Raw genomic sequence first — 57671 nt, 5'->3', positions numbered from 1 at the left:
AAATTGGCCAGGGTAAACAACGAAATATTTACCTCGTTATCAAACCCCTGTGCCATGGCGGTGGGTTGGAGGCAGACAAGTGCTGCGCTGATCAAAACGATTGTGACGTATGTTGCTAAACTCAGGTTCATGTCAGTGTCCTTGGTGGTCAGTCCAAGAGACGATATCCAAGGAGATGCGTGTTTCGCATTGACTTAGGTTAAGTGGCACTCAGCATTGTTAGCTGGCGAACGGGTCTAATAGCAGCCTGACCGTTTCGTACCCCGGGGCGAGCTAATATGGATTTTCGTACTATTGGGCTATAAAGGGCTTTGATTCTATAGCTTAATGCTATTACAGGTGGTGGGTATCCAGGCTGGACTGCTCTGTTAATATCTCTTAGGGGCAAGTCTTGTGGGGCAATCGGAATGGGCCTTTATTGGCGTTACCTGATTGATCAAGGTAGATTTCTTGTTAAGCAGTGGAGACGAGGGACCTGGCAGGTACTCTTTATTTGGTATGGCATAGGTTGGGTATACTCGGTAATAACCCCTTATTATTGGAGAAAAAATGCGATACGTTATCGGAATTTTGCTGCCCGTTTTGGCTCAAGCCCTATTTGTGATGATTGTCATAGCGATGAACACGGGCAATGGCTCCTGGGCTGGCTTAGCGGCATTGCTGCTTGGTATGTTTGCAATACCAGCAACGGGGCTGGCCAATTTTATATACTTGAGATCGCGCAGAGACCGTCCCATCCTATCTGTTATCGTACCTTGTTTCTTAATAGCGTTCGTCATGCCGTTTTTAATAATTATTTTACTAATGGTAGGTTGACCGGGCTAGTTAGAGTTATGGGTAGAGAGCCGAGCGGCTAGTTACAGACTCACCGTAGTGGCTCGATTGTAGAATCAACTGGTCAGTCGAGGATGCAGCAATAACAAATCGTAGATATATGGCCCTGCGTGGAATGGACTCGAAGCGTTCCTGTGTGTAAGTGCAATGGGTATCCAGAGAAGAGCATTTATTCTTATCCCATCGAACCGTCGATGACCTGTAACGAGTACGAGTCATGGCGTGAGCAATCTGACGGCTTCCCGTCCCTGCGGGGTGTTCTTGTTTACAAACACCGTAAACGGAAGCACCGCGAGTTGAACCGACATATGTAGTGCTTCGGGGTTTTGTGCACCTATGGCAACGCCATCTATTCCGACACCCAACACGGCGTCTACGCGCCCCGCTCGAATCATACGATACCCCTGATTTAATGAATCGACTTCAACGATAACCGCGCCCGCCATTTCCATTTCTCTGTGAAAACCGCTGCGCGAATTGGTGCGAATCGTAGCGATCTTCAGGTTACGCAGCGACGTCATGGACGCGTCGTTTGTGAACACGCCATAGCTTACTTCCGAGTTGCTGTATTCTATGACGGCAACGTTTGGTGCCAGGGGTATCGATACGAGTGATGCTTGCCAGTTATCGTTGTCGACTTGCGAGAAGATACGGGCGGTGGGTCGGTAAACGGGGCTCACTTGAACGCCCTTGGCGGAGGCAAAGTCAGACAGGGCAGACCAGGCGATACCGCCGTCGTCTGCGTTGGCGTCCACAAACGGCGGGAACGGCGTTACCAGTACTTCCAGGTTTTGCGCAACGCTTTGGGTACTGGTCGATATGAATAACGCCAGTACACAGCATAACAATGGTCTCATCTGTCCTCCTTGGACCCGTTCAATACAAGTACTGTAGTTGAACAAGGCGCAATGCTTTGCCCAATAACTACGAAACGAAGAGGACAAGTGGTTCTTTATTGTCTACCAATCAAACAAAGCTATTGCCAGACAATACGTGATAGGTGCAGGGAAGTGTGGTCTTACCCGTTTCGCTCAGCTTGTCAGGCCAGCCACCTCAGTGTCAATTCCGCACTGGGTACTGTGTAATCACCCATCGTTACAGTGTGTAATTTAAATGGGTATCCATCTGGCCCTGCTAGCCCTTTTGTTGGCAGGGTTTTCTCATCACTCGCATTGTGTCCGGTGTTTTAAACACCAGTTTGAAATAGCTCCCGAGCGCACAGGAGTACAGGTGACGGTTGCCTGCGTTAGCAGCTATGGGAACGCCCAATCCAGTGATGGTTCGTATCCGAGTTGAAATATGACCTACGTCGCCTAGACTGCGTGTAGCACGAGTAGGCGTTAAAAAGGGAATTGAGTATGCCATGTGAATTGAGCATCACTGCTGCTTTCCGTACGAAGTTGATGAGCGCGCTTTGGCTGGCATTGGCTTCCGTCATACTGTTGTCCGGTTGCGAGCCGAGCGAATCCAACAGCAGTGACACGACAGACGCGTCTGATGACGACAATTCAACGAGTTTGACGAGCGAGGTCACGCTCTCTTCTAACAGTCTGGATTTCGGCACCGTTGCCTCTGGTCTGATGTCCGAGAAAACCGTGTGGGTGACCAATACCGGAACTGAAGAGGTTACCGGCTTTACCGGCGGAATACCCAACAGTGGTCGATATTCCCTTGATCAAACCTGTAGCCCATTGTTACCGGGTTCGAGTTGTGCGCTTACTTACACCTATTCACCGACCCTGAATGGCCGTAACGATGCTGAGTCCACCCTGGATACCAGCGCAGGCGCCGTTGCCGTAACGTTAACGGGCGCAGGCGTTGGCTCGCCACTGTGGGTAGATACACAGCAATTGAACTTCGGCCCCCAGGGTGTGGGGAGTATGAGTGATGTTCTGAGTATTACGCTGACTAACCAGGGTAACGAGGTCATTGACTCATTTGCGGGCGGTGGTCCGTCTAATCGTCATTTCACTGGCAGCCAGGATTGCGCAGGCGGATTAGCACCGGGCAACAGTTGCTCGTTCAACTATCGGTTTACACCTGAGAGTGTCGGTGAAATCGAAGGCTTCACCAGTATTTCAACGTCGGTTGGCAGTATTTCACTGGACTTCAGAGGTACCGGTGTTGGGCCTGAATTATGGGTTACTCCCAGAGTTATCGACTTTGGACCGGTCGAAGTTGGAGCAACGCTGACTCGAGAGGTTGCAATTAGCAACGTAGGAGCGGCAGACCTGTCAGATTTTGCAGGGGGCGGTTTTGTAAGTTCAGCTCCGTTCTCGGCCACTCAAAATTGCGCCGGGGGTGTTTTGCCGGATAGTAGTTGCCAGTACCAATTTACCTTTGAACCCACCGAGATCGGCGAGGTTATCGCTACGTCCAACTCGTCAACCAATGCCGGATCCTTTTCCATTGAGGTGAGAGGTGAAGGCGTGCCTGCGGGCAGTCTCCCCACGGAGGGAGCTGACATGCGGGCTTCTCCCCTGGTGTTGGATTTCGGGCCGGTTCCGGTTGGCGATGTAAGCCCAGCGCAGAGCGTGAGCATAGAAAATATGGGGGATGAGATTTTGTCCAACTTCGCCGGCGGCGGAGTCAGCGGAGCAAACTTCAATGGCTTTCAGAACTGTGCGGGTGGCTTAGCACCGGGTAACACCTGTGAATTCACATATACTTTCCTGCCCGATGAGGAAGGCGAGTTTTCCGGTTCTACGTCGATCTCGACCGACGCTGGTACTGTAACGATTGAAATGAGTGGGCGTGGTATTGGGCCTGAACTGCGGGCGTCTCCCTCGGTGTTAAATTTTGGCACAGTGTCTCCGAATAGCAGCAGCGACACGCTATCAGTCGTTATCACAAACGTGGGCGCCACTACGTTGAATGACTTCGCCGGTGGAGGTGTCTCTGACAGCAATTTCTCTGGCAGTCAAAACTGCGCAGCGGGCATTGAACCCGGGATGAGCTGTCAGTTTAACTACACCTATTCGCCTTCGTCTCCCGGTTTTCATGAAGCCTCTACGAGTATTTCAACCAACGGTGGCAGTGTATCCATTAGTTTAAGTGGTGGCGCAGTCGGGCCTTAGCACAGTGTTTGATTTCAAGAGTTGACCTTGGGTATCCGAAAACAGTGTCTACACTTTCTCCAGGGCTTTCGATGTGCCAATTCGGAGGTGAAGAAACGATCAGCATCATACAGTGGGTTGAGCCTTGAGCTTTTTTTATGTGGTTCCTGGGTGTTGGTGATTTACTTTGGAACGTTTAGTTTTTTGTTCAATGCATATCTGAATGGGCTTTCAGGGGTGAGGTAAGAGGGGCTCTTTAAAGCGCGAACCTGTAAGGGGCGCTTTGCAGATTACCGATTCCTCGATAGAGGTGAAAGATGACATATTTCAAGAAATCTCAGTCGATTGTCAGGTGCGGCAGGGAATTAAGGCATCTGAGTTTTGCGATTTTGGTCAGCATGCTTTTAGCAGGCTGCGGTAGTGAAGGCGACGACAACAAGAACAGCTCGCAAACAGAGGCGGAATCAGCCGTTTGGGATGAAAGCAATTGGGGAGAAACCAGGTGGCAGTAGCCATCACAGCGAATGCACAGCATTCAAGGAGTTTTTATGCCTATACGTATTCTAGTGTTGTTTTCCGCCTTTCTTACTACGGCCTGCTTTGCAGCAGAGCTGACGATTCCACATGAGTTTGAAAGTGGTGAGCCTGCACTTGCGTCAGAGGTGAATGAAAACTTTTCGGCCACAGCGTCAGCAGTCAGTGATAACGATGCGCGCCTTGATTCATTGGAAGCCGCTGTTAGTGCATTGACGACACGCGTAGATAATATCGGGCCCAGCGTTGTTGGGTACTCAAAACATTTTGCAACGGATCTAATATTCCTTAGAGATGACGGTATGTTCGTTGTTCCCTATACGGGTGAGCCCGGACAACAGAGCGTACCGACCCCTGAAGATGCGGTAGTACAGTATGTCAATTACGAATTTGCTGCCATGCCGGGTCTGGACACCGTGTCGTTCGAGGTGTCAAACGACAATTCCTTAATTATTTTCCAAGCCAATGGCCGCGCTTATAACTCTGAGTTTTCTGCAAGAACAAGCGTGGAGATCGCATTGTATATTAATGGCCTGAAGCCTGAAATTGGAGCGAGCCAGCGGCTGTCTATCATTGGCGACGACACGCTTTCAGGGGATGGACATGAGTGGAACATATTTTATACGACAGAATTAGCCGCAGGGACCCACAATTTTTCAGTCATGGTAAAGGCGTTTAACCAGAATGAAGCAGACGTAGGTATTGACGGACGGTCGACAGAAGGGTTTGAAGGCAGAGTGAAAGTTGACATTATTGAACTTAAGTTACCTGACTAGCGAGGGCATACAGGACACTCAAGTTAGTAAACTGGAGTGTCCTGTTTAGAAAGGCTGCGGGCAGGCGGTGGCAGCTCGCTTCAGTGTTATCTCACTGTGGTTTTCGCGATAGCAGACGCACTGCCCTGGAGTGCGGTCTGGCTCTGTATCCAGGTGTCTTGCTCAATGGCGAATATGCGCCTCAGCCAGGCCAGTGTTATACGCCGCGTCGCTTCCAGCGCGTCCGGGTCCTCTACTTCTGTCTCTTTCGCGTCGAGCCCGGCGATTCCGCCCAGCCCATGGCCCACGCCATTAATTGTCAGCAGTGCGTCGGCCCCTGGTGCGTCGTGAAAGGCATCCGCGTGCCACTCTGGACCGCGTGGCGTGAAATGAGGGTCATCTTCGGCGCCGCAGACCACGAGGGTTGGCAATTCGATGCCACTGAAATCCACGTCGAAGAAGGGAAAGCGCTGAGCATGCTCGGGCTTCAGGTCGGCGCCGCCACGCCCCAGAGTCGCCAGCAAGATGCCAGCGCAAATGCGCGGATCAGAGAAATTCTCCCCCTGTAAACGCCCGCCAAGCAGCAGGCTGCAGGTATGGCCGCCGAAGGAGTGGCCTGCCACCGCGATTCGGTCGTGGTCCAGCCGTCCTGCGATAGCGGGAGCCTGTCGTGCTATCTCATCCAGTTGGTCGAGGATGGCGCGCATCTCTTCCACGCGCTCGCGCCAGAAAAAGGGGCCTGTAGGTAAGTCGGGGTCCAGTCCGCTGCTCCGTGAACTGGCATGCGTTGGTTGAATGACGGCAATGCCCCGTTCGGCCCAGAACTGGGCAAGCGGGGCGTAGCCGTCTTTCGAAGGAATATAGTTCGACGGCCCGAATCCGTGCGACAGGATCACGATCGGCAGGGCATCCCCGGTGGCCGGCGCGGTAAGGCGCAGCTCCAGCGGTTGGCGTCCCGGTATTTCCAGGCGGATTGGCGTGTAGGCCACGGTCAGGGAGGGGGCCGGGGTCGGTATGGTGTTGGATGGATTGATCAGTCGGTTCATCTATTAGTCTCGTTTTAAATAGGCAGGCGCGGCAGCTCTGCCGCACCCTGTTCGTTAGGCTGCGGAGAGGCCTTCTTCGTGGAACCAGGTTTCGGCGTCGGCTCCGGCGGGCAGCTTCATCGGAGCGGTTTCATCGGTGACGGCGCGCCAGACGGCCAGTGCAACATCGTGGGCCTGTGTCTTTTCGGTGGCGGACTGCAGGCTCTGGAAATAGGCCTGCACGAACTGGCCATAGGCTTCAGGCACGTCCATGCCCATCCGTGCCACGGCATTGCTTCCGAAGGAGGTCTCGGGCGAGCTGCCGGGCAGGACCAGCCGGGTGCGGACGCCAAATTCTGCAGCTTCCAGCGCGAAGCTCTCGGTGAAGGCATTGACCGCCGCCTTGCTAGCGCTGTAGATCGACAGGGCGGGCAGCGGGCGCAGGGTCACGCTGGAACTGATGTTGACGATCACGCCGCGTCTGCGGCTGCGCATGTCTGGCATCACGGCGCGGGCCATGGCCATGGTTCCCAGCACGTTGGTCTCGAAGAGCTCGCGGGCGCGGGCAATGTCTGCACCTTCAAGCACGTTTAGCATGCCGACGCCGGCGTTGTTAACCAGGGCGTCGAGCGGGCCCGCTTCCGCAATGGCTGCGGCGATGCTGTCCGCGTCGGTGACGTCGAGGGGCAGCAGGCGCAGGTTGTCCGAAACGGGCAAGCCCTCGGGGGCAGGATGTCGCATCGTGGCGATAACCTCCCATCCCCGGTCGAGGAATTGCGTGGCGATGGCCTGGCCGAAGCCCGAAGAGGTACCGGTGATGAGTATACGGGGCATATCTGGTCTCCTTGTTTGACGAGGAGGGGAGAATAGACAGTCAAATCCGTTCATGCTATATACAAATATCCATAATAAATCATCATGAGTCCAAAAAGTGTTTGAAGGTATCGATGACCCCTTATCCAGTGTTGTCACGTTGCTTAAACCGGCGGTGTCTATCTCGAAAATGGTCGAGGCGGGTGGCCAGTGGCAAGTTGAGCGGCATGATCTGGCCAGTCCATTCTATTGCGCGATCGTCGAGGGGGTCTGTCGGGTTGAGGTTACCGGCCGTAAGCCGGTTACGCTGGCGGCCGGAGACTTTGTCCTGATTCCTGATCTGCATGGCTTTATCATGACCAGTGAAGTGTCTCCGGAGCCAAAGGGAAGGGGCCAGCCGCTTGAAATCGGGCCCGGGCGGGTTCGCCTTGGCCCGGCGGACGCCCCCGTGAACATGCGCGCACTGGTCGGGCATTGCCGCTTTGAAACGCTCGCCAGGGACTTGCTGGTGTCACTGCTGCCCGAAATGATCCACGTCTCCGGGCATGATCGTCTGATGGCGCTCGTGCCCGCGATACACGAGGAGACTCGTGCCGACCGGCCGGGGCGCGCGCTGATTCTCGAGCGGCTGCTGGAGGTACTGCTCATTGAGGCGCTCCGCTCGGGGCCTGCCTTGGACATGCCACCGGGACTGCTGCGCGGGCTGTCCCATCCGCAATTGGCCGCCGCCTTGAGGCGCATCCATTTGGATGCGGGGGGCGCGATTTCCGTCACCCGGCTGGCAAAGGACGCGGGCATGTCCCGCTCTGGCTTCTTCGAGAAGTTCCGAAAGGAAATCGGACGCGCGCCAATGGAATACGTGACGGACTGGCGCATGGCTATCGCCAAAACGCTACTGCGGCAGGGCAGACTGTCCAACACGGAGATCGCCCAGCGGGTCGGTTACGGATCTGCCAGCGCCTTCGGGATGGCATTTATTCGGCACCAGGGCCTTTCTCCCGGGGTGTTTGCTGGTAAGAGAGGACGTTAGGGGAGCAGTTCAAAAGGGGTGTAGACCCATTACGGCAGGCAGAACGGTCATGCTAATGAACGTTGAAAGAGAGTGCTGTTCACACGGATCCCTTGATTGGACTCTTGAATTTTTGAGTGCGGTCAGTCCAACAGTCGTCATTTAATAGGGTGCCCCCTCCGAGGTCAGGTTTCCATGAGGGTGCCCTGGTCAAATACTGAAACACCCACCGACGTCTCTTTAACGTCACTGCCCCTACATCTGTCGGGTTGTCCGGTAGGTCAGGTAAATCTAATGTCTCTCTCTCACTGACGATTGAACCGTCCCCGGGGTCTTAACCCGTTTTTGGCTAAGCAGAGCTATTCGCTGCATCGGTGCACTTTTTTAATAAAAAAACAGGGTTTGCATCCAAACGGTAGGGCTCGTTCGTCACCCAGAAGCCAATACTCATTGCAGAGATACCAGCATGGAACCGATAAAACGGATGAAAATAAAGAATCTTGCCCAATTCGTGTTTGTTTTAAGCGGGAGCTTGGCGTTATTTGCCTGCAGCTCCGGGGGCAGCAGCACTGCCGATGATGAGAACACACCGCCAACGAGGTTATTGCCACCCCCATTATTTCAGGAGCTGGAAGACCTGACACTGATCCGGGGGCAGATCGTAGAGGCCGAGCTGTTCAATATCGGTGGTGGAAGCCTTTCGAGCTGTGTAGCCGACATGCCACAGGGCTTTACCGTCTCTGTTTCAGCCAACGGTAATACCTGTGTCATTAACGGCACCGCCATCGAAGCTACCGGTTTAGACAGTGTCCAGATAACGGCCAGGAACAGAGCCGGCGAAGACACAATCACAGTGACCTATCAGGTTGAAGAACCGACCGCCTTTGTGACCACCTGGGATACCGAGCAGGAATCGGGTCTCAGCGCCAACAATGAGATCACTCTACAGACCAACCCAGACCTCGACTACAACTTCACTGTGGACTGGGGCGATGGTGAGACCGACGAAGGCGTCACTGGGGATATTACGCACCAGTATGTTCAACCCGGCACGTACACCGTCACCATCACCGGGGTTTATCCGGCGCCATACTTTGACTATGACTTTGATGCCTTTGAGGACATCTCCGACGCGACAAAATTGCTCAGTGTTGAGCAGTGGGGTAATCGCTTCTGGTCTTCTATGGAGAACGCCTTTGTCAACGCTGACAACCTGGCAATCAACGATCTGAGTACCCCCAACTTTTCGCAGGTGACCAGTTTTCGCATGATGTTCTTGCTGAACGATGCTTTTGACGGCGATGTCAGTACGTGGGATACCTCGGCCGTGACTGACATGACCTATATGTTTGCCGGTTCTGTGTTCGATCAGGACGTGAGTAACTGGGCGGTAAAAAACGTCACTGATATGACCGGGCTGTTCATAGAAGCCAACTTATCCATCGACAACTACGATCGGCTGTTGCTCAGCTGGTCGCAACAATCGGTTCAACCCAACGTGACTCTCGACGTATCCTCTCGTTTTAACCCAAGTGCAGAATCCGCCAGATCCACCCTGATTGACCAACATGGCTGGATTATCAACGACCGTAACTCGACTGTCGAACTGATTCCAAAGGTCGACGATCAGGCCATTGAGTTTTATACCGGGCAGACCTTCGAGTCCTTTTTGAAAAATAGCGGCGGCGAAATTGATGAGTGTATCGCAATGGGGCTACCTGAAGGCATAACCGTGTCGCTTTCTGGCAATAGTATGACCTGTAAGCTCAGTGGCGTTCCGACAACGGCGGGTTTCTCACAATCCGTCGTTACGGCGACAAACAGCTTTGGTGAAGGCTCCGCTATCATCGATTTTACAATCGCTCAGCAAACGCCTTATATCACCACATGGAAGACCGACAATCAGGGTTCAAGTGAGAATGACCAGATTACACTCAGTACTCCTGATGGTACTACCTATAACTTCACCGTAGATTGGGGTGATGGCTCAATTGATGAGAGTGTCACGGAGACAATCACGCACACTTACAGTACACCCGGCACTTACACCGTGTCGATCACCGGAGATTACCCGCGGCCATTCAACAGCGACAGTAAGAAGTTACTGACTGTCGAACAATGGGGCCAACGGTCTTGGGAATCCATGGACTATGCTTTCTTTAATACCGACAATCTGGAAATACTCGCCACTGACAACCCAGATCTGTCACGCGTAGACTCCATGGAAGGGATGTTCAGAAATGCCAAAAACTTTAACAGCGATATCTCAACCTGGGATGTTTCTAGCGTGACAAATTTTAACGAAACGTTTATGGGAGCAAACGCGTTTAACCAGCCGATTGGTCTGTGGGACGTCAGCAGTGCAACCAACATGCGAAAGATGCTCCAAAGCGCGAGTTCCTTTAACCAGCCTATCGGCGATTGGGACGTTTCCAGCGTCACAAACATGAGAACCTTGTTCTTCGCGGCAGGGCAGTTTAATCAAGACATTGGTGGCTGGGATGTTTCCAAGGTTCGGGATATGAATGCGGTTTTTAAAAGTTCGTCGTTTAATCAAGACATCAGTCGATGGAATATTAAGAGTGTCCTCAATGCCACTGAATTATTTGTAAACAATACTGTTTTCTCAACCGAAAACTATGACAAACTGCTAATCGCCTGGAGCCAGAACCCGGAATTGGTGGAGGACCTGGACATTAATTTTGGCTCGGTTCAGTTCTCCGCTGCAGGCCAAGCTGCCCGGGATACGTTGATTAATGACTTCAACTGGACCATTACCGATGGAGGGGAAGCGACGAACTAACCTGAGATAAAGTCGTTGAAATAGAGAAAGCTCAGGAGACTGGGCTTTCTCTATTTCAACCACCTGGTTATCCACAGGGTAAGCAAGAAACCCCTCCAGTAGAGAGCTTTGTAGGCACCCATATTTTCAGTTTTTCGGCGTGATCGGTATCCTGCTAGCTCGCCGCAGTTCATTGTAAGGCTCCCCCCTATACAGACGTCCGCTCCGCTGAGCATTACCTATCGCAATTCGGGTCCATTTAATCTGTATCACATGGAATGGAGCTATCATGAACAACCTGGCTAGCCGGAGAAAGAGGCAAGCTTGCTACAGTTTTTTTGCGACTGCCAGGAGCTTTCAGTGTTGGACAGCGGCTCACAAAGCGCCAGTCTGTTGTTTGTAGAATTGCGCCCTGTACCGCAGCGGGCTGAGCTGAAAGTGTCTTCTAAAGTGATGTCTCAGTATGTCTGCGGTAACGAAACCAGTGGCTTCGGCTATTTGGCTGATGTTTAAATCGGTTGTCTCAAGCATTTCCCTTGTTAAAGCCAAGCGCTCCATGACCAACCAGGTCGTGGGGCTTTCTCCGGTAGATTCCTGAAATCGTCTTAGCAACGTTCGTTTTGACATCGCTGCGCTGCTTGCCATGCGTTCAGTGGTCCACGGCTCGTTTAATGTGGATCTTATCTGGTCGAGGAGGGGGGAGAAGAGATCGACGTGCTTCGGTGTGGGCCTGGGAATGTACTGAGCCTGACTGCCCTCACGGTGGGCCGGCAATACCAGACGACGGGCAACCGTGTTGGCGGTCTTTGCACCAAAATCACTTCGTATTATATGCAGGCACAAATCCAGGCCGGCAGCAGAGCCGGCGGATGTAAGCACATCTCCCTGGTCGATGTACAAGACGTCTGGGTTAACGTCTATCTCGCTGTATTGCCGGGCCAGTAGGTCAGCATATTGCCAGTGAGTGGTTGCCTTTTTGCCGTTTAAAAGACCGCAGGCAGCGGGTAGGAAAACGCCCGAGCAAATAGTGGCGATACGCGCTCCCTGGCGATTCGCTGTCACGAGCGCCGCAATCAACTCGGCGCTGGGTGTGCCCTGCCACCCTGGAATAACAATGAGCGAGGCCTTTGCCAGTGCTGTCAGGTCGTATTTGGCGTTAACCGTAACGCCTCCGATGCCCCGCAGGGTGTCAGGTGTCGCCGCGATAACCTGGTAGTCGTACCAGTGCTCCAATTCTGGCCTGGGTAGAGCGAAGACCTCAAGGGCAATGGAGAATTCGAACAGGCAGAGGTTGTTGTACGCCAGAATGCAAACAAGTGGTCTGGTACCGGAATTTTTCATATTGGCGTGATATCCCCTATTTTTGGCGTAACCCCAACGGAGTGGCATCAGGCAACGTGGTATCTTTTGGCCTCGTGTGACACACCAGTAAACTGAACGTTGGGGGATTGTAATGCTAAGGGAAGACTTATTGAACGCGGTCGCGGTATATTTTGATGCAATCTACTTCTGCGATACAGACAAGCTGGATCAGGTGTTTCACCCCGAATCCAGTCTCTTTGACGCTGATCAGGGCAGAGTCTTTGTCGACCCGATCGCGAGTTTCAGGAAGGACGTTTCTACACGCCCATCGCCCGCGAGTGTTAACCAGGTTCGTAAGGATGAAATCCTACTGATCGATTGCCTGTCAGAGCGTAGCGCTCTGGTAAAGTTGAGGCTCCGGGCCCATCGCAATGTGTTTGTCGATCACCTCAACTTTGTCCTCGACCACGACGACGAATGGAAAATTGTTGCCAAGGTATGGCACCTGGAACGAGTTGTTGACGCTGAGTGAGTGTGAAGGCACCTGTCGAGTGTGTGCATGGCACACAGCCGGCGTTAGTCAGCTGCGTTCTGTCTGCACACGGGCTCCCTCCGTGTAGCCTGTGTGCCAGGGTTCAACCGATGTCGACCAGTACCTCAGCTGGGGTCACCCGGTCGCCGTTGGCGACGTACACCGCTTTAACGGTGCCGGCGACACTGGCGTTGATCTAGGTTTCCATTTTCATGGCTTCGGCGATCATCACTGGCTGGCCGCCTCGACGGTATTGCCTTCGCTGACGAGCACGTCCACACTGTTGCCTCGGCATCGCGGCCGTTACGTGTCCGGGTTCTGATGCCTTTTGTCGGCCACTGCCACGGCCATTGGCGACGTATTCGTTGAGGCTTTCGAACACCACTTCCTCCGGCATGCCATCCAGCGATATATAGAATTTGCGTTTTCCGCTGCCATGGTTACCCACTCCGGTCACGGCCACTCCGTACGTCTCGCCGTGAACGTCCACTTTGAATTCCGTAGGCGTTGCGCCTGAGGGTTAGCTCTCTGCTATTAGGTCTTCTTGCATCGTGTCGTTTAGCCATGCCTGTTTGTTATAGCTCACGATTTCGATACTGCTTTTAACCCGTGCGATTTCAGCCTGCCAGTCACTCAGTGTCGAATTATTTTACGCCCATCCTCCGCTTGGTCAGTAAATCCCTAAAAAACAAGGTGTTAGGGATTGGTATTAAACTTGCTAAAAGAATTTTTAGGACAGTGTTTGAGCATCGGTTGGTGTGAGCACCAACCTGAGTTGGTTTTGTTCGCTACAGCAGTCTGCGTTAGCGGCGAAGCAGAGCGACAGTTTGTTTACGTCACTCGTGGCAGTTCAGCCCGATGAAACCAAAGGTACACCTAACGCGCTAACGGTTGGGTCTGGTTTAGTCGGGTACGGAGTACGAGGACGTTTGCAGACATGCTTGGGCCACAGTCTTTCATGCTCAAGTTCAGACAGGGTGAGTGAACCGACTCTGAATTTTTCATGCTTTCCAATCACCGGTATAAGGATATTAATGTGTACATTACTGATCGATTAGCCCCGCTTTCTGTTGCCTTGCTCGTCTCCATGCTGTTGTCTGCCTGCGGTGAAAGTGACGGAACCGGACAGGGTAATGGGGGCTCCGGAAACGATAACGGCAACGGCAACGGCAACGGCAACGGCTCCGGACAGGGCGGCGGTGTAGCCAGTTTGTGTCCACACCACGTCACTGTTGATAACCGTGTAATAGGCAACAACGTTTACGAATTTCATGCGACCAGCGGTGCTTGCTTTGGCAGGACTGAAGATTCCGACGATTTGGTCAAGAAAGAAGTCACCATCGTTCCGGTAGGTAAGAATGGGGGAGTCAATATCGATCTCATTGAAATGGTGGGCAGTGGGCGGTTGACCTACCAATCCTCGGGCTTGTACCTGTTCTTTGCGGCCGATGTGAAAAACATAAGCGATGATACACTGTGTTTCGACAGTAGAAATGTGGCGTCGTTTCGTAACGCCGACGACGAGGAGGTGGGTGAACTGGGATCGATTGACCTACTGGGTGACACCTTTTCCAGCGGCGACTTGGTATCATTTCCCAGCCTAGAGAATACCTGTATCCCTGCTGGCGAAACAAGAATGCTGTTCGGGTCGGGCGGAGGACGAGTGGGCACGGATGATTTAGAGACACTCGGCCACATTGAATTGGCGCTTGATTTCGATTCGATGGAGGGTGAAAACAACCAATACTTCCCCGAGGCGCTGCTGCCGCAAGAAGCGGTGTGGACGACAGACGTGGTTGGCATGAGCAGTGACCACCCTTACTCTCAAGTGGGTACTTTCATAAATATGACGGATAAGGCCGTATATTTCTCGCCAAGACAAGTAACCTTGTTGCATTTTGATGAGGATAACTACCTGATGTACGACCATCTGGCACGCATTGAAGACTACCTGAAAGTAGACGAAGACGATCTGGTTGATGACGACTACCTGCTAACCGCAATGGGCGGTTCTCTCAGCGTTGCCGACAAGTACTACTCGGGGTTGTTTTTTGGGCGCGCGTCAAAAGCAGTATTGCATTTACGAACCTGCGACCAGGCAGACTCCATGGTGGATTGTGATTATCAATATTAGAGAGTGTTGTGAATGGCTGCCCAGATATGCTCGGCTTGGGGCCGGGCTGAGCGGCTGTTGAGTTGACCGGCTCTCGGACGTCCCGGCGTGCTTTGTTTTGAAACGCATCCCGTTGAACCCGCGAAGGGCTGGCTGGGCAAGTGCTCTCGTTGCCTTAACTAGTCTGGATTAGTGGAGGTTAATGGAAGTTCCCGGATAGCCTGATAAAGTAAAGCCGTCGCAAGCGACGGCTTTACTTTCCTATGGACTACCGAGTCTGTTACTCGAACAGCGTGAAGAATGCCTGCTCATTGGTCTGGTCGTTAAAGCGGAATTCCGTATTGTTGATGGGCACGGCATCGCGCCCTTCAGATGTGTTGGTAATTTCCGCAATGACGAACGACGTAAAGTCGACAGAGTTGTCAGTCTCGGTGTCGTTATCGGTCATCTGCATGGATGAACCGTTGTCTGAGCACCCCAATAGCGCGAGACTGAACGCCATGGCTGCGGTTGCGCTGAGTATGGGTTTCATAGCCACTCCTTAGTTAGGCGAGCCTGCCAGTGGCGTCGCGAGGTAGGGGAAGGTGGTTTGCAGTTCGCTGGCATCCAGTTGCACACCATCGGTGTAGTCCAGTTGGCCATCCGGCGCATCGGTGGCATCGGCCAGCACGCCCATAGCGACTCGCAATGAAATGTCGACGGTATCATCGACCGGGCGACGCCCGTTCGGGAAGCCAGCGTTGTCGCCTGCCAGCACACCCAAGTCGTTCTGGCTTGCGGCGGCGGTCGCTGCAATGGCCGGGTTCAACCGAAGCATTTCAGAGGCAGTACCACCAACGGGCATGTTGACGGCGGGAACGCCGGTCAGGAACGCCGTGACCAGGTCTTGCCGGGGGAAATTATTCGGTGCGGTAACACCAAACAATATCTCCACCAGTTCCGGCAAGGTCGGGTGGGTAACGTAGTCAATGAACTGGCCGTCGTTCATGGGTTCGCTGGCGTTGAACGCGTCTTTGTCTTTCAGGCCGATGACCACTTCGTTTACCAGTGGCATACCCAGGCGAGATACCTGTGCCCAGGCACCGCCCTCGACCGTAGCACCCTGATCATTGGCCATGGGCTCAGGGTTGATGACACGCGCCTGGCGCACACTGGCGGTTGTCCAGGCGCCGATAACCGGGTCGTCGTTACTGGTGGCAGCGTCGCCGGTCAGGCAAGCGGTTGGTACCTCCATCGCCAGTGAGGTGACGTTCTTGTCGGCCAGGTCGCCAGCCCCTTCACCGTCGCGGGCGCCCAGTGGGTTGGTGTTGACCAGGTCAAATATCTCGCCCAGGTTTACGGCGAACGCTTCTTTGCGCTGGCCAACAAATACCTTGCCGTCAGCAGTGCAGCCGGGAATCGCCATGCTGAAGATGTGCGCATCGGAATAAGCCTGATAGTCGGTGAACGACTTGCCACCGATGTTGTCGAGTGGTTTTCTAAACGTGGTGGTGCCGGTGGTACTGTTCATCACTGTTTCATGCATGCCTGTACGACGGTCACCACGAATGACGGTGATTTCATACTCTTGACGAACCTGCACATTGTCGGTATCCATCGCACCCGGCCCAATGGCACCAATGTTTTTCAATGGCACTGAAACCGACTTAGTAGCACCACTCTCTCCGACGTCGAGTTGCAAGTCGGTCATTACGTCAGTGAATGTGAATTGGAAAGTGATGTCTTCCCGAGCATTGCCATCGTTGTCGATGTGAATCTCGTAGATGGCATCGGAGTCGAGGTCGAAGTAGTTTGGGCCGCCGTAGGCGTCCTGTAAGGGCAAGTAGTTAGCGATCATCGTGACGTGGTCTTCACGACCGGTTTCATAACTTCTAAACATATAAAAGTCGGTAGCATCGACTTTGGGTATTTCAGTAATGTAAGGGGCTTCGCGGTGGCTTGCACCGTGACTCACGGAAGCGGTGAGGCAAATGCCTGCAATGGCTGTCGCCAGGGTGCTGTGTTTGAGATGTTTGTTCATTGTTCTCTCACTTGTTCGTGGTGGGTTGCATGGATTGAACGAGTGGGGCACGAGTTAGGATGCAATAGATAGACGATTTATTTTCTTTTTTTAGGATCTGCATCCAGACGTGTTAAGTGAACGTATCGTGGTGTTGGCTTGCTGAAATTTATTTCAGCGCAGTAGCATCAAGTATGTGGGTACGTTAAAAACGGTGCATGGCGGAGTGTCCAGTCTGTGAGCCGATCAAACCCGTCTATTTGGGATCCCCCCTAAGACTCCTTTGGTAAGATTGCACTGTTCCGGATTCAGGTGTCCTGTTTGTAAAGAAAGAAGCCTTGTAAACAGCATGTGCCTGAAAGACCCAGCAGCGACTTTTTGCAGAGACTCGGTTATGGTTGGCGGGTTGCTCCGGTTATGCGTCCAAGGACTTTTCCCAATGAGTAAGATCGCCCTGTTCGTCGATGTCCAGAACGTCTACTACACGACACGGGAAGCCTACGGTCGCCGGTTCGATTACAACCGCTTCTGGCGACAGGCCACGACCAATCATGAAGTAGTGGCGGCCTTTGCCTATGCAATCGATCGTGGAGATGCGAAACAACTGCAGTTTCAGGACATTTTGAGTGCAATTGGCTTTAAGGTGCGCCTGAAACCCTATATTCAGCGCCAGGATGGCTCGTCGAAAGGCGATTGGGATGTGGGGATCACCATTGATGTGATGACGGTAGCGCCCACTGTAGACCGAGTGGTGCTGGTCTCAGGCGATGGCGACTTTGACTTGCTGGCGGAGAAAGTTCGGCAAGACTGTGGTGTGCAGGTCGATGTCTATGGTGTTCCCGGTCTGACGGCGCGGTCATTGGTACAAGCCGCCAGTCGTTTCGTGCCCATTGACGGTGAGCTTTTGCTGCCAGTGTCTGGCCGGAGGCTTTAATTGGAACTCTCAGGCCCGACGCCCGTGTCCCCTCTTGATTTGACGGTCACCTAATCCGTCTGCTGTGCTCGTTTTCTCGCTTTGTAATACGAGCTCACATCACTGAACCCCAGTAGCTCGTAAAGTTCAGTCGCTTTCAGGCCGCTGTGTTGAGTCATTAGCTCGGCCCGAATCGCATCCCTGATGCTGCTAAAGCTTGTGCCCTCCTGGTTGAGCTTTCTATATAAGGTTGCACGACTCAGGTGCAGGGCTGAAGCGACGTGGTCGCTGTTGCTGTAGTGCGCCATGTCCTCCCAGAGCAAGGTGGTGACTCTGTTGGTGAAGGTTGGCGTAAGCAGGGTGTCGGCTTTTTCGTTGAGCTTCGTTTGCAAGCTCATTCTCAATAGGGTTGTCAGATAGGATTTCCCCTGCGTCAGCGATGTGTCCAGCAAAGCAGACGGGGGCTGGAGTGGCCAGTCCATTACCTCAGCGGGAAGAATGAGCGCGTTGCAGGATGCAGAGAATGCTACCTCACACCCGAAGTAGGCTTCCAGAAGCGCCTGGTATCCGGGTGCTTTTCTTTGAAATTGCACGCTGTGTAACGGGAGCTTTTTGCCATGTAAGTAGCACCCCATCGCGTACATGGCGGTAATGCTTCGTTCAACTGCGTTGCTTGGGTATGGCTTGTGCCGGGGGTAGCTGAAGGCCAGGGTTATCTGACGGCTATCCTTTGAATAGTGCCACTGCTCCGATTCATTCACGTACTGGATGTTTTGCAGGTAAGTCGTGACTGCCTGGCCCAGCGTATCGCTGAAGCGAATTAACCCTGCCAGCACGCCGTAGGCATCCCGGACGATGGTTTTTCCGATCAGGAAGCCTGTGGGGCGCTCTGGGTGATTCTTCTGCGCTTCCTGCCAGAGCGTAATGATCCAGGATTCGGGGAAGAAGGCATCGTAGGTATGTGCGATATCACCCTGAGCGTCAAGCGTATTCACACTCTCTAGCAAGGAGGGGTCGATGGCTCGAATGGATGCGTTGTCGATCAGCCCGTGTGCTCTCAGCCGGCGCGCCAGTTCAATGGTGCCAATGGCCGATACTTGCTGGATTTTACTCATTCTTCAGTCGCCCGAATAACATTCACGCAGCTCCGTCGTGCGGTATTAGGGTTTGCGCCAGTCTGTTCGCTGGCTGTTGTTGGCGGCCCTCGTTGAAAAATGTAACGGATTTCCCGAAAACTGCAACGCCATTCCACGAGAAACGAATCGCAGCTCTTTAAGATCAAAGGCCTACACGCACATAACCGCTGTTCCATGTAAGAGAAAAATAAAAGGATACAACCGATGAAAACCAGAGTGTGCCCGTTCCTGTTCCGCAGTATCGCCGTCTTGTCATTGGCCGCCACCGCGATGGCGCAGCAACAACTGGGGGTGGGCTACGCCTATCAGGGCGTCGAAGATCATGACGACCCGGGGGGGAGTCTGGTGCTGAACTACGCCGTGTATCTAACGCCTTCGTTTGCACTTCAGGGTGAAGTCACCCATTCCGTTGTGTATGCGGAGCAAGAGCTGTTCAACAGTTCAGGTAACTCGGTCGGGTTTCAGGATTTCTATGCGTTGAGCGCCGGGGCTTATGCTGTCTATCGTCTACCCTTGGGTGAGCGGTTTTTTGTGCTTGGCCGAGGTGGCGCCTTGGTGCTATCCAGTGAAGCAGAGACCTGCGTAGTGGGTGATTGCGAGGTCGAAGAAAACGACCCTGAAGTCAGCTTGAGTTTCGGAGCGGGCGCCGGCTTTCAGTTCAGCCCCGCTTTTGATGTGCAGCTGCATGCCACGCAACTGTCAGCCGAGGTGCTTCATGTCGGCGTGTCGTTGGGATGGTCATTCTAAATTAAAATACAGAGCCGTGGACAGACGACGATAAAATGGACTCAGGGTGCCGGCCGGCAATCCTGAATGGCCATATTGAAGGCTGTCTGCAGGCTGGTATTGTGTTTGTTCACATATACTCCACCCGGCAATTGTGCATAGTCATGTGGTACAAGCCCGGCGAGTTCTTCGGTCATGGCGGCCGCGGTCGGCTCGGGTATGACCACACCATGTGCTCGCCCTCGCCTGACCATGCCGATAGCCAGTTCATGGTGGTCAACTGGAATAACCTCGTGACCCAGGGCCTCAATAAGAGCGATGGACGCACTGGACCAGTTAACAGCAATCTGGATGCGATGCTCGCTACCCGTTATGGCAACACCTGGTAGGGTAAACAGCACGTATCTAACGGTGTACAGGGGGGCGGCAAAGTAAGCGTAGTCGTCCCGTTCGCCCGATTGGGCCAGGGGCAAGACCATATCGATCTCGTTATTCTCAAGCATACGCAGGGCTCTGACCTGCGGCAGAATAGACACGGTGAAAGGCTGGTCTACGGTGTCGATCGCGCACTGGTAAAGCGGCGCCAGGTGGCCCGTGAACTGGCCGTCGTGATAGGAGAGGGCGCCCGCGTTCGCGTCCGTTACTGCAATGGAATAGGCTTGTACCGTAGCTGTTGCGGAAAGGGCTAGCACGCCAATCAGCTCGAATCCGTTCATCTGACTACCACTTTTTTCGAAGCTTTTCGAACCATAGCAGATGTCCCGCATTTCGCCCACTCTGTGCGCCTTTACCCGGTACGTTGAAGAGCTACCTGCACACTGCATTTCCGAATACCGTACGATGCGTTATCTATACCTTCTGGGTTATGCCTGTAAGAACATGGCGTAAAACTGCACGTGTTGGCTTTCCTATGAGTACTCGTCTGTGAAGCCCAAGTAATCATCCATGTTTATAGCCTGTTTGGTGCTATGGATATCCGGCCAGGTTCTCTAGTCTCTCGGTACAAAGTAAAAACAATAAATCGAATACAGCGTTGCCCGTTGTCTAACCCGGAATGTCACCCTTCATAAGTTGGCGGCGGCTGCCATAATGGCTGTATGCCTTCTGATGGCTACTGCATCACATCGGCGTTCATACTGGGAATATTTTCCTTGCTGTTCAGCTTCACGCCCCAGGTGCGTTGGGCGGCCATGGCCGGAAATTCGAAACCAAGGTCGTTCAGTACAGTACCGGCGAAGCTGTCTTCGAGATAGACCCGTAGATGGTCATTGCGGACATTGGTGATCGCCACTTGCAGTGGCCATTGATCGCCCACCTTGGCTTGCAGTTCGGTCTGCAGTCTAGCTACTCGCTGGTCCCAGTCTGCCAACAGTTGGTCTGCCTCGTCTTGTTTGTTCAGGGTTTCCCCCATCAGTTGCACCGTGCCTTTGAAATCAAAAACGTTATCTTCGGTTACGGTGAGTGCGATCTGAGAGAGCAGGGTGTAGATATCTTCATGCCGCGCTTTGTTGGCGATGATGAGATCCGGTTTAAGTCTGGCAATCTCCTCCAGGTTGGGCTGGGTTTCCAGGCCCACATGGGGAACATTCGCCAGGTCGTCTCGCAAATAGTGATACATGGGTTTTTCAACCCAGGAATCGACCACTGCGATCGGGGTGACGCCCAATGCGACGGCGGTGTCGTTGGCGCCCTGGTACAGGGTCACGATGCGCGTGGGCGTGCCCTGAATCTCGGTTACCCCCAGGGCATGGTCCACTTGGCGGGTAGTCTCATTTGATGCCCAGGCGGCGAATCGCACCATCAATTTCATTTACGGCTATTGTCTGCCTAATTCCGGTTATCGCAGAGGCGAGGGCAGCGACTACGAATGGATGGAGCAGGTCGAGCAATTCGGGCCATCGACCGGTTCGAAATATGTGATTCCACTGAGCGATGACCACTAGAACAACAATTGGCGGGCCAACAACGGTTGCAGTCGGCGCCCGGGTACGACGATATGCCCGTTTAAACCGTGAACCTCGCCGCTTTGCCGTCCAGCTCCAGCAGGTGTCCTGAAACCTGTTCCACCTGGCTGCGTACCCGTTGCAGGGCGTCGCTGTCTCTGTGGATGCTGGTGGCCACGCCTTCCATGTCGCGACTGATCTGACGCGCCGCCTTGTCGACTTCCTCCACTGAGTGCAGCATCTGGTCGGCGGCTACGGTGCCCTGGCGCGCGTCCTCTTCAATTTTCTGAATAGCCTGCTCGGCTTCCTCACTGTGGGTTTCCACGGCGGAGAGATGGGTACGGCCGGTTTCGGTAACGCTGATGGCTTCGCGGGTGAACCCCTGAATGTCGTCGACAATACCATTGATGCGCGATGTGGCTTCCACCGTGCGCTCGGCGAGCTGGCGTACTTCATCGGCGACCACCGAAAAACCGCGCCCGGCATCCCCTGCACGGGCCGCTTCGATGGCGGCGTTCAATGCCAGCAGGTTGGTTTGTCCGGCCAGGTTGTTGATCATGTCCAGTACCGAGTCAATGTCGGCAGAGAGGGCATTCAACTGGTTCAGCTTTTGTTCAATATTGGCCACTACCTGCGAGGTTTCCCGCAGGCCGGAGACCGCCTGGTTTAGAGTGGCAGTGCCCTGGCTCGCCGACGCCAGTGTTTGCGCAACTTGTCGGGACAGGGTTTTGGTGGCGTCAGCGATGCCAGACAGCGTTGCGGAGATCTCCTCAGTACTGGCCGCGACCGATTGACCCTGGTCGTTAATTTGCTGGTTGCTCTGGTCGAGCTGCTGGGTCTCGTGGGTCAGTTGTTCCATCATGGTCGCTGAGTGTTGGGCCGAATCGGCGACCTGCCGGACCAGGGAGCCCAACCCTTCAGTCATGACGTTGACCGCCCGGCTCAGGGCATCGAATTCATCGTTGCGACTTTCATTCACTTTAAGGCGGGCGCTCAGGTCGCCATCGCGAACCCGGTTCAGATCGGTGGTGATGCCAGTCAATGTCTGTTTAACGCTCCGGGTGATCCAGCCGACTACGACCAGCATGGTCAGTGCCATCAGCAGGCTGACTGAGAGCAGTAAAGTTCGTGCGGTCTGGGAGCTTTCGCTGGCGTTGGCCCGTGCCCCGGAAATCAGGTTGTCGAGGCTTGCTCTCACCGATTGCTGAGCGGTGCGCATGGCCGCTAGCGCTTCCGCCATGGCCTCCCGGTTTTGTGTCAGCTGGCGAGCCTGCTCGTAGTGGCCCTCCAGACTGGCAAGGTAGTTCTGGTTTACTTCGACGAACGGTTCTTCCATGTTGTTCGACGCCAATTGCTCGATGTACCGGTCGTAGGCAGCCCTGAGGGCCTCAAACCGCTCTGTTGTCGGGCTGTTCACATAGGCAACTTCCAGATTACTGATTTCGGCCATGTTCTCCTGTACGAAGGTCATGAAACCGGCTCTCTCGTTCAGGGCGTCACGGGCGGCGCTGAGGGTGGCATTCCAGCCTGAGTCAGCGTCCAGCCCAACCACAGCCGCCTGTTCAATGCTGGCCAACACCGCGTTCAGGTAGCGCTCGAATTGTTCGAAGAACGTTTGCAGGCCGATGTTGAGATCCACGCTCTGGACGCGCAGACTGGCCAGGCGTTCGAGTTCGGCAGTCACATCGGTAACCACGGCATCGCGATTGGCAGGCGACAAGCGGGAGACCCGATCACCAATCTGCATGGCCTGAAGCGTCAGCTGATCGAGCTGGCTGGATTGCCGGTTAAGTTCCTGTAACCGGTCGTTGGTGCTTTGCTGTAAATCTATGCCGCGGTATGCGACGACATAGAGCCCGGCCAGCCCGATCAGCGCGGTTAGCAGAAGAATGGACAGTTTCATGCGGAAGGTCAGATTGTTTATCATAATTATCCCGTTATTGAAGGCCGAGCTGTTAGAAATATCAGTGATCTGTTATTTAGCGGCTGAATCAGAATACAGTGAAGTCCATGAATCTGAACGCTGCGTTCCTTGGAGGAATGGGGGTAATGGTCATTCATTGTAGTTGGCGATGACTGCTATGGCAGTTGGTAGCAGTCGTTAATGCTGTGTGAGAGAGATGTTTTTTCTTATTCAAGTAAGTTATCGAAAGGGCAGGGTAACGCCTGCCCGTATGGCGCCCGGATTACAACTTGAGCGTCAGCTTCACCCCTATTGTTAATGTGTCGTATTCCAGGCCATCGAGCTCGGTTTCTTCAGTGCTGGTCGCCATCAACACAACGCCACCTTCAAGGTGATCGTTTATTTCTGCGCCAAGACCCACCATCGAAGCGCCACCAATACCCTCAAGGTTGGCCTCATCCACCGTGAAATCACCCAGCCCAAGGCCACCTTCTATGTACAGGCCACCCGACGTATCGAAGTAATAGGTGCCGCCAATGCCTGAAAGGCCTGCAACTGCGCCAGTGCCTTCTTCATCATCAAAGAAAGATGCTTCTCGCTGGTAGTAGAGCGCGAAATTAGGATTGATGTGGCCACCAATTTTAAAGGAGGTCAGGATGCCTCTGTAGCCACTTTCAGAGGCTGAGTCACCCGCATAGGAAGCCTCGAACGTATTGGTATTAAGGCCAATGCCACCGGCCAGGAAGAACCCTTCACGGTCATCGGCGTTTGCGAAAGATGAACCCAAAGTAACTACAATTGCTGAAAAGCCTACTACTACTTTATTCATTCGATTTACCGCTATTTCACTTTTTTGAATTTCACTAGCACGCTAGATCCTACTGCAGTCTATATAAATCAGACGGTTATATCTCATTAGGGGTGTCGTTCGTGTCCGCTTTTGGCGACATTCCGAGAAATAGCCGTGAATAGATGGAAAATCGTACAGTGCAACCAGGCTGCAAATTTGAGCATCCACTGCCGTAAACTGATATTGGCTATTGTTGGCTCAATTTCACCTTTTAGTCGGATTTTTTAACTTGGCGTGCTATTTGGGTGCGATTAACTCGGCCAGTTTAGCCCGATTCGCCCTGTTTCCAGGCGTAGCATGATGGTTATACCCTGGTTCAATTTCGGCCAGTTTTTTCGTTATTCAAAACCGGCAGAGTGGCGGGAAATGATGATCGCACAGCGGGAGACACAGACGATGAATAAAAAGCTGAGTTTTACCACACGCACCATCCATTCCGGTTACGTGGCTTCTGAGAACGAAGGGTCTTTGAATCCACCGGTATATATGACATCGACTTACTGTTTCGACAATGTCGAGCAAGGCGCAGCCCGGTTTGCCGGGGAAGCCCAGGGCCATGTTTACAGCCGTATTTCGAACCCGACTCAGGCAGTGCTGGAAACCCGGCTGGCAGACCTTGAAGATGCCGAAGCCTGCCTGGCAACAGCCTCTGGCATGGGCGCGATCACTGCCGCCATCTGGACGCTGGTACGCCCCGGCGATACCGTTATCGCCGATAAAACGCTTTACGGCTGTACCTTCTCTTATTTCCAGCATGGCCTGACCCGGTTTGGCGTTAACGTCACGTTCGTCGATTGCACCGATGCCGATGCCATAGCCCGCGCGCTGTCTGCCGAGACCCGGGTGGTCTACTTCGAAACTCCGGTCAACCCAACCATGAGAGTCATCGACATCGCCGCAATTAGCCAGCGGGTGCATGACTATAACCCCGCCATCACGGTGATGGTTGATAACACCTATTGCACCCCCGCTCTGCAACGGCCGTTGAACCTGGGAGCCGATCTGGTGGTACATTCGGCCACCAAATATCTGGGCGGGCATGGTGATTTGATCGCCGGAGCGGTGGTGGGAAAGCAGAGCCTAATCGACGAAATCCGATTGTTTGGTCTGAAAGACATGACCGGCGCTGTGATCGCGCCGTTGACGGCCTTTTTGATACTGCGCGGTCTGAAAAGCCTGTCACTGAGAATGGAGCGCCACTGCAGCAACGCCCAATCACTGGCTCACAGGTTGCAGCAACACAAGGCTGTGGCGACTGTTTATTACCCAGGCCTGGAAGGTAGCCCTCACTACACCCTGGCGCGCCGCCAGATGGATGCACCCGGGGGGATGATCGCGATGGAATTGCAAGGTGGCTTCGAAGCCGGTGTTACCTTTATGAACCGTTTGAAACTGATCAAACGCGCTGTGAGTCTGGGTGATGCCGAAACCCTCTGCCAGCACCCGGCCAGCATGACGCACTCGACCTACACGCCGGAAGAACGAGCAGAGCATGATATCAGTGAAGGGCTTGTGCGGTTGTCGGTTGGCCTGGAAGATGTGGATGATATTTACGCTGATCTGGAGCAGGCCCTGGCAGGAGTTTGAGCATGACCTGTGTCAGCCATCGTTTCGGCTGGTTTTTGGGTGGCGCGGGTCAGGTCGGAAGCGGTAGCCAGCCCGATCGACCCTTTTATTTGTCAAATGCTCAAACCATTGTGCCAACTGCACAGGGTTCAGGCAGAACAGCCAACGCAGCGCGGCGGTGCCGCACCGTTGAGTGTTCGGCCTGTTATCCCTGCCACTCAGAACCGAAGGAAGTTCTTGATTTGCAGGCTTAAAGTGTTGGTCGCATTGGCGTTTTCGCCAGCCAGCGTCGTTGAGTAGCCCAATTGGAATTGGGTAGGCAGTGCCCACTGAGTGAAGAACACGCTCATACTGGGTTCCAGCGCCAGGCTGTAGGATTCATCGTCTTGACCGTTGCCATCGACCTCGGTCTCACCGGTCATGGTGTAGCTAACAGGAAGGCCAAAGCTCAGTTGTACACCGTTTCCGGCGGACATCGAATAATTCGGTTCGACTTCGAAGATGGCTTCGGATCCATACTGCACGGTTACGTCAGACGTTGTGACTGTGTAATCCTGATCGGTCTCCAGAAAGAAAGAGGACTGATTGTAGAAGTTGATGTAGAAATCCGGAGTGATCAGGTAGTCGAATGAGAACCTGGCGCCAAGACCCCAAGCCCCACGATCGGTTCGACCCGGTTTGAAATCGTCGCCACCCATAAAATTCTCGAGCTGCTCTTCACCGTCGTACTGCGATATGGGGACTTTTATGCCTGGTGTTACCGCAAATCGGAGCGTATCGCTGCGGGAGTAACCCTGAGCACCCAAGGTCTGGAATTTGGCACCGACGAAAAGGTCGTTCGAGCCAGATAAGTCGACGTTATCGTTACCATCAACCTCACCGGAAAGAATGTAACCAGGCGCCCATTGCACGCCAGCTGTAATCCAGTCGTTGATGCCGTACTCAAGCGCTATGGATAACGTGTTAACGGATACGGCATTGGTATCCTGGCGTTCGCCATCGGCATCGAAGGTTTCGTCAAAAGTTGTCAGCGAAGGGACCAGGGTGGTTCGCAGTACGCCTTGTGGCAACACCTTGGCATCGTCTGCAAACACGGGTATGACTAGGCCCGCCAGCAGTGGCAAAGCTATGGCTTTTTGTATCATGGTTGTTCTCCAGGCTTTTCTTATTATTTGATTCGATCAAAGCAGCAACCGTTTCGATCAAGGGCTTGCATGGATCATCAGTGACCATAGCCCATGCGCGAATTGCTGATCAAAGTGGCACTGTGATTACCCTGCTGTGTGGCAATAATGCCCCTGTTCAGTCAGGCATGAGTGAAATTTAGGCTACAGAAGACGGTTTGCGCGGCCGCTCCGAGCGGCAGTGGGGCTGTTCGATGAACGGCGGAATCAATCCAGCAGTATGGGGCGCACGGGCTATACTCCGGCTCTTGTACTGAATGCTTTGCTGGCGAGCGCCATTTCTGTCAGCCTGAGCGCATCATTCAACCGGATCAGGAGGCAACATGGCAGAAGACAAGCGTCGTCGTTATTCATCGCAGGTGGTCGATGGGCTCGGCAAGTCAGCCAGCCGGGCTATGCTGCGAGCTGTTGGCTTCAGTGACGAGGATTTCCGCAAGCCCCAGGTAGGCATCGCCTCTACCTGGAGTAATCTTACACCCTGCAACATGCACATTAACCGGCTGGCCGAAGAATCGGCGGCCGGTGCCGATGATGCGGGCGGCAAGTCACTTATCTTCAATACCATTACCGTGTCTGACGGAATCGCCAATGGCACTGAGGGCATGAAGTATTCTCTGGTCTCCCGTGAGGTCATTGCCGACTCGATAGAAACCGTTGCCGGTTGCGAAGGGTTTGACGGTTTGGTTGCCATTGGTGGCTGCGATAAAAACATGCCTGGTTGCATGATGGGGCTGGCGCGGCTGAACCGGCCTTCGGTGTTCGTTTATGGCGGCACCATACTGCCAGGCGAGAATCACACCGATATCATTTCCGTGTTCGAGGCTGTGGGCGCCCATGCCCAGGGCAAGCTCGAACTGATTGACGTGAAGCAAATAGAAGAAACCGCCATTCCCGGAGCAGGGTCGTGCGGGGGGATGTATACGGCCAACACCATGGCGTCAGCCATTGAAGCCATGGGCATGAGCTTGCCGGGCAGTTCGGCGCAGAATGCGGTGTCGGACACCAAGGTGGCCGATTGCCGGGCCGCCGGTGCTGCTGTGCTGAACCTGCTTGAGCAGGATATTAAACCCTCAGATATCATGACGCGGGAAGCCTTTGAGAACGCCATCACTGTGGTCATCGCGCTGGGCGGCTCAACCAATGCCGTGCTGCACTTGCTGGCCATGGCCAGCACGGTAGGGGTTGAGTTATCACTGGAAGACTTTGCCGAAATTGGTAAGCGGGTACCGGTATTGGCCGACTTGCGGCCCAGTGGCCATTACATGATGTCGGAACTGGTCGCTATCGGTGGCATTCAGCCGTTGATTAAAATGTTGCTGGAACGCGGGCTGGTTTATGGTGGTTGTCTGACCGTTACCGGGAAAACGCTGGCCGAAAACCTGGCTGATGTTGAACCCTACCCCGAAGGGCAAGACATCATTCATGCGTTCGATAACCCCATCAAGGCCGACAGCCACTTGCGCATTTTGTATGGCAATCTCGCGCCTACGGGCGCTGTCGCGAAAATCACCGGTAAGGAAGGCACGCACTTTACCGGCCGGGCCCGAGTGTTCCACTCAGAAGAAGAAGCTCAGGAAAAGATTCTGGATGGCACAGTGGTGGCCGGTGATGTGCTGGTGATTCGCTACGAAGGCCCCAAGGGCGGGCCGGGCATGCGTGAAATGCTAAGCCCCACCTCGGCCATTATGGGCAAGGGGCTTGGTAGTGATGTGGCGCTGATTACCGATGGCCGTTTTTCCGGGGGCAGCCATGGGTTTGTGGTTGGTCATATCACACCCGAAGCCGCTGAGGGCGGTCCCATCGCGTTGGTCGAAGAGGGCGATACCATCACCATCGATGCGGTTAGCAACCGGATTGAGCTGGGTGTGTCCGACCAGGAGCTGGAGCGCAGGCGTCAGGCCTGGCAGCCACCCGGCCCCCGGTTCACCCGAGGTGTGCTGGCAAAATACGCCCGCACGGTGGGGTCTGCCTCGACGGGTGCGGTGACCGACTTGCCCTGATCTATCTGACTGCCCGCCAGGGACCCCGGCCCACCAGGCGTTCGCGTAATAATACCGCCAGTGCTTCAACGGCCAGTCGTGAATTGGCGTCTATGCGTTTGGCAAAATGCAGTTGCGCCTGACAGGTGGGCAGGGGTGGCAGTCCGTCTTCATCTCCCAGTTCCCGCATGCTGGAAGTGACCCGTTCGCGGTCGATAACACCGATGGCCAAGCCCGCTTCGACGGCGTTTTCAACCGCATGAATGCTAGTGCTGGTGAAGACTGCGTGCCAGGGCTTGCCGGCTTTCTCCAGCGTTTCTGTGGCCAGTTCCCGGTAGGGGCAATCAACCTCATGCAGGGCCAACGGTAAGCTATCGCGATCGGTCAAACGGCCGATTCTGGGGCCGACCCAAACGGGCGTTGTTTGCCACAAGGGCTCACCACCGGTGAGCGAATGCGGGCGATCCAGCAGAACGGCCAGGGCGAGTTCAGAGCGCTTGATCTTGCGTGCCAGCTCGCCGCTGGTGGCGGTTACGGCTTCCAGCAGTACGTTGGGGTGATGGGCGATGAAATCCGGCAACACGCCGGTCAGTAGTTCCCGTGCGTAGTCTTCAGGCAAGCCCAGTCGAACCTTGCCGCCAAGGCCCCGGCCAGTGAAACGGGCTACCATGGCATCGTGCAGGTTCAACAGCTCGCGGGATTCATGCAGCAGGGCTTCACCGGTGGGGGTGAGTGTCATGCCCCGTGGGCCGCGCTCGAGTAGCCTTGAACCCAGAGCGTCTTCCAACCGTTTGACCTGCATACTAACGGCACTGACGGTTTTGTGTCGTTGCGAGGCTGCTGCCGCCAGTGAGCCGAGCTGGGCGATGGCGTGGAAGCTGCGCAGCAATTCCAGGTCCAGTGCTGCGGCGGGCGCTGTTGTGGGGCCTTCAATCATATTGAACTCTGAGTAAAGTTTATATCGATTTATTCAACGCTTATTCTGCCTCACACTGCCTGGCAAATCCATTCACTGGAGCCAGTGCTATGCCCACCCATCTAATATCACCGCTCGTCGCCCTGGGGTTTGTGGTGTGTTGGAGCTCGGGTTTTGTGGGCGGTCGTCTGGCGCTTGAATCCACCCTGCCAGTTTTTACATTATTCGCCTGGCGGTTTTTACTGGCGGGTTCAATGACTGGAGTATGGTGGTACATCAGCGCACCGGTGCTGTTTAACCGCCGGGAACTGGTGCAGGAAGTCGGCGTCGGTAGCCTGACTATGGGTGGCTACCTGCTTGGGGTGATTCTGGCCATTCAATTGGGTGTAAGCGCGGGTGTCACCGCACTGATTGCGGCGTTACAACCCTTGCTGGCAGCGGCGTTGGCCGGGCCCTGGCTGGGTGAGAAGCTCTCCCGGCTGGGGTGGGCGGGCATGGCAGTGGCTGCCGGCGGTGTCGTCTTGTGCGTGCTCGATGATGTGGGCAAGGGCGGTGATGTTCCGCTGTGGGCCTATGCGCTGCCGTTGCTCTCAGTGGTGTCCGTCACGCTCGGTAGCCTGGTCTCCGTGAACCGAAGGGCTGCCTTGCCCATGGCCCCCACGCTAACGATGCAACTGTTGGCAGCCACTCTGGTATTTTCCGTCGCTGCCCTCATTGACGGCGGTGGAGAAATCCAATGGCTCACAACCGAGCCGGTCACCCTGTCTGCCATTGCCTGGTTGATCGTGCTGTCCAGTCTGGGTGGCTACGGCTTCTTCGTAACCAGCCTGCGCCGCCTTGGTGTGACGACCACCTCAACGCTGGTATATTTAACCCCGCCTGTAACCCTGGTTTGGGCAGCGTTGATGTTTGGTGAAACCCCGGGACCAAATGGCATGCTAGGCATGGGTGTGGCGATTGCGGGGGTCGCGTTGGCCATGTTGTGTGGTCGTGGCAGACACCAGGAAAGTGACAGCATTCTTCCCCGCTACGCAGGGCATGCAGGTGGTGTATAAGAGATGCATCCGGACGTTATTTGATTCAGTTGTCAGGCGAAAAGCAGTGGATGCTGAGCCCGGTTTCGCCAATGAAAATGATCTGCCTTGGATACTTCCTCCGGATCAGGGGGAAAGGTCTAGCTGCAAGTGCGGTTTGCCGTCAGAGGTGGTTTCCGCGGTTACACCTGTGCCGTCAATCACGGCGATTATCTGCTTGCGCCAGGCTGAGAACCGTCTGGAGGCTGCAACATCGACTGCCTCGTCTAATTTCAGCTGGATCCGGTACCTGCCGAGCTGTAGTGGTTGAACTGAGACGATGGTTGCGCTGATGGCGTGGGATAAATAGCGGCCATCCACTTTGTCTCCCACTGCCACGGGCGCTGGTGCTTTCCGCGTTATGATCGCGTTGAGGGTGTTCCAGTCTCTGTACCCATGATGAATGGCCAGGAGTTCCAGGGAATGACTGTGGCTAATCGTCTCACCTGATGCTTCCAGCTGTGTTTTCAATCGTCTTGCTTGTGCTTTTAACGAGGCCGGTGTGGGCAGCGGTTCAATCATGACGATGCCCCTGGCTGCCAGCTTTGAACAGACCCCAGCTGTGCCCATGGCGGCGAGCGGTCGTATGTAACACCACACAGGTTAACAGCAACAGTAACAATTCCGCAGTCGGGCCTGCGAGCCAGATGCCTGTCTCGCCCAAAAAGACGGGAAGCAAAAAGGTCAGCGGAATGGCGAAAGCATAGGTTTTGGTCAGGCTCAGTAAGGCTGCCCGACCAGCGTCACCGATGGCCTGAAAATAGGTTGCAATCATCATCACCGGACCGGCGATGAAAAACATGGATACAATGAGCGGCATGATCCGCCCCACCTCATTGATTACCTTCGGGTCATCAACAAACCAGCTCCCGATTGGCCGGGCAAATATCACCAGAATGACTTCGGCCAACACACAGTAAGACAATGCCATTAGCAGACCCAGCCGCAGGCTGCCGTCTGACCGGTGCCAGAGACCCGCCCCATAGTTATTGCCCGTTATGGATTGCAGCGCGAAGCTCAAACCGAGTAACGGCAGGAAAGCAAACGTCATCAACCGTGTTGTAATACCGTAGGCTGAAACCGTTTCTGCGTAAGTAACGGATTGGGCCAGTTGCAATGCCAGAATGATCGCCCCAGAGCCCAGTGCCAGACCCAGAAAACTCAGGCTTTGCGGTGCGCCTAATTTGAGAATTTCAATCCAGCGCGTACGGACGCCCCCCCAGGTCCCGGGATGCCAGCCAGGACCAACTAGCCGCAGATCCGTCATACCCTTAATGCGAAATCCAATCACGATGCACAGAGCCAGGCATTGCGCCAACGCGGTTCCATAAGCAGACCCGGCCACTCCCCAGCCGAGCACCCCGATGAAAAAGTAGTTAAACCCTATGTTCGCCAGTGACACGAGCAGGCTCATGGCCGCCATGAACCCCGCCCGGCCTTCGTTTCTCAACGCATCGGATTGTAGAGCCAGGACGAACAACAGTGGCGAGCAAAATATGGTTATCCGCATGTAGGCGTAACCCATATCTGCCAGGACCTGGTTACCGTTGGCAGCCAGTAACGTAAAGCGTTCACCAAACAGCACAAATGCCAGCACAAGAATAAGACTGACGATCAGGGCAAGACCATGGGCGGCCGCAAAAATTACCTGCGCATTGAGCGTTCTACGTGCCCCCAAATGTCGGGCCAAAACGCTCGACATTCCGTTTGACACCAGGGTCGATAATGCAACCAGCAGCATGAATGCCGGGAACATGAGGGTGACTGCGCCCAACGCATCGGAGCCGACGAAGATACCCAGGAAAAGGGCATCGACCACGGTCAACAGTCCGTTCATTCCCATCACAAAAATAATGGGAAATGCTGTCCTGGCAAACAGGGGTACTAATGGCCGTTCGATAAAACTCAGGGTAGCGTTCGCAGACGCCGGGGGGGCAGAAGGAGATGACATGATGGTGTCTCCACTTGCTGGCATTCTGTGTGCCTGAACGGAGATGGTGCTCGCATTACCACCTTACAGAATGCGCAAGGGTGACGTTGAAAAGGTCTGCCAGAACTTCACCTGGGCCATAATAAAGCCCGCGAGCGGCTGGTGCCTGGAACCAGACGGGACTCTAGCCAGACGAGTCACCCGTGTCAATGATTGGTTGGCTGCTGGCTGGCGCTTACTAAACTCGCTCCTCTTCCCGAAGCGTCAGTACTTCATACCCATCGGCGGTTACGGCGATTGTATGTTCCCATTGCGCCGACAGTTTTTTGTCGCTGGTCACAACGGTCCAGCCGTCGTTCTTTTGCTTCACCTTGGCTTTGCCCTGGTTGATCATCGGTTCAATAGTGAAGGTCATGCCCTCTTGCAGAACCAGGCCTTTTCCCTGCTGACCATAGTGCAATACGGACGGTGCTTCATGCATTTCCCGGCCAATGCCGTGGCCGCAATACTCACGGACCACGGTGTAGCCGTTTTTTGTAGCGTGTCGCAGTATGGCGTGGCCAATGTCGCCCAGGGTAGCGCCTGGTTTCACGACGCGAATGCCTTCCCACATGGCGTCGTAGGTCTTATCGACCAGGCGTTGTGCCAGTGGTGTCACGTCACCAATCAGGTACATTTTGCTCGAATCGGCAATGTAGCCGCCTTTTTCCAGTGTAATGTCGATATTGACGATGTCACCGGGTTTCAGGGTTTGAGTCTCCGAGGGCACGCCATGGCACACCACATGGTTGACCGAGCTGTTCAGTACATACTGATAGCCGTACTGGCCTTTGCTGGCCGGGCGTGCCTGCAGTTGGTCGATGATGTAGCGCTCGGTGAGGTTGTTGATATCCATGGTGGTGATGCCCGGCGCGATCTGACCGTCGAGATACGCAAAAACCGAGGCGAGCAGGCGGCCGGACTCTCGCATGATCTGCAGTTCCGACGCGGATTTGAGGATAACCTCAGACACTGGCAATTCTCCTTACTTCGACCTGGGCTTCCTTCATTTGTTCGCTCACGATCTCGTTGAACGATTTGCCCGGGTTGGCTTCGGCCAGCATGCCGATTTTAATCCAGTACTCGGCTTGTGCGTTGATGGAGCGCACCATGAATGAGCTGGCTTTGCGAATGTCTTCGTGCAGGTCGTCGTTGATTTTCACAATGCCCATGATGAACTCCAAATATATGATGTGTATACGAATCATATATGGGCTATGTGTGGGCTGTAAATACCATTGCCGGGTTTATTCCGTTACCGGACTGAAATATCTGGGCTGGTTGTCCCGGGCCAGATGCACCAGATTCAGCCCATAGCGACGGGCACGGTCAACCGCCAGGGTGCTCGGGGCAGCTAGGTTAACCAGCGTAGACGCCCCGGCCATAACGGCCTTGTTGACCAGTTCGACACTGCAGCGGCTGCTCATCACCAGAGTGTGGCCCGTCAGTGAGTGTTCACGGCGCAGGGCATGACCGATCAGCTTATCGAGGGCGTTGTGCCGGCCGATGTCTTCGCGGCAGGCGAGCAGGGTGCCTTGAGGGTCGATCAGCGCTGCGGCGTGAATAGCACCGACTTGCGGCCCCAGCGTTTGGGCCCGGGTGAGCTGATCGCGCAACTGGCTCAGTTGTGCCCGTGGCAACAGAGGTGAGGGTTGCAATGGCTCCAGCGGTACAAAGGCGCTTTCCAGCGAGTCCGTGCCGCACAGGCCACAGCCCGTTGCACCCATCATCTGTCGTTGCCGGCTGCGGTAGTTCGACTGGCGGCGCGCGCTCAGGGTGGCATCCAACAAGTAAGCGGGCAGGCCATCGGGTGTGTGAGTGGTTGTTAACGTCCAGTCCAGCAGGTCTGCCGCACGGCGGATTACGCCTTCGCTCAGGCTGAAACCCAGTAGAAAGTCGTCGAGGTCAGTCGGCGTCAGCATCATGATGCCGTGAGTGATATCGCCATAGCTGATCGCTACCGGGACTTCTTCGATCAGTTCGGTTTCAGAATCGGTTCCAGCGTGAAGCTGGGTTCGGAAGTAGCGCTTACCGGAAGCGGGTGGGAGCGACATCTGGGCTATCCCGGTTGCTGTGGAGTGGAAGCTCGATTGTACCGGAATGTGGGCTGGGTGTGTGCCTGTGAGCGACGTACAGGGTGTTTAGTGGTAATGGTCCGCGTCGATTACCGGTGGCGCCTCGGCGGGGTCGGCGTGAATCCGTCCATGGCGGTCCGACGTCTCGGGCCTAGACCGAAACATTCATGTTTCGGACTACTCCGCAGAGGCACCACCGGCATTCGTCGCTCCCAGTGTGCAAGTCCCGAACCCTTAGTACTGTGTAGAGGGGTTTACTCGGGTATTACCGCCGTCGCTTCGATCTCCACTTTGGCTTCATCTTCAATCAAATCCGCCACCTGCACCATGGTCATCGCCGGGAAATGCTTGCCGAGCACGGCGCGATAGGCTTCGCCGACGTCGGTGAGGCGGGTCAGGTACTCGGCTTTGTCGGTGACATACCAGGTGAGGCGGACCAGGTGTTCGGGTTCTGCGTTGGCTTCGTGCAATACGGCGACAATGTTGCGCAGTGCCTGTTCGATCTGGCCGACGAAGTCGCTGGTTTCAAAGACCTGGTCGGCGTTCCACCCGATCTGGCCGCCTACGAAGACGGTTTTGCCCTCAGCCAACATGCCGTTGGCGTAGCCGACCGCGCGTTTCCAGTGGCTGGGGTGAAGCAGTTGGTGCGTGTTGGGTGCAGTCATCAGGAGGATCCTTTTTCGGTCGCGGCGTCGGGGGTTTCCCGGTCGCGTTCAAATTGGTGGCGCATCGCTTCTGGCCAGCGCTGGGGTTTACCGCTGTTCATATCGACATAAACGAGGGTGGATTCGTTCGACAGGCGCAGGTCGTTACCGCAGTGGGCGGTGATCGTCAGTGTCAGGCTGGCGTTGCCTATCTTTGTCACAGTCAGCCGGAAGTCGAGCCAGTCGCCAAGGCGGCTGGGGGCTTTGAAATCGGTATTCAGGTTCACAGTCGGTACGCTGGTGCCGGATTCGATGTGCAGGCTGTTGAAATCCCGGCCGACGACGTCGGCGAACCAGTCTTCCACGACGGCGTTGATCAGTTCGAAATACCGTGGGAAGTAGACGATGCCGGCCGGGTCGCAGTGGCCGAATCGAACTTTGTGTCGGGTTAGGTACGCCATGATTATACGCCCAGGTAGCGGTCTTTTAGGTCGTCGGTCAGGGCGTCGGGTTCGCCGGCCCAGACGGTCTGGCCTTTTTCCAGAATCAGGCAGTGGCTGGCCAGTGGCAGCACTTCTTTCAGGGTTTTGTCGACCAGCAGAATCGACAGCCCTGCCTCTTTCAGCGTGCGGATGGCGCGCCAGATTTCCTGACGGATCACCGGGGCCAGGCCTTCGGTGGCTTCGTCGAGCACCAACAGTTTGGGGTTGGTCATCAACGCCCGGCCAATGGCCAGCATTTGTTGTTCGCCGCCGGAGAGGGTGTTGGCGCTCTGGTCGCGCCGTTCGGCCAGACGGGGGAACAAGGCTTCCACCTTGGTTTGATCCCAATGGCCGGGGCGGGCCGTGGCCAGCAAGTTTTCACGTACCGAGAGGTTGGTGAAGCAGCGCCGGCCTTCCGGCACCAGGCCGAGTCCCATCTGCGCAATGCGAAACCCCTGGGCGCGGGTAATGTCTTTGCCCTCGAATTCGATCGACCCGGCCGAGGGCGGGGTGAGCCCAAACACCGAGCGAATGGTGGTGGTTTTGCCCATACCGTTGCGGCCCATCAACGCCACCAGTTCACCGGCGGCGATCGACAGATCAACGCCAAACAACGCCTGGGACGGGCCGTAGAAGGTCTCGAGGTTATGCACTTTCAGCATGGTCGTCTCCCAGATAGGCTTCGCGAACGTTCGGGTCGTTGCGGATGGTATCGCTGTCGCCGTGCGCGATGACTTGACCGGCCACCAGCACGGAAATTCGATCTGCAAGGCGGAATACCGCATCCATATCGTGTTCGATCAGCAAGATGGGCACCTGGTGCTTGAGTGTCTCTAGCAGGGTGGTCAGCTTGGCGGTGCCCTCCGGCCCAAGGCCGGCCATGGGTTCATCCAGTAACAGTATTTTAGGCTTCAGCGCCAGAGCGCAGGCGACTTCAACCTGACGGCGCTCACCGTGAGACAGCTCGGCCACTGGCGTATCGGCGCGGTGGCCAAGGTCCATTTGCGCCAGTACCGCATCGGCAGGCTCGCGTAAGCTGGCGTCGCTGTTTACCGGTTTCCAGAACCGGAAACTGCTGCCCTGCAGGGCTTGTACCGCCATCATCACATTGCGGCGCACGCTCAGGCTTTCAGCCAGTGACGAGACCTGGAAGCTGCGCCCCAGCCCCTGGCGGGCACGCTCCGCGACCGACAGGGCATCGAGTGATTGTCCGTCGAGCCAGAGGGTGCCGGAATCGGGTGGCAGGGTGCCGGCGATTTGGGCAATCAGGGTCGATTTGCCGGCCCCGTTCGGGCCGATCAGCGCATGAATTTCGCCCGGCATCACGTTGATGGAGACGTCTTTGGTCGCGTGAAGAGCGCCAAAGCGTTTGTTCAGGTTCTGAATGCTGAGGACGGCCTCATTCATGACGCGACCTCCCGGCCAGCAGACCAAAGACGCCACCGCGCGCGAACAGCACGACAGCCAGCAACACCAGCCCGAGGAAGAACTGCCAGTATTCGGTTAAACCGCCGAGCCAGAACTCCATGGCAACAAACAACATGGCACCCGCTACCGGGCCATAGAGCCGGCCGACGCCGCCGAGAATGACGATGACCATGATTTCCCCGGAGCGATGCCAGTCGAGCATCGAGGTACCAACAAAACCGTTCAGGTCAGCAAAGAGCGCCCCGGCCAGCCCGGTAATCATGCCGCTGATGACAAAGGCCACCAGTTTGATTGGGCGGGGTTCAACCCCTGAGGTTGCCAGCCGGACCGGGTTCAGGCGCGCCATGGTCAGGGCCGCACCGAAGCGCGAGCCAAGCAGGCGATGGCAGAACGACAGAGCCGCGAGCAGTAACCCGAAACACAGAAAAAAGAAGACCAGGCTGTTGTTGGTATTCAGCCCCCAGAGCTGGTTGCGAATGTAAATCGGCAGACCGTCTTCACCGCCGTAGGTCGGCCAGGAAATGGCGAAGTAGTAGATCATCTGGGCAAAGGCCAGAGTGATCATGATGAAGTAAACGCCGGAGGTGCCCAGCGAGAGTCGGCCAATGCCATAGGCCAGCAGGCCGCACAGGGCAATGGCGGTTAACCAGAGTGGAATCATCTGGTCGCTGCCGTTGGGCAGAAATGGAATGCCGAGCGCCGGGGTCATGTCGAACGCGTGAAAAGCGCCGATGCCTGCGACATAGCCGCCGAGGCCAAAGTAGGCGGCATGACCGAAACTGACCATGCCACCAAAGCCCAGTGCCAGGTTCAGGCCAACGCCGGCCAGCGCGATGATGACCATGCGCGAGGCCAGGTTCACGAAAAAGTTCTCACCGGCGAGGTAAGCGACCGAGGCGCCGACGGCCAGAATCAATAATAGGCTAAGGCTGATCCAGCCTTCCCGGTCGAGCCGGAAACGGGCCGGTCGGGCCGGGCTTGTTTGGGTGAAGGAATGCGATTGCGTCATAACCGGCCTGCTCAGTGTTTGACGGCAAAAAGGCCGTTGGGTTTAAAGATGAGGATGATCGCCATCAGGATGTAGATCAGCATTGAAGCAATGGCCGCCCCAACGCCAGACGCGGCTGACGCTTCCATAAAGAGTTTGAATACATCAGGCAGTAACACCCGGCCCAGGGTATCCACAACGCCAACCAGCAAAGCCCCGACAAGGGCACCCTTAATAGAGCCAATGCCACCGATGACGATCACCACGAAGGCCAGAATCAACACGGGCTCACCCATGCCAACCTGAACCGACTGCAGCGCGCCGATGGTGGCACCAGCGAGGCCAGCGAGACCGGCGCCCAATGCAAACACCAGGGTGTACAGCGTGCTGATATCCACGCCGAGCGCACCGATCATTTCGCGGTCGTTCTCACCGGCGCGGATGCGCATGCCCAGCCGGGTGCGGCTAATCAGCAGATACAGGCCAATGGCAATCAGGATACCCATGCCAATAATGGCGAGTCGGTACAGCGGGTACTCGACGCCAAAGGGCAACGTCACAGACCCCGCCAGGCTGTCTGGTACGTTCAGCCACAGGGGTGATGAACCGTACAGCCAGCGGGTGCCTTCGGAAAAAATAAGGATCAGCGCGAAAGTGGCGAGCACCTGGTCGAGATGATCCCGATGGTAGAGCCGTCGAATCACGGCAAATTCGACCAGAGCCCCCACGGCCGCCGCCGCCAGCGTGCCGGCCAGCAACCCCACCCAAAAATTACCGGTGGTGCCGGTCACCCAGGCCGTTACAAAGGCGCCGGTCATGTAAAACGACCCATGGGCCAGGTTGATCAGCCCCATGACGCCGAACACCAGCGTTAGGCCACTGGCCATCAGAAACAGCATGGTGCCCAGCTGCAGGCCATTGAGCAGTTGTTCAAAGAGTAACGACAGGGTCACACCGGAGTCCTCATTAATTAAAGCAGGGGGAGTGAACTCCCCCGGTCATTCACATGCTGCACTGATCGACGTAAACGTCTTGCATGTCTTCAACGGCAACACCGACCAGTTGGTTGGTCACGCCGTCGCCACTGGCCACGATCTCACGGACGTAGATGTCCTGAATCGGGTGATGGTTGGTGCCGAAGCGGAAGTCGCCACGAACCGAGTCGAAATCGGCCGCACGCAGGGCTTCGCGGAAGGCGTCTTTGTCATCCGGATGGGCCACTTCGAGGGCGGCCAGAATCAGGCGGGCGGTGTCATAACCCTGAGAGGCATACAGAGTTGGGGTGCGACCGTGCTTTTCCCGGAATGACGATACAAAGGTCTGGTTGGCAGCGTTGTCGAGGTCATACGCCCACTGGGATGTATTGCGCACGCCGATCGCCGCGTCACCAATCGCGCCGATGATGATTTCATCGAAGGAGAAGGCTGGGCCGTAGACCGGAATGTCGACACCGGAGCCGGCATACTGCTTCATAAAGGCGATGCCCATGCCACCCGGCAGGAAGTAGAACACGCTGTCGGCACCGCTGGCGCGGATCTGGGCGATTTCAGCGGCGTAATCGGTTTGCCCGAGCTGGGTATAGACTTCATTGGCCAGTTCGCCGGTGTATCGGGCCTTGAAGCCTTCGAGTGCATCGGTGCCGGCCGGGTAGTTCGGGGCCAGAATAAAGGCGTTTTCAAAACCTTCGGTGCTCATGTATTCGCCCATGGCCTCGTGCAGGCTGTTGTTTTGCCAGGCGACGTTGAAGTAATTTTCGTGGCACAGGCGACCGGCCAGATCAGACGGGCCCGCGTTCACCGACAGGTAGAAAGTACCCTGACGTACCACACTCGGAATCACGGCCATCGCCAGGTTCGACCAGATGATCCCGGTCATGATGTCGACGTTTTCGCGCTGCACGAATTCATCGGCCAGGCTTTTGGCGACATCCGGTTTCTGGGCGTCGTCCTGAATCAGCACCTCGACATCGTCACGACCGGCCTGTTCAATGGCCAGCATAAACCCATCCCGTGCATCGACACCCAGGTGCGCGCCGCCGCCGGACAGTGTAGTAATCATCCCAATCTTAACGTTTTCAGCCTGCGTCGGTGCCGCAATGGCGGTAGCCATCAACAGTCCCAAACCTGCATTCATTACCTTCTTCATGGTCACACCTCCTGGTGTTTTTCTCGTTATTTTTTGACTCTCTGGTTGCTATATTTTTGTGCCAGTCGTTCGCATCGGCCGCCGGGTATGGCACTGGCGGGTCGCTGCAAGTACATCCATGTAAGCTCGGCGGCTCCCATCCGTGGGAGCCGACGCCCCGCCAGTGCCATACCCGACAGCCGATGCTTGGGCTGTTGGTTGCTTTGGCAAGGTAAAAACCTCTTGCCTATGTGGGCGTGCTGTCCACCTAATAATGTAAAGGCTTTTACGGCCCCACTAAACACTTGTTTTGCTCAGGATCCACTCACGGCACCCTGAGTTGGAAATTCGCCATTGAATAACCTGTGATATTGCCTGGACTGTTGGGTACGCCTATTGAAGGCCGTGAGATCGCAGGGATGCGATCTACGAGCCTCCATGGATGGATCTACGGTGTGCCTTCAATAGGCGTACCCAACAGTCCTCTGCCACCCAATCATAAACAACCACAGCCTCCAATTGACCGAGCGAATTTTTAACTCAGGCTTTCAGGAAACCTCCTCCTTCAACCGGAACCGCTGTACTTTGCCTGTTGCAGTTTTTGGCAATTGCTCAATGAATTTGATTGAGCGCGGGTATTTATAGGGGGCAATCTGGCTTTTCACGTAGTCCTGCAGGCGCTGGATGCAGTCGTCGTCGGCCATCAGGCCCTCGGCCAATACGATATGGGCCTGTACGATCTGGCCGCGTTCTTCATCGGGTGCGCCGATGACCGCGCATTCGAGGACGTCCGGATGGCCGAGCAGGCAGGCTTCGACTTCGGGGCCGGCGATGTTGTAGCCGGAACTGATGATCATGTCGTCGGTGCGGGCGGCGAAGTGGAAGTAGCCGTCTTCATCCTGACTGAAGGCATCGCCGGTGAGGTTCCAGCCATCGCGGACATAGTTGAGTTGCCGGGCATCATCCATGTAGCGGCAACCGGTGGGCCCGCGCACGGCAAGCTTACCGACGGTGCCCCGGGGCACTTCGTTCATCTCGTCATCGACGATTTTTGCCTCGTAACCAGGAACCGGGGTGCCGGTGCAGGCGGGTCGGGCGTCGTCGAGTCGGTTGGAGATGAAGATGTGCAGCATTTCCGTGGCGCCGATGCCGTCGAGCATGGGTTTGCCGGTTTTTTGTTGCCACTCATCGAATACCGGGGCGGGCAGGGTTTCGCCAGCAGATACCGCCGCGCGCAAACTCGATAAGTCTGCACCTTCATCCATTGCTTTCAGCATGACACGGTAGGCCGTTGGAGCGGTGAAGGAAATGGTCGCTTTGTAGCGCTGAATAATGTCGATCATGTTGGGTGGCGAGGCGGTTTCCAGCAGGGTGGCGGTGGCGCCAAAACGCAGGGGGAAAATGGCCAGGCCCCCGAGGCCAAAGGTGAATGCCAGCGGTGGAGAGCCGACAAAGACGTCGTCTGGCGTGACCTTTAAGACGTCTTTGGCGTAGGTGTCGGCGACGGCCAATAGATCTCGGTGGTAGTGCATGGTGGCCTTGGGTGAGCCGGTGGTGCCGGAGGTGAAACCGAGTAGGGCGACGTCGTCTGCGCGAGTCGGGGCGGCGTCGAAATGCACCGGTTTTTCCAGGGCGGCATGGTCGAGTTCGGCGTCGTGATTGGCGGTGCCGTCAAAGCCGATGACGAATGTTAGAAATTGGCTGTCGGCGGCGCAGCGTTTGATTTCGTCGAGCAGGCGGGTGTCGCAGAGGGCGTGGCTGATCTCGGCCTTGTCGACAATTTTAGCCAGTTCACCAGCGCGCAACATGGGCATGGTGTTGACGGCAACAGCGCCGATTTTGGTGACGGCGAGCCAGCAAGCAACGAACGCCGGGTTGTTGGCCGAGCGAATGAGTACGCGGTTGCCGGGGCGGATGCCGAAGTCGTCAACCAGGGCATGAGCCAGGCGGTTGGTCCAGTCCGTCAATTCTTTGTAGGTGCGGCGACGGCCATTGCCGATGAGGGCGGTACGATCGCCCATGCCCTGTTCCACCAGGCGGTCGGTGAGTTCGACGCCGGCGTTTAATAGCTCCGGGTAAGGTACGCGGTCGAGCAGGAACACCGGTTGCTGATCGGCCGGTGGCAGATGATCGCGACAGTAGGTATCGGTGTGTGCTGACGGTACTGACATAGTTGCCTCTCTTGTTATTGTTGTTAGTCGAAATCTGCAGCTCTGTTTGGCTGTGTGGCAGTGGCCCGCGGCGACTGCTCAGCGATCTCGATTATTTTTGCTAGCCTGAACTCAACGCGCTACGTGCTATCACAATTTTTTGAACATCCGACGCGCCTTCATAAATTCTCAGCGCACGAATCTCCCGATACAGACTTTCGACAATGTGGCCTCTACGTACGCCGTCGCCACCGTGTAATTGCACGGCTTTGTCGATAACGGATTGCGCCCGGTCGGTGGCATAGAGTTTGGCCATGGCGGCTTCGCGACTGACACGGGCGGCGCCCTGGTCTTTGGTCCAGGCGGCGCGGTACACCAATAAGGCGGCGGCGTCGACATCGAGTGCCATTTCGGCGATATGGCCCTGTACCATTTGCAGGTCGGCAAGGGGTCCGCCAAACAGTTCTCGGTTTTGACAACGGGTCAGGGTTTCATCAAGCGCGCGGCGTGCAAAGCCGAGGGCGGCGGCGCCGACGGTGGAGCGGAAGACATCCAATACCGACATGGCGATTTTGAAGCCCTGGCCGGATTCGCCGATGCGATTGCTGGCTGGAATTCTGACGTTTTTGAAGCCGATGCGTGCCAGCGGGTGTGGGCTCATGGTGTGCAGGCGTTCTCTAATTTCGAACCCAGCTCGGTCGGCTTCTACCAAGAATACGGAGAGCCCTTTGGCGCCCGGGGCTTCGCCGGTGCGTGCGAAGACGGTGTAGAGGTCGGCGATGCCGCCGTTGGAGATCCAGGTTTTTTCGCCGTTGAGAATGTAGTCGTCGCCATCGCGGATGGCTTCGGTGGTGATGTTGGCGACGTCGGAACCGGAAGCTGGTTCGGTCAATGCGAAGGCGGAAATGGTGTCGCCGGCGCGGGTTTTATCGAGCCATTTTTTTTGCTCGTCGGTGCCGAACAGGTTGATGGCACCGGTGCCCAGGCCTTGCATGGCGAAGGCGAAATCGGCCAAACCATGATGGCGGGCGAGGGTTTCGCGGGCCAGGCACAGGGTGCGTACGTCGATGGCGTTGCCGGCTGTCGGTTGCAGAAAACCGGCTTTGCCGAGCGCGCGAACGAGGTTGATGCACTCGGCATCGGTGTCGGTCTCACTGCTGTGCTGGCTCAGGTTGTCGATGCACCAGGCGTCGAGTTCTTTGGCCCAGTCGCGATGTTGGTCTTCAAAAAACGGCCAGGTTAGGAAGCTGGTATCACTCATCAGTTGCCTCCAAAAACAGGTTTTTCTTTGGCGACGAAGGCTTTGTAGGCGCGTTCGAAATCGCGCGTTTGCATGCAAATGGCCTGGGCCTGCGCTTCGGATTCGATGGCCTGGTCGAGGCTCATCGACCATTCCTGGTTGAGTTGGGTTTTGGTGATGCCGTGCGCGAAGGTTGGGCCTTCGCAGAGTTTTTGGGCGTAGCTCAGTGCTTCGGTTTGAATCTTTTCGGCATCGAAAATTTGATTAAAGAAGCCCCAGTTGTGGCCTTCTTCGGCGCTCATGCTGCGACCGCTGTACAGCAGGTCGGCGGCGCGGCCCTGGCCGATGATGCGCGGCAGCATGGCGCAGGCACCCATGTCGCAGCCGGCGAGGCCGACTTTGGTGAACAGGAAGGCGGTCTTTGAATCCGGCGTGGCAAAGCGAATGTCCGAGGCCATGGCGATGATGGCGCCGGCGCCGACGCAAATGCCTTCGACGGCGGCGATGATGGGTTTGTTGCAGTGGATCATGGCTTTGACCAGGTCGCCGGTCATGCGGGTGAAGGCGAGCAGGTCCTTCATCTCCATGCCGACCAGTGGCGCGATGATGTCGTGTACGTCGCCACCGGAACTGAAGTTGCCGCCGTTAGCCGCAAACACCACGGCATGAATGTCGTCGGCGTAGGCGAGGTCACGAAAGGTGTCGCGCAGTTCGGCGTAGCTTTCGAAGGTGAGCGGGTTTTTGCGCTCGGGTCGGTTCAGTTGAATGATGGCGACCGGGCCTTCCGTGCGCCAGAGAAAATGCTTGGGTGCATGGTTGGCCATCTTCATGGTGTGTCTCCCTGGGTAGTCGATTCGGGGCTGTCCGGTTCCGGCCCGGCTTCGGTGGGCAGGTGGGCGAACAGTTCATTCATGTGGTGCGTTTCCTGGCTCGACAGCGAACTGAACAGTTCGTCGACCCAGTGTTCGTGGGCCTGGGCCATCTGATGGAATTGTTCGGTACCGGCTCTGGTCAGCAGTACCCGCGTCGCTCTGCGGTCGCCTTCGATGGCGATGCGCTCCACCCAGCCGTCTTCGACCAGGCGGCTGATGATGCCGGTGACGTTGCCGTTCGAGACTTTTAATTGCTGTGATAGCTCGTTCATTTTTAACCCGTCCGGGTGACGTGACAGCGCGGCCATCACATCGAACCGGGGCAGGGTGGTGTTGAACTGAAGGCGCAGCCGTTCACGCAGTTCGGATTCGACTCTGCGTGTTGTGCGCAACAGCCGCAGCCAGAGTCGCAGGTGCTCTTTGCTGGTGAGATGCCGGTTTGGGGTGATGCTGGCTGGTTCACTCATGACAGTTCACCTCCGGCAATGGCGATGGCCTGGCCGGTAATCGCCTGGGCGGCGGGGCTGGCGAGCCACAAAGCGGCCGCCGATACATCCGAGGGTTGAATCAAGCGACCCTGGGGATTGGTTGCGGTCAATTGCGCACGGGCTTCGGTGTTGCTGAGTCCGGTTTTTGCGCTGATGTTGGCCAGGCTTTCATCGAGCAAGGGGGTTTCGGTGAACCCGGGGCACAAAGCATTGACGGTGATGCCCTGCTTGGCGGTTTCCAATGCCAGTGCGCGAACGAGCCCGATGACGCCATGCTTGGCGGCGCAATAGGGCGCAACATAGGGGTAGCCTTTTAGCCCAGCGGTTGAGGCAACGGCTAACAATCTGCCGCCGTCAGTCAGTTTGTTCAGCCCGCCTTGCAGGGTTAAAAAGACGCCGGTCAGATTCACATCAAGCATGCGTTGCCAGTCTTCAAGGCTGGTTTTGCGCAGCGGGGCACTGCTGGCGGCGCCGGCATTGGCGATGACGATATCCAGTGAACCAATATCGCTGAATAGAGCCTCAACGGATGCTGCATCGGTTACGTCGGCGATACGGTATTCTATTCTGGAATGTGCCGCAGCAACCTGCTGCAGTTTGGCTTCTGTGCGCCCGGCGATGATCACCCGCGCACCAGCCTCGGCGAAGGCCTGGGCCAGGTCAGCACCGATGCCGCTACCGCCGCCGGTAATCAGTACCTTTTTGTCAGCGAAACTGTTGTCTTTAGAAACCGATGGCATGGGTTAAATCAGTCCTTCATCGCGTTCAGCCAGGCGCAGCAGTTGATCGCGCCCTGCATAATAGGGTTTAGGCCAGCTCTGTTGGTCGTTCCCGATTTTGGCAGCGGCGTGCAGCGTCCAATAAGGGTCGGCCAGGTGTGGTCGTGCCAGACAAACCAAATCGGCGCGGCCAGCCATTAAAATGGAATTCACATGGTCCGGGTCGTAGATGTTGCCGACGGCCATGGTGGGTATTTTAAGATCGTTGCGAATGCGGTCGGCAAACGGGGTCTGGAACATGCGGCCGTAAACAGGCTGCGCTTGCACCGAGGTCTGACCCGCTGATACGTCTATCAGGTCGACACCCACGGCCTTGAATCGTGCTGCGATTTCGACGGCTTCATCGGGTGTAATGCCGTCATCGCCGACCCAGTCGTGGGCTGAAATTCTCACGGACAGCGGTTTGTCTTCAGGCCAGGCTTCGCGCACCGCCTTTACCACTTCGAGCGGATAGCGCATCCGGTTATCCAGACTGCCGCCGTATTCATCGGTGCGGTGATTGGTCAGCGGGGTAATGAAGCCCGAGAGCAAATAGCCGTGTGCGGCGTGCACTTCGAGCATGTCGAAACCTGCTTCTTCAGCCAGGCGAGCAGCCTTCACAAAGGCGTCTCGAACTTCATTCATATCGGCTCGGTCCATGGCTTTGGGCAAAGCATTGTTCGGTGACCAAGGCAGCGCCGTGGCTGCCATGATGGGCCAGTTACCCTCTTTGAGGGGCGCGTCCATGGTTTCCCAGCCAAGCTGGGTTGAGCCTTTGGCGCCGGAATGGCCTAGCTGCATACAGAGTTTGGCGTCGGTTTCAGCGTGCACAAAATCGGTCAGGCGCTTCCAGGCCGCAACCTGTTCGGTGTTGTAGAGGCCGGGGCATCCGGGTGTGATTCGGCCTTCCGGGGTGACACAGGTCATTTCGGTGTACACCAAGCCAGCCCCACCTTTGGCGCGCTCGGCGTAATGCACGAAGTGCCAGTCGGTCGGGCAGCCGTCGACGGCTTTGTATTGCGCCATCGGTGACACTACCACCCGGTTTTTCAACGTCATCCCGCGTACTGTGTAGGGCGCAAACATCGGTGCCTGATCGGTGTCGGCGCCGGCCTGTTGCTGGAACCAGCGCTCGGCTGACTGCAGCCAGGCGGGGTCGCGCAGGCGCAGGTTTTCGTGGCTGATCCGTTGTGAACGGGTCAGCAGGGCGTAGTTGAATTGAACCGGGTCGAGATCCAGATAGCGTTCGACCTGCTCGAACCATTCGGTGGAATTGCGCGCGGCCGATTGCAGGCGTAACACCTGCAGCCGGCGTTCGGCTTCGTACCGTTCGAAGGCGGCGCTGAGTGTAGGTTCGGATTCAACATAGTCGGCCAGGGCTATGGCAGATTCCAGGGCCAGCTTGGTGCCGGAGCCGATAGAAAAGTGTGCGGTGGCTGACGCATCGCCCATCAGCACGACGTTTTCGTGACTCCAGCGTTCGCATAACACGCGCGGGAAGTTGATCCAGGCCGAGCCGCGGATGTGGCGGGCGTTGGTCATTAGTGCATGGCCGTCGAGGTGGTCGGCGAAGATGCGTTCGCAGACGGCGATGGATTCGTCCTGGTTCATTGAGCCGAAACCGAAGGCGTTCCAGGTTGCTTCTGAGCATTCAACGATGAAGGTCGCGGTGTCGTTATCGAATTGGTAGGCGTGCGCCCAGACCCAACCGTGCTCGGTTCTCTCGAAAATGAACGTGAAGGCATCGTTGAATTTCTGATGAGTGCCAAGCCAGACAAATTTGCAGGCGCGCACGTCGATATCGGGTTTGAAAATGTGCTCGAAGTGCTGACGTACTTTTGAGTTGATGCCATCGGCCGCGACCACCAGGTCGAAGCCTTTGACAAAGGCGTCGATGTCCTCAAAGGGCGTTTCGAAGTGCAGGGTAATGCCGAGCTCCCGGGCGCGTTCCTGCAGCAGAATCAGCAATTGCATGCGACCGATACCGCAAAAACCATGACCGGTCGAAGTAGTTCGCACGCCGTTGTGCACAACAGCAATGTCATCCCAATAGGCGAAATGCTCGCGTATACGCTCGGCGCTGACCGGGTCGTTCTGCGCGAGGTTGTCGAGGGTTTCGTCAGACAGTACGACGCCCCAGCCAAAGGTGTCGTCGGCTTTGTTGCGCTCAAAGACCTGGATATCGTGATCCGGATTACGCAACTTGGCACTGATGGCAAAATACAGACCCGCAGGCCCTCCGCCGAGGCAAGCTATTTTCATTGTTTTAACCTTTGCTACTGTGGCAGGCAGATTCACGTTGTTCGGATCAATGTAGACCCACCTGAAAAGTATTTCAAGCCTAAACGTTTATACTTGAAGAATATTGTTGCTAAGCGCTTTAATGGCGTCCAAAAGGCGTTCGGGGGTATCCTGAAGCCCTTATTGAAATTCAGGAGGCTCTGAACCATTCACGCGGGGCTCCCGCAGAGCCCCACGTGAATGGTTCAGAGCCTCCTCAACCCGGAGTCATCATGCTGTACCGTCACTTTGAAACTCAGGAGGCCATTGATCTGGCCTACGACCCCTCTAAAACGGCCGATGGAGCTGCCGCTATGGCGCGTTACAAGGCCATGAGCGCCGCCACGATGGCTGATTTGAAGGTGCATGCCGATCTGCGCTTTGGCCAGAGCCTTGCGGAAACGCTGGACCTGTTTCCTGCTCAAACGCCAGGCGCACCGCTGCACGTATTCTTTCATGGGGGCTACTGGCGTTCGCTGAGCAACAAGGAGTTCACCTTCGCTGCGCGCGGGCTGGTTGAAGCAGGCGTTAGCGTGGCGGTGGTCAACTACGCCCTGTGCCCCTCGGTGACCATGGGCGAGCTGGTTCGCCAGTGTCAGGTTTCCCTGCTTTGGTTGGCCGATCATGCGGCAGACTATGGCTATGACCCGGAACGCATAACGGTGTCCGGGCACTCGGCGGGTGGCCATATCGTGGGCATGCTGCTGTCGACCGACTGGCAGGGGCTCTATGGCCGGTCGCCAGACCTGATCAAAGGGGCGACCGCGATCAGCGGTCTGTTCGATCTCGCGCCCTTTCCCTATTCCTGGTTGCAGCCCAAGCTGCAACTGACCGGTCGGGATGTGATGACGCTGAGCCCGGTTCGTATTGGGCCAACGGTAGCTTGTCCGGTGAGTCTGGTGGTGGGAGCCCTGGAGTCGGATGAGTTTCACCGTCAGTCGACGGCGTATCAGGCTCATCTTTTGTCCGCGGACGCACAGCGAAGCGTTGTCGTGGAGTCTGTTTCCGGCTGTGATCACTTCACCGTTATTGACGGGCTGAACGACGGATCCGGCCAGATATTTGACGCTATTATGCGCCACATAGCATGATTAGGTGTTAGGCCGCCGCTGTTTTCAGCCATGAGTACATAATCTGCATAAATACGACCTCAAGCCGGGTGTGGGGGTTGAAATTACGGTACGGTAGCTGTTCGGTGAATCCCTAGAGAGTGAATGCGTTCTATGAATCTGAAGATTATTCTGCCGTTACTGATTGTCGTGGTTGCTGTCGGTGCCGGTTATGGTTATATGCAATTCCAGGGATCAACGGAAATCGATCTTGATGTTGTGCGTATCGGCGTTGATGTGCCCTACCCGCCCTACGAGTTCCGTGATGATAACGGCGAGCTCACCGGGTTTGAGATTGATTTGGGCAATGCAACCTGTCGCCGGTTGAACATTCAATGCGAATGGGTCGTCACTCCCTGGGATGGCATTATCGATGGCTTGCTGGCTGGTAACTACGACACCATTATGTCGTCGATGTCGATAAACAGTGAACGCAAACTCCTGGTCGACTTTTCCGACCCGTATTACTCGACTCCGTCAGTATTGTTTACCCACAGCGGCAGCGGCATCAACTCCGACAGCAAGAACGCACTGCAAGAGCGCCGGATTGGCGTCATTGCAAACACCATTCAGCATGAGTACCTGATGGAAACGTACGGTGAAGTAGCCTCAATTCGTACCTACGAGACCAACGACGAAGTCAATGCGGCCTTGCGCAGTCAGGAAGTGGATGCCGTGTTTCACGATTACCCTCACTGGGAAAGCGAGTTCATGATCGGTGGGAATTTCCCGATTCTGGGTGATGCCCGGCAGTTGGGTGAGGGCGTTGGCATGGCGTTCCGGCCCGAAGACGATAACCTCAGACGCCTGTTCAACCAGGGGCTGGACTCGGTAAAGAGCGATGGGACTTACAACCGCATCCGAAAAGATTACCTCTTCTTCGACGTGATGGTTGATTGATGGTTTGCCCGGTCTCTGGCGGCCAATAAAGCCAGAAACCGGGCGCTCAGATTCCCTCAGTTTGGGGGCGAGACGCGCAGAATGCGGCCGCTGTCGGTCGACAGATACAGATGGCCCCGGTTGTCTTCGGCAACCGCCCGAATGCGTTCGCCCAGGCCTTCAAGCAAGCGGTCTTCCTCGCCAATCTCACCCTGGGCATTTACTGCGATGTGATTAAGGTGCGTCAGCACCAGCGCACCGGCAAACAGATGACCCCGCCAGTCAGGAAACGCATCGCCCCGATACACCAGGAGGCTTCCAGGTGCGATTGACGGCACGTAGACTTTTACCGGGTCGACATAGCCAGGCAGTGATTCTGCTTCGCCCACATCGACCGGGCCCCAGTATTCCCGGCCATGGGAAACCACAGGCCAGCCATAGTTCTCTCCCGCCTCAATCACGTTGATCTCATCACCCCCGCGCGGACCATGCTCAATTTCCCAGAGCCGATTCCGCTCGAGATCATAGGCCAGGCCCTGAGGGTTTCGATGACCCAGGCTCCAGATTTCATCGGGAATATCGGCGTCATCGACGAAGGGATTGTCATCCGGCACCCGGCCATCCAGGTGCAGCCGCATTATGGATGAGGCATGGTTGCTGAAATCCTGCCCATTGTCCCTATCACCCCGGTCGCCCACACCAAAGTAGACGTAGCCCTCGTGGTCAAAGGTGACCCGGCTGCCGAAATGCTGGCCGGCGTTTGAAGCAGAATCGGTTACCAGCAGGTCTTCCCAGCCCGTTAGCTGGTCACTGTTTTCTGATAATACAGCCCGAGCCAGCGTCGTGGCTGCACCGCCGTCGACTGCCTTGCTGTAGGTAAAGTACAGCGTCCGGTCTGACCCGAATGAGGGACTGGCTTGCACGTCGAGCAGACCACCCTGGCCGCGGGTGGCGATATCGCCGGGCAGACCGCTGAGTTCTGAGCTTTCGCCGGATTCAGTATTCAGCAGCCAGAGCTGCCCTGCGCGGCCGGTAATGACCATTTCAGTATCGGAAATAAACGCCATACCCCAGGGCGTGCCGAAGCCAGTGGCGACTGCTTCAACCTGGTACTCGTGGCCCAGGCTGGAGCCCTCAGACAACGGTTCGGCCAGAATGGAGGAGGGCAGTAAGAGTAGACCCGATAGCAAAAGCATCGCTGATCGAGTCGTTGTGCTGGGTCGGCTCGCTCTGTTCATCGTTAGACTCCTGATGGTATTTCCTATTTTTCTGAATTTGGGATGTGGCTGTTAGCTAAGCACCGAGTGACGTCTGCCGGGCAGGCATCTCCGGGGAAGTCCGAGGCATGGATGCCGAAGTCTAGGCCCCAAGGACGGGTTTACGCCGACCCCGGAGATGCCTGCCCGACAGATGGCACGGATTACTGCACCCCATTAGACTCGGCCACTAAATTCTACGCAATCTGACTGTAGGCGGTTTCAGGGTATACTGCGCGGATGAATCGATTATTGATCCTGTTGATCCTTTTTGGCAGCCAGATTGGCCTGTCGGATTTCCTGTTATTGCCTGTGTATGCGGCGCGGTATGGGGAGCTGACCTTTCTGGCGCTTTACGCCATCTTTAAACTGGTGATCGTGCTACCGTTGCTTCATGCCGAGCTCGTGGCCGGCCGTCATTACCGCATTACGCCCTTTGAATGGGTGCAAACGGGTCGATTGGGCCCGCTGGCACCGGTTGTACTGAGTGCGCTGGTGCTGGCCGTTATCTGCGTGGTAGCGCTGACATTGCACAACGCCAGTTGGACACTCGCCATCGCCAGTGATGCCCTGCGTGGCGGCTTTGCTGACTTCGATGGGCTCGACCGCATACTTTACTGGTATGAACTGGGGGCCGACCAGGTGCACCTGTCGCGCTGGATCGTGCTGCAAGTGGGTATTCTCGCCGTGCTGGCCTGGTTTGCCTGGTATGGAATGGCCTTCGCATACGCCGTCGCGTTGCCGCTGTGCCTGTTGTTCATCATGATGCAAATTCCACAGTCCGGCGCTCTGTTCGATGCCTGGAGCTGGGGAGAAGTGACCGCCGAAGGCGTACAGCAGGCACTGAAGTACGCCCTGTTGTCATCGGTTGCCGGCTTCCTGGTCTGGTATCTGGTTGGCACACGGCTGCCACAAACCCTGCCCACCGGGTATTGGGTGCTCTCGGTACAGTTGTTTGATTTGTGGCTTGGTTTATCGATTGTCTCGGCCGTATTTCCGGGTCTGACTATTATTCCCGCTTCCAGCGGCGATGCTGGCCTGGTGCTGCAAGGATTGGTTGAACAAATCGCCCGAGGGGGTGACGGGGTCATCCAGTTACGGCTGTTCATGCTGGTGGCCGCCGTAATTGGCATGCTGAGCAGTGTGCCATTGCTGCTGTTGATCAGCCTCAGTGGCAGCGGCCAAACCCGGCGAGGAGGCCTGCTATTGGCCCTGCTGGCGGCAGCCCTGCTGGCACTGGTGCTGATGGTGTCGGTGCAAGTCGAATCAGCGCTGACCTGGCGTGGCCAGCCGTTTTCCGAATTGCTCAGCGGCTTCAGTTATTCGCTGGTGGTACCTCTGGTGGCTCTGATGATTTCGTGGGGGGTCGGCTGGCACTTACCACCCAATCAAGTGCTGAAACAGGTTAACCCCCGGGTTGGCGGACGTTATCTGGCCTGGCGTGCCTCACTCAAATTTGTGATCCCGACGGCGCTTGCGTTAACATTTACCCGCGATTCACTGGGGCTGAGTGGTGCCAGCCTGTCCGAGATTCTCGGTGTGATCGCACTGCTGGCGGTGCTGCTGCAGCTGGCCCGCTGGATACGCCGCCAGGCTATTTACCCGCTGGATTGACCGGCTCAGGTAGCCAACAATCCGGGTCGATGCCGCCTTACACACATTCACTTGCAGGTTTTCATGACCGACATTCACCGTTCTGCCCTGTTGCCGCATTCAGCGGAAACCCTCTATGACCTGATTAACGATGTCGCTTCTTATCCGGCGTTTCTCGACGGGGTGGTTGCTGCTGATGTGGTAGAGGCTTCAGAACATCATATGGTTGGGCGCATGGTGGTGCGCAAGGCGGGCATCGAACGGACGCTCATCACCCGGAACCGGCTGGAGCGGCCGCACCGCATTGAATTGAATTTGGAAAAAGGGCCGTTGAAGTCCCTGCACGGTGTCTGGACCATCAAGCCTTTGGGCGATGATGGTTGCCGGGTAACGCTGGATCTGAGCTTTGAGACCGATGGCCGGCTGGCAGCCTTTGCCTTTGGGCAAGTCTTCAGGCAGGTCGCAGACCGCATGGTGGACGCCTTCGTGCGCCGGGCGCAGCAACTCTACGGATAAGGGTACGTTTTCTGTATGGACATGATTAAAGTCGAAGTGGCCTACGCCACGCCGGAAAAACAACGCATTATCGAAGTGGATGTTCCGCTGGGCACGACGGTAGCCGAAGCCGTTCGGCAGAGTGGAATCGAGCGGGAGTTTCCCGAGCTATCGCTGGAAGGCATGCCAATGGGGGTGTTTGGTCGCAAGGTCCCCAAGCCAGATAGCGAAGAATTGCACGCAGGGGACCGGGTGGAGCTGTATCGCCCGTTGCTGATTGACCCCAAGCAGGCCCGGTTGAACCGGGCCGCCAAAGCTAAACAGGATGCCACTGGCGGCGACACATAGGGTATTACGGTGCGCCAGCGAGCCTCAGCTGCGGCTAATGCGTGCCACGCTACTGCCTTCGAATTCCACGGTTACTGTGCGGTATTCGCCCTCTTCATCCAGAATAGGGTACACCCAGCGATTCTGGGGGGCTTCGCCCGTCAGCATGGGCGTACCCAGCAGAAATTGCACCTGTTCGGCCGACATGCCTGGGGTAAGTTGCTGAAGCTGCTCTTCTTTAACAAAATTGCCTTGTTTGAGCTCTGGCTGGTACGGCGTTAGCAGGGTGCAGGCGCTCAGGGTAAGGCTCACCAGTGCGCCGGTGATCAGGGCGCGGGCAATTACCTTTGTTCTTTTCAGGTTCAAATCGTTATCATCCCATTCAATGGTTAAGACACAGTACAAAAAGACGATCAGCGGCATGGGTGCCAGCTGTTGAATGTTGCGCATGCAGCAGCGCCCGGCAGTGTATCACGCAAGATTACAGGAGACGACACAGTGACAACTCAAAACCAGGAACTGAAAAAAGTTGGCCTCAAAGTCACTTTGCCGAGGCTCAAAATCCTGCAAATGTTCGAAGGCAACCCCGACGGACACATGAGTGCCGAAGAGGTGTACAAAGCACTTCAGGACAGCGGCGAAGATGTCGGGCTGGCAACCGTATACCGGGTGCTGACTCAGTTTGAGTCGGCCGGGCTGGTGGCCAAGCACAATTTCGACGGTACCCACTCAGTGTATGAGCTGGCAAGCCCGGAGCACCACGACCATATGGTCAATGTTGATAATGGCGAGGTCATTGAATTCGTCGACGACATTATTGAACGGCGCCAGCACGAGATTGCAAAAGAGCATGGTCTGGAGCTTGTGGACCACAGTCTCATTCTGTACGTGCGCGCCAAAAAGGCCTGATACGGCTGTTTTAGCCCGGGTATTATAGTCTGAAACCTGCCCGGGGCGTGAACCCGTTCCCGTTCCTGTGGCCGGTAGTGACGTATACTTCTGGCTCGATCGATCCAAAATGGAGTGGGTAGTATGTCGGCAGTTGGAAGTATTGTTTACCGGTTTGGAAAGCGCTTTGGTACCAGCCAGCCTCTGGCTGACCGCGCAACTGGTGCCAGAAAGGGCACTGTCAGATTATCGCTGATATCAGGGCTGGTTGCTCTGGGTGCGCTGTTCAGCGTCGCCCCGGCCGCCATGGCGGATGTCAGTGAAGGCGACACCATGCCCGCATTCCGGTTGCCCACACTCGATGGCCGGATGCTCGACAGCACCGCGCTGCAGGGCCGCGTCGTATACATCGATTTCTGGGCGAGCTGGTGCACTACCTGCCGTAAATCCTTCCCGGAAATCAATGAATTGCATGAAGAGCTGCGCAGTCAGGGTGTTGTTTTCATCGGTATTAACACCGACGAGGATGTAGCATTGGCAGAGCGCTTCCTGCAAGGGACTCCGGTCGACTTCCTGATCCTGTCGGATAAAGACCAGCAAGTGGTCAGCGAATTCCGTCCTCAGGGGTTCCCGACGTCTTATGTCATTGATAAATCCGGCACGGTTCAGAAAGTAGAAGCCGGGTTTGCCGGCAAGGAAGAGACCTTGGCGTTCTTGCAGAGCCTGCTTTAAGGCTATTCCTGGATACTGTTGGGAGGCTATCTATGGCCCCCGGCAGAGTCCACTGCCAGTCACCGCAGGTTGCATAGCCTGTTCAAATTTCTTTTCCTGTATTCCTTTGGGTGTTCAATGTTGGCGCTGCTGGCGCATCAGCATTTCCTCTGCATGGGCCCGTGTCTGGGCTGTTATATCGATACCGCCCAGCATACGGGCAATCTCGTCAACTCGGCTTTCCTGCTGTATTGGCAAAATTCGGGTGCGGGTGATTTGGCCTTGCTGCTCTTTGCTGACCACGCAGTGGTTGTGTCCCTGGGCGGCGACCTGTGGCAGGTGAGTGACGCAAATCACCTGGCCGCGTTCGCCAACACTGCGCAGCATTAACCCCACTATTTCGGCCGTTGCGCCGCTGATGCCCACATCGACTTCGTCGAACACCAGAGTAGGAATGGTGCTGTGCTCGGCACAAATCACCTGAATCGCCAGGGAAATTCGCGATAGCTCACCACCGGAGGCGACTTTGCCTAGCGGACGTACGGGTTGCCCCGGGTTCATGCTGACCAGGAATTCAATCTGATCCAGGCCGTCGGGTGAGGCTTTATCGAGCTCAGTAAAGGCGACTTCGAAGCGGGCGCCGGGCATGGCGAGCTGGTGCAGTTTTTCCATGACATCATCGGCCATGCGTGTGGCGGCGGCCTGGCGTTGTGCGGAGAGCTCCCGGGCTTGTTGTTGATAGGTTTCAGCCAGGGTGTTGACTTCATCAGCCAGGTCATCGAGCCCGTCAACGGCCTCGGCCAGGGTGGCCAGTTCGGTTTCCAGCTCTTCGATCAGGCCGGGTAGGGCCTCGGAGCGCACCTGGTGCTTTCGCGCCAGGGTATGAATGCGATCGAGCCGCTCTTCGACCTGTTGTACCCGGCTTTCATCAACCTCGAAGCTGGCCAGGTAGTGGTCCAGGTCGTTAACGGCTTCCTGGCTTTGAATCAGTGCGCTGTCGAGCAGTTCCATCGCATTGCTTAGCGAGGGGTTGGTGTCGTTCAGATTACGTAATTGGTGCAGGGCCTGTTTTAGGCCATCGAGTGCGCCGGGCCCGTCGGTTTCCGGCTCGAGAAACTGACGCGCAGCATAGGCGCCACTGACCAGCGTCTCCGTTTGCCCGTAGCGACGAAACTCCAACTCCAGCGCTTCCACTTCACCGGCTTCGAGTGCCAGGGCGCTGAGCTCCTCGAACTGATAGTTCAGCAATTGCTGACGGGCGCTGTTGTCGTCAGCCTGGGCTTTTAGTTGATTGTAATGGCGCGCCTTGCCCTGCCAGCGAATCCAGGCATGACGCACGGCCTGGGCCTGGTCTGCCAGGCCAGCGTAGTCGTCCAGTAGGGTGCGATGGGTGTCTATGCGCAGCAACGACTGGTGGGCATGCTGGCTGTGAATGTCGATCAGCATTTCACCCAGGGCTTTCAGCTCTGTCAGGGGCACCGGTTGCCCATTGATGTAGGCACGTGACCGGCCTTCGGCCGAGACGGTACGTCGCAGGATACATTCCTCTCCCTGGTCGAGATCCCGTTCGGCAAGCCACTCGAGTGCAGACGCAATGCGCCCGACCTGAAAAGTGGCAGTGACCTCGGCCCGTTTTTCACCGTGCCGCACCACGCTGCTGTCGGCCCGTTCGCCCAGTGCCAGCGACAGCCCGTTAAGCAAGATGGACTTGCCCGCCCCGGTTTCTCCGGAAATGGCCGTCATGCCCTGTTTCCATTCCACCTCAATGTTGTCGGCGATGGCGATGTTGCGAATCAGCAGTGTGTGCAGCATAAGTAAGCGACCTGAGTTGCCTGAATACTGTGTTTTTGTACAGTAAAAATTTGGCAAGCTCAAGTGAATATTGCAGGGTCTGTGCGCTCGTCCGTATTACCAGGCGGACCAACTGGAGCAACTATTTGCCATCCCTGTTCCTTAAATCAGGCTGAATGTC

General features: G+C 56.0%; 54 protein-coding genes (1 of these 54 only partly in view). 18 read left to right on the top strand and 36 right to left on the bottom strand.

Annotated features, from left to right (window positions below):
- Both EP166_RS09860 and EP166_RS09855 read right to left on the bottom strand, forming a co-directional pair.
- Window positions 1-131 carry the 5' portion of a hypothetical protein gene (locus EP166_RS09860; protein ID WP_127556645.1) on the bottom strand. Its footprint begins 481 nt before the window's first position, so 131 of the gene's 612 nt are visible here — the first part of the coding sequence; it begins with the start codon at window positions 129-131; its stop codon lies off the left edge, out of view.
- Between the two features lie 918 nt (window positions 132-1049).
- Window positions 1050-1691, bottom strand: coding sequence for a transporter substrate-binding domain-containing protein (locus EP166_RS09855; protein WP_127556644.1), 642 nt, complete (start codon window positions 1689-1691; stop codon window positions 1050-1052).
- Window positions 1692-2192: 501 nt separating this feature from the next.
- Between EP166_RS09855 and EP166_RS09850 the strand changes: the two genes are divergently transcribed.
- Both EP166_RS09850 and EP166_RS09845 read left to right on the top strand, forming a co-directional pair.
- Window positions 2193-3911, top strand: coding sequence for a choice-of-anchor D domain-containing protein (locus EP166_RS09850; RefSeq protein WP_127556643.1), 1719 nt, complete (start codon window positions 2193-2195; stop codon window positions 3909-3911).
- A gap of 527 nt (window positions 3912-4438) precedes the next feature.
- Window positions 4439-5200, top strand: coding sequence for a hypothetical protein (locus EP166_RS09845; protein WP_127556642.1), 762 nt, complete (start codon window positions 4439-4441; stop codon window positions 5198-5200).
- Between the two features lie 86 nt (window positions 5201-5286).
- Here EP166_RS09845 and EP166_RS09840 read toward each other — a convergent pair whose 3' ends face one another.
- On the bottom strand, window positions 5287-6225 hold the full coding sequence (locus tag EP166_RS09840) for an alpha/beta hydrolase family protein (protein WP_127556641.1): 939 nt from the start codon (window positions 6223-6225) through the stop codon (window positions 5287-5289).
- Window positions 6226-6279: 54 nt separating this feature from the next.
- Complete coding sequence (locus EP166_RS09835) at window positions 6280-7038, bottom strand: SDR family NAD(P)-dependent oxidoreductase (protein ID WP_127556640.1); 759 nt, start codon at window positions 7036-7038, stop codon at window positions 6280-6282.
- 97 nt (window positions 7039-7135) lie between these two features.
- On the opposite strand from EP166_RS09835, the gene EP166_RS09830 reads away from it, so the two are divergent.
- Together EP166_RS09830 and EP166_RS09825 are read left to right on the top strand one after the other, a co-directional pair.
- Complete coding sequence (locus EP166_RS09830; protein ID WP_127556639.1) at window positions 7136-8047, top strand: AraC family transcriptional regulator; 912 nt, start codon at window positions 7136-7138, stop codon at window positions 8045-8047.
- 445 nt (window positions 8048-8492) lie between these two features.
- On the top strand, window positions 8493-10829 hold the full coding sequence (locus tag EP166_RS09825) for a BspA family leucine-rich repeat surface protein (protein ID WP_127556638.1): 2337 nt from the start codon (window positions 8493-8495) through the stop codon (window positions 10827-10829).
- Between the two features lie 354 nt (window positions 10830-11183).
- Here EP166_RS09825 and ftrA read toward each other — a convergent pair whose 3' ends face one another.
- Entirely contained in the window at window positions 11184-12149 is a 966-nt protein-coding gene (ftrA, locus tag EP166_RS09820; protein ID WP_127556637.1) for a transcriptional regulator FtrA, read from the bottom strand.
- A 112-nt stretch (window positions 12150-12261) separates the two neighbouring features.
- Here ftrA and EP166_RS09815 point away from each other — a divergent pair, with 112 nt between their 5' ends.
- The gene (locus tag EP166_RS09815; RefSeq protein ID WP_127556636.1) at window positions 12262-12642 is read left to right on the top strand and encodes a nuclear transport factor 2 family protein; all 381 of its coding nucleotides are present in this window, start codon (window positions 12262-12264) and stop codon (window positions 12640-12642) included.
- Window positions 12643-12838: 196 nt separating this feature from the next.
- Here EP166_RS09815 and EP166_RS09810 read toward each other — a convergent pair whose 3' ends face one another.
- Window positions 12839-13132: a hypothetical protein gene (locus EP166_RS09810; protein WP_181952714.1), complete on the bottom strand. Its 294-nt coding sequence runs from the start codon at window positions 13130-13132 to the stop codon at window positions 12839-12841.
- Window positions 13133-13678: 546 nt separating this feature from the next.
- Between EP166_RS09810 and EP166_RS21145 the strand changes: the two genes are divergently transcribed.
- Window positions 13679-14776, top strand: coding sequence for a hypothetical protein (locus tag EP166_RS21145; protein ID WP_164743860.1), 1098 nt, complete (start codon window positions 13679-13681; stop codon window positions 14774-14776).
- Between the two features lie 259 nt (window positions 14777-15035).
- Here EP166_RS21145 and EP166_RS09800 read toward each other — a convergent pair whose 3' ends face one another.
- Window positions 15036-15287 (bottom strand): hypothetical protein, encoded by a 252-nt coding sequence (locus EP166_RS09800; RefSeq protein ID WP_127556635.1) that lies wholly within the window; start codon window positions 15285-15287, stop codon window positions 15036-15038.
- A gap of 9 nt (window positions 15288-15296) precedes the next feature.
- A complete protein-coding gene (locus EP166_RS09795) occupies window positions 15297-16775 on the bottom strand; it encodes a DUF4331 domain-containing protein (RefSeq protein WP_127556634.1) in 1479 nt (492 codons plus the stop codon).
- 418 nt (window positions 16776-17193) lie between these two features.
- On the opposite strand from EP166_RS09795, the gene EP166_RS09790 reads away from it, so the two are divergent.
- On the top strand, window positions 17194-17688 hold the full coding sequence (locus EP166_RS09790; RefSeq protein ID WP_127556633.1) for a LabA-like NYN domain-containing protein: 495 nt from the start codon (window positions 17194-17196) through the stop codon (window positions 17686-17688).
- A gap of 50 nt (window positions 17689-17738) precedes the next feature.
- Here EP166_RS09790 and EP166_RS09785 read toward each other — a convergent pair whose 3' ends face one another.
- Window positions 17739-18782: an AraC family transcriptional regulator gene (locus EP166_RS09785; protein ID WP_127556632.1), complete on the bottom strand. Its 1044-nt coding sequence runs from the start codon at window positions 18780-18782 to the stop codon at window positions 17739-17741.
- A 225-nt stretch (window positions 18783-19007) separates the two neighbouring features.
- Between EP166_RS09785 and EP166_RS09780 the strand changes: the two genes are divergently transcribed.
- Window positions 19008-19550: an outer membrane beta-barrel protein gene (locus tag EP166_RS09780; RefSeq protein ID WP_127556631.1), complete on the top strand. Its 543-nt coding sequence runs from the start codon at window positions 19008-19010 to the stop codon at window positions 19548-19550.
- A 41-nt stretch (window positions 19551-19591) separates the two neighbouring features.
- Here the strand turns inward: EP166_RS09780 and EP166_RS09775 are convergent, their stop codons facing one another.
- The 4 genes from EP166_RS09775 to EP166_RS09760 form a co-directional block, all read right to left on the bottom strand.
- Complete coding sequence (locus tag EP166_RS09775; RefSeq protein WP_164743891.1) at window positions 19592-20245, bottom strand: substrate-binding periplasmic protein; 654 nt, start codon at window positions 20243-20245, stop codon at window positions 19592-19594.
- A gap of 395 nt (window positions 20246-20640) precedes the next feature.
- Window positions 20641-21339, bottom strand: coding sequence for an ABC transporter substrate-binding protein (locus tag EP166_RS09770; RefSeq protein WP_127556629.1), 699 nt, complete (start codon window positions 21337-21339; stop codon window positions 20641-20643).
- Window positions 21340-21533: 194 nt separating this feature from the next.
- Window positions 21534-23399: a methyl-accepting chemotaxis protein gene (locus EP166_RS09765; protein WP_127556628.1), complete on the bottom strand. Its 1866-nt coding sequence runs from the start codon at window positions 23397-23399 to the stop codon at window positions 21534-21536.
- Between the two features lie 259 nt (window positions 23400-23658).
- Window positions 23659-24204, bottom strand: a complete 546-nt coding sequence (locus tag EP166_RS09760) for a hypothetical protein (RefSeq protein WP_127556627.1) — start codon at window positions 24202-24204, stop codon at window positions 23659-23661.
- Between the two features lie 417 nt (window positions 24205-24621).
- Here EP166_RS09760 and megL point away from each other — a divergent pair, with 417 nt between their 5' ends.
- Window positions 24622-25812, top strand: a complete 1191-nt coding sequence (gene megL, locus EP166_RS09755; RefSeq protein WP_127556626.1) for a methionine gamma-lyase — start codon at window positions 24622-24624, stop codon at window positions 25810-25812.
- A gap of 197 nt (window positions 25813-26009) precedes the next feature.
- Here the strand turns inward: megL and EP166_RS09750 are convergent, their stop codons facing one another.
- Window positions 26010-26936 (bottom strand): hypothetical protein, encoded by a 927-nt coding sequence (locus EP166_RS09750; protein WP_127556625.1) that lies wholly within the window; start codon window positions 26934-26936, stop codon window positions 26010-26012.
- Window positions 26937-27298: 362 nt separating this feature from the next.
- On the opposite strand from EP166_RS09750, the gene ilvD reads away from it, so the two are divergent.
- Entirely contained in the window at window positions 27299-28975 is a 1677-nt protein-coding gene (ilvD, locus tag EP166_RS09745) for a dihydroxy-acid dehydratase (protein WP_127556624.1), read from the top strand.
- Between the two features lies 1 nt (window position 28976).
- On the opposite strand, the gene EP166_RS09740 is transcribed toward ilvD, so the two are convergent.
- Window positions 28977-29891 (bottom strand): LysR family transcriptional regulator, encoded by a 915-nt coding sequence (locus EP166_RS09740; protein ID WP_127556623.1) that lies wholly within the window; start codon window positions 29889-29891, stop codon window positions 28977-28979.
- 89 nt (window positions 29892-29980) lie between these two features.
- Here EP166_RS09740 and EP166_RS09735 point away from each other — a divergent pair, with 89 nt between their 5' ends.
- Window positions 29981-30925: a DMT family transporter gene (locus tag EP166_RS09735; RefSeq protein WP_127556622.1), complete on the top strand. Its 945-nt coding sequence runs from the start codon at window positions 29981-29983 to the stop codon at window positions 30923-30925.
- Window positions 30926-31030: 105 nt separating this feature from the next.
- On the opposite strand, the gene EP166_RS09730 is transcribed toward EP166_RS09735, so the two are convergent.
- From EP166_RS09730 to EP166_RS09645, 18 genes are all read right to left on the bottom strand, one after another.
- Window positions 31031-31465, bottom strand: coding sequence for a glyoxalase superfamily protein (locus EP166_RS09730; RefSeq protein ID WP_220432538.1), 435 nt, complete (start codon window positions 31463-31465; stop codon window positions 31031-31033).
- Window positions 31458-32894, bottom strand: a complete 1437-nt coding sequence (locus EP166_RS09725; RefSeq protein WP_127556621.1) for an MATE family efflux transporter — start codon at window positions 32892-32894, stop codon at window positions 31458-31460. Before EP166_RS09725 ends, EP166_RS09730 begins: the two co-directional genes overlap by 8 nt.
- 217 nt (window positions 32895-33111) lie before the next feature.
- Entirely contained in the window at window positions 33112-33885 is a 774-nt protein-coding gene (map, locus tag EP166_RS09720; protein ID WP_127556620.1) for a type I methionyl aminopeptidase, read from the bottom strand.
- Window positions 33878-34084: a ParD-like family protein gene (locus EP166_RS09715; protein WP_127556619.1), complete on the bottom strand. Its 207-nt coding sequence runs from the start codon at window positions 34082-34084 to the stop codon at window positions 33878-33880. Before EP166_RS09715 ends, map begins: the two co-directional genes overlap by 8 nt.
- 75 nt (window positions 34085-34159) lie before the next feature.
- Entirely contained in the window at window positions 34160-34966 is an 807-nt protein-coding gene (gene fdhD / locus EP166_RS09710; RefSeq protein WP_127556618.1) for a formate dehydrogenase accessory sulfurtransferase FdhD, read from the bottom strand.
- Window positions 34967-35241: 275 nt separating this feature from the next.
- Entirely contained in the window at window positions 35242-35652 is a 411-nt protein-coding gene (locus tag EP166_RS09705; RefSeq protein WP_127556617.1) for a RidA family protein, read from the bottom strand.
- The gene (locus EP166_RS09700; RefSeq protein WP_127556616.1) at window positions 35652-36092 is read right to left on the bottom strand and encodes an acyl-CoA thioesterase; all 441 of its coding nucleotides are present in this window, start codon (window positions 36090-36092) and stop codon (window positions 35652-35654) included. The genes EP166_RS09705 and EP166_RS09700 overlap by 1 nt, the downstream gene beginning before the upstream one ends.
- A 2-nt stretch (window positions 36093-36094) precedes the next feature.
- Window positions 36095-36775, bottom strand: a complete 681-nt coding sequence (locus tag EP166_RS09695; protein WP_127556615.1) for an ABC transporter ATP-binding protein — start codon at window positions 36773-36775, stop codon at window positions 36095-36097.
- Window positions 36759-37520 (bottom strand): ABC transporter ATP-binding protein, encoded by a 762-nt coding sequence (locus tag EP166_RS09690; RefSeq protein ID WP_127556614.1) that lies wholly within the window; start codon window positions 37518-37520, stop codon window positions 36759-36761. Before EP166_RS09690 ends, EP166_RS09695 begins: the two co-directional genes overlap by 17 nt.
- Window positions 37513-38550: a branched-chain amino acid ABC transporter permease gene (locus EP166_RS09685; protein WP_127556613.1), complete on the bottom strand. Its 1038-nt coding sequence runs from the start codon at window positions 38548-38550 to the stop codon at window positions 37513-37515. The genes EP166_RS09690 and EP166_RS09685 overlap by 8 nt, the downstream gene beginning before the upstream one ends.
- An 11-nt stretch (window positions 38551-38561) precedes the next feature.
- Entirely contained in the window at window positions 38562-39482 is a 921-nt protein-coding gene (locus EP166_RS09680) for a branched-chain amino acid ABC transporter permease (RefSeq protein ID WP_127556612.1), read from the bottom strand.
- A 49-nt stretch (window positions 39483-39531) separates the two neighbouring features.
- Window positions 39532-40674 (bottom strand): ABC transporter substrate-binding protein, encoded by a 1143-nt coding sequence (locus EP166_RS09675; protein WP_127556611.1) that lies wholly within the window; start codon window positions 40672-40674, stop codon window positions 39532-39534.
- Window positions 40675-41201: 527 nt separating this feature from the next.
- Window positions 41202-42824, bottom strand: coding sequence for a benzoate-CoA ligase family protein (locus tag EP166_RS09670; RefSeq protein ID WP_127556610.1), 1623 nt, complete (start codon window positions 42822-42824; stop codon window positions 41202-41204).
- A gap of 100 nt (window positions 42825-42924) precedes the next feature.
- Window positions 42925-44064, bottom strand: coding sequence for an acyl-CoA dehydrogenase family protein (locus EP166_RS09665; protein WP_127556609.1), 1140 nt, complete (start codon window positions 44062-44064; stop codon window positions 42925-42927).
- Complete coding sequence (locus EP166_RS09660; protein ID WP_425470041.1) at window positions 44064-44867, bottom strand: enoyl-CoA hydratase family protein; 804 nt, start codon at window positions 44865-44867, stop codon at window positions 44064-44066. Before EP166_RS09660 ends, EP166_RS09665 begins: the two co-directional genes overlap by 1 nt.
- Before the next feature lie 2 nt (window positions 44868-44869).
- The gene (locus tag EP166_RS09655) at window positions 44870-45382 is read right to left on the bottom strand and encodes a MarR family winged helix-turn-helix transcriptional regulator (protein WP_127556607.1); all 513 of its coding nucleotides are present in this window, start codon (window positions 45380-45382) and stop codon (window positions 44870-44872) included.
- Window positions 45379-46143, bottom strand: coding sequence for an SDR family NAD(P)-dependent oxidoreductase (locus EP166_RS09650; protein ID WP_127556606.1), 765 nt, complete (start codon window positions 46141-46143; stop codon window positions 45379-45381). The genes EP166_RS09655 and EP166_RS09650 overlap by 4 nt, the downstream gene beginning before the upstream one ends.
- Before the next feature lie 3 nt (window positions 46144-46146).
- Window positions 46147-48423 carry a bifunctional salicylyl-CoA 5-hydroxylase/oxidoreductase gene (locus tag EP166_RS09645; protein ID WP_127556605.1) on the bottom strand — a complete coding sequence of 759 codons (2277 nt, stop codon included), beginning with the start codon at window positions 48421-48423 and terminating at the stop codon, window positions 46147-46149.
- 251 nt (window positions 48424-48674) lie between these two features.
- Here EP166_RS09645 and EP166_RS09640 point away from each other — a divergent pair, with 251 nt between their 5' ends.
- Both EP166_RS09640 and EP166_RS09635 read left to right on the top strand, forming a co-directional pair.
- A complete protein-coding gene (locus tag EP166_RS09640; RefSeq protein ID WP_127556604.1) occupies window positions 48675-49532 on the top strand; it encodes an alpha/beta hydrolase in 858 nt (285 codons plus the stop codon).
- Window positions 49533-49664: 132 nt separating this feature from the next.
- Window positions 49665-50450, top strand: a complete 786-nt coding sequence (locus tag EP166_RS09635) for a transporter substrate-binding domain-containing protein (RefSeq protein ID WP_164743890.1) — start codon at window positions 49665-49667, stop codon at window positions 50448-50450.
- Window positions 50451-50506: 56 nt separating this feature from the next.
- Here EP166_RS09635 and EP166_RS09630 read toward each other — a convergent pair whose 3' ends face one another.
- Complete coding sequence (locus EP166_RS09630) at window positions 50507-51667, bottom strand: PQQ-dependent sugar dehydrogenase (RefSeq protein ID WP_220432537.1); 1161 nt, start codon at window positions 51665-51667, stop codon at window positions 50507-50509.
- Window positions 51668-51925: 258 nt separating this feature from the next.
- Here EP166_RS09630 and EP166_RS09625 point away from each other — a divergent pair, with 258 nt between their 5' ends.
- The 3 genes from EP166_RS09625 (at window position 51926) to EP166_RS09615 (ending at window position 54121) form a co-directional block, all read left to right on the top strand.
- The gene (locus EP166_RS09625) at window positions 51926-53299 is read left to right on the top strand and encodes a hypothetical protein (protein ID WP_127556602.1); all 1374 of its coding nucleotides are present in this window, start codon (window positions 51926-51928) and stop codon (window positions 53297-53299) included.
- Window positions 53300-53362: 63 nt separating this feature from the next.
- A complete protein-coding gene (locus EP166_RS09620) occupies window positions 53363-53794 on the top strand; it encodes a type II toxin-antitoxin system RatA family toxin (protein WP_127556601.1) in 432 nt (143 codons plus the stop codon).
- Window positions 53795-53809: 15 nt separating this feature from the next.
- Window positions 53810-54121 carry an RnfH family protein gene (locus EP166_RS09615; RefSeq protein ID WP_127556600.1) on the top strand — a complete coding sequence of 104 codons (312 nt, stop codon included), beginning with the start codon at window positions 53810-53812 and terminating at the stop codon, window positions 54119-54121.
- Between the two features lie 24 nt (window positions 54122-54145).
- Here the strand turns inward: EP166_RS09615 and EP166_RS09610 are convergent, their stop codons facing one another.
- Entirely contained in the window at window positions 54146-54550 is a 405-nt protein-coding gene (locus tag EP166_RS09610; RefSeq protein ID WP_127556599.1) for an outer membrane protein assembly factor BamE, read from the bottom strand.
- A 48-nt stretch (window positions 54551-54598) separates the two neighbouring features.
- Here EP166_RS09610 and fur point away from each other — a divergent pair, with 48 nt between their 5' ends.
- The gene (gene fur / locus EP166_RS09605) at window positions 54599-55009 is read left to right on the top strand and encodes a ferric iron uptake transcriptional regulator (protein ID WP_127556598.1); all 411 of its coding nucleotides are present in this window, start codon (window positions 54599-54601) and stop codon (window positions 55007-55009) included.
- 123 nt (window positions 55010-55132) lie between these two features.
- Entirely contained in the window at window positions 55133-55720 is a 588-nt protein-coding gene (locus tag EP166_RS09600) for a TlpA family protein disulfide reductase (RefSeq protein WP_127556597.1), read from the top strand.
- Window positions 55721-55834: 114 nt separating this feature from the next.
- Here EP166_RS09600 and recN read toward each other — a convergent pair whose 3' ends face one another.
- Window positions 55835-57511: a DNA repair protein RecN gene (recN, locus tag EP166_RS09595; RefSeq protein WP_127556596.1), complete on the bottom strand. Its 1677-nt coding sequence runs from the start codon at window positions 57509-57511 to the stop codon at window positions 55835-55837.
- Window positions 57512-57671 lie beyond the last annotated feature (160 nt).

Source organism: Saccharospirillum alexandrii, assembly GCF_004000275.1.
Taxonomy (GTDB): domain Bacteria; phylum Pseudomonadota; class Gammaproteobacteria; order Pseudomonadales; family Natronospirillaceae; genus Saccharospirillum; species Saccharospirillum alexandrii.
This window is presented reverse-complemented; position numbering and strand designations above follow the sequence as displayed.

Coding starts and splice junctions, on each gene's coding strand:
- EP166_RS09855 (WP_127556644.1), bottom strand. CDS start 1,691: ATGAGACCATTGTTATGCTGTGTACTGGCGTTATTCATATCGACCAGT.
- EP166_RS09850 (WP_127556643.1), top strand. CDS start 2,193: ATGCCATGTGAATTGAGCATCACTGCTGCTTTCCGTACGAAGTTGATG.
- EP166_RS09845 (WP_127556642.1), top strand. CDS start 4,439: ATGCCTATACGTATTCTAGTGTTGTTTTCCGCCTTTCTTACTACGGCC.
- EP166_RS09840 (WP_127556641.1), bottom strand. CDS start 6,225: ATGAACCGACTGATCAATCCATCCAACACCATACCGACCCCGGCCCCC.
- EP166_RS09835 (WP_127556640.1), bottom strand. CDS start 7,038: ATGCCCCGTATACTCATCACCGGTACCTCTTCGGGCTTCGGCCAGGCC.
- EP166_RS09825 (WP_127556638.1), top strand. CDS start 8,493: ATGGAACCGATAAAACGGATGAAAATAAAGAATCTTGCCCAATTCGTG.
- ftrA (WP_127556637.1), bottom strand. CDS start 12,149: ATGAAAAATTCCGGTACCAGACCACTTGTTTGCATTCTGGCGTACAAC.
- EP166_RS09815 (WP_127556636.1), top strand. CDS start 12,262: ATGCTAAGGGAAGACTTATTGAACGCGGTCGCGGTATATTTTGATGCA.
- EP166_RS09800 (WP_127556635.1), bottom strand. CDS start 15,287: ATGAAACCCATACTCAGCGCAACCGCAGCCATGGCGTTCAGTCTCGCG.
- EP166_RS09795 (WP_127556634.1), bottom strand. CDS start 16,775: ATGAACAAACATCTCAAACACAGCACCCTGGCGACAGCCATTGCAGGC.
- EP166_RS09790 (WP_127556633.1), top strand. CDS start 17,194: ATGAGTAAGATCGCCCTGTTCGTCGATGTCCAGAACGTCTACTACACG.
- EP166_RS09785 (WP_127556632.1), bottom strand. CDS start 18,782: ATGAGTAAAATCCAGCAAGTATCGGCCATTGGCACCATTGAACTGGCG.
- EP166_RS09780 (WP_127556631.1), top strand. CDS start 19,008: ATGAAAACCAGAGTGTGCCCGTTCCTGTTCCGCAGTATCGCCGTCTTG.
- EP166_RS09775 (WP_164743891.1), bottom strand. CDS start 20,245: ATGAACGGATTCGAGCTGATTGGCGTGCTAGCCCTTTCCGCAACAGCT.
- EP166_RS09770 (WP_127556629.1), bottom strand. CDS start 21,339: ATGAAATTGATGGTGCGATTCGCCGCCTGGGCATCAAATGAGACTACC.
- EP166_RS09765 (WP_127556628.1), bottom strand. CDS start 23,399: ATGATAAACAATCTGACCTTCCGCATGAAACTGTCCATTCTTCTGCTA.
- EP166_RS09760 (WP_127556627.1), bottom strand. CDS start 24,204: ATGAATAAAGTAGTAGTAGGCTTTTCAGCAATTGTAGTTACTTTGGGT.
- megL (WP_127556626.1), top strand. CDS start 24,622: ATGAATAAAAAGCTGAGTTTTACCACACGCACCATCCATTCCGGTTAC.
- EP166_RS09750 (WP_127556625.1), bottom strand. CDS start 26,936: ATGATACAAAAAGCCATAGCTTTGCCACTGCTGGCGGGCCTAGTCATA.
- ilvD (WP_127556624.1), top strand. CDS start 27,299: ATGGCAGAAGACAAGCGTCGTCGTTATTCATCGCAGGTGGTCGATGGG.
- EP166_RS09740 (WP_127556623.1), bottom strand. CDS start 29,891: ATGATTGAAGGCCCCACAACAGCGCCCGCCGCAGCACTGGACCTGGAA.
- EP166_RS09735 (WP_127556622.1), top strand. CDS start 29,981: ATGCCCACCCATCTAATATCACCGCTCGTCGCCCTGGGGTTTGTGGTG.
- EP166_RS09730 (WP_220432538.1), bottom strand. CDS start 31,465: ATGATTGAACCGCTGCCCACACCGGCCTCGTTAAAAGCACAAGCAAGA.
- EP166_RS09725 (WP_127556621.1), bottom strand. CDS start 32,894: ATGTCATCTCCTTCTGCCCCCCCGGCGTCTGCGAACGCTACCCTGAGT.
- EP166_RS09715 (WP_127556619.1), bottom strand. CDS start 34,084: ATGGGCATTGTGAAAATCAACGACGACCTGCACGAAGACATTCGCAAA.
- fdhD (WP_127556618.1), bottom strand. CDS start 34,966: ATGTCGCTCCCACCCGCTTCCGGTAAGCGCTACTTCCGAACCCAGCTT.
- EP166_RS09705 (WP_127556617.1), bottom strand. CDS start 35,652: ATGACTGCACCCAACACGCACCAACTGCTTCACCCCAGCCACTGGAAA.
- EP166_RS09700 (WP_127556616.1), bottom strand. CDS start 36,092: ATGGCGTACCTAACCCGACACAAAGTTCGATTCGGCCACTGCGACCCG.
- EP166_RS09695 (WP_127556615.1), bottom strand. CDS start 36,775: ATGCTGAAAGTGCATAACCTCGAGACCTTCTACGGCCCGTCCCAGGCG.
- EP166_RS09690 (WP_127556614.1), bottom strand. CDS start 37,520: ATGAATGAGGCCGTCCTCAGCATTCAGAACCTGAACAAACGCTTTGGC.
- EP166_RS09685 (WP_127556613.1), bottom strand. CDS start 38,550: ATGACGCAATCGCATTCCTTCACCCAAACAAGCCCGGCCCGACCGGCC.
- EP166_RS09675 (WP_127556611.1), bottom strand. CDS start 40,674: ATGAAGAAGGTAATGAATGCAGGTTTGGGACTGTTGATGGCTACCGCC.
- EP166_RS09670 (WP_127556610.1), bottom strand. CDS start 42,824: ATGTCAGTACCGTCAGCACACACCGATACCTACTGTCGCGATCATCTG.
- EP166_RS09665 (WP_127556609.1), bottom strand. CDS start 44,064: ATGAGTGATACCAGCTTCCTAACCTGGCCGTTTTTTGAAGACCAACAT.
- EP166_RS09660 (WP_425470041.1), bottom strand. CDS start 44,867: ATGGCCAACCATGCACCCAAGCATTTTCTCTGGCGCACGGAAGGCCCG.
- EP166_RS09655 (WP_127556607.1), bottom strand. CDS start 45,382: ATGAGTGAACCAGCCAGCATCACCCCAAACCGGCATCTCACCAGCAAA.
- EP166_RS09650 (WP_127556606.1), bottom strand. CDS start 46,143: ATGCCATCGGTTTCTAAAGACAACAGTTTCGCTGACAAAAAGGTACTG.
- EP166_RS09645 (WP_127556605.1), bottom strand. CDS start 48,423: ATGAAAATAGCTTGCCTCGGCGGAGGGCCTGCGGGTCTGTATTTTGCC.
- EP166_RS09640 (WP_127556604.1), top strand. CDS start 48,675: ATGCTGTACCGTCACTTTGAAACTCAGGAGGCCATTGATCTGGCCTAC.
- EP166_RS09635 (WP_164743890.1), top strand. CDS start 49,665: ATGAATCTGAAGATTATTCTGCCGTTACTGATTGTCGTGGTTGCTGTC.
- EP166_RS09630 (WP_220432537.1), bottom strand. CDS start 51,667: ATGAACAGAGCGAGCCGACCCAGCACAACGACTCGATCAGCGATGCTT.
- EP166_RS09625 (WP_127556602.1), top strand. CDS start 51,926: ATGAATCGATTATTGATCCTGTTGATCCTTTTTGGCAGCCAGATTGGC.
- EP166_RS09620 (WP_127556601.1), top strand. CDS start 53,363: ATGACCGACATTCACCGTTCTGCCCTGTTGCCGCATTCAGCGGAAACC.
- EP166_RS09615 (WP_127556600.1), top strand. CDS start 53,810: ATGGACATGATTAAAGTCGAAGTGGCCTACGCCACGCCGGAAAAACAA.
- EP166_RS09610 (WP_127556599.1), bottom strand. CDS start 54,550: ATGCGCAACATTCAACAGCTGGCACCCATGCCGCTGATCGTCTTTTTG.
- EP166_RS09600 (WP_127556597.1), top strand. CDS start 55,133: ATGTCGGCAGTTGGAAGTATTGTTTACCGGTTTGGAAAGCGCTTTGGT.
- recN (WP_127556596.1), bottom strand. CDS start 57,511: ATGCTGCACACACTGCTGATTCGCAACATCGCCATCGCCGACAACATT.